The sequence below is a fragment of the Streptomyces sp. NPDC030165 genome (genome assembly GCF_055573595.1).
The window spans coordinates 56,749-114,052 of record NZ_JBVIBD010000016.1; the positions used below are offsets into that span (position 1 = coordinate 56,749).

The 57,304-nt window shown below is 71.6% G+C and carries 45 protein-coding genes and 2 pseudogenes (2 of these 47 running past the window's edge); 23 read left to right on the forward strand and 24 right to left on the reverse strand.

Going from position 1 to position 57,304, the window contains the following annotated elements; translation table 11 throughout:
• Positions 1-256: the end of a nitroreductase gene (locus tag ACZ4Z1_RS27545; RefSeq protein ID WP_468489318.1), read on the forward strand. 434 nt of this gene lie to the left of the window's left edge; the window shows 256 of its 690 coding nt (coding positions 435-690); its start codon lies beyond the left edge, outside the window; the stop codon is at positions 254-256.
• 135 nt (positions 257-391) lie between these two features.
• Here the strand turns inward: ACZ4Z1_RS27545 and ACZ4Z1_RS27550 are convergent, their stop codons facing one another.
• Positions 392-1,276: a polysaccharide deacetylase family protein gene (locus ACZ4Z1_RS27550; protein ID WP_468489319.1), complete on the reverse strand. Its 885-nt coding sequence runs from the start codon at positions 1,274-1,276 to the stop codon at positions 392-394.
• Positions 1,277-1,782: 506 nt separating this feature from the next.
• On the opposite strand from ACZ4Z1_RS27550, the gene purB reads away from it, so the two are divergent.
• The 3 genes from purB to proP all read left to right on the forward strand — a co-directional run bounded on the left by purB (position 1,783) and on the right by proP (position 5,658).
• Positions 1,783-3,216, forward strand: coding sequence for an adenylosuccinate lyase (purB, locus tag ACZ4Z1_RS27555; RefSeq protein WP_468489320.1), 1,434 nt, complete (start codon positions 1,783-1,785; stop codon positions 3,214-3,216).
• A 12-nt stretch (positions 3,217-3,228) separates the two neighbouring features.
• The gene (mug, locus tag ACZ4Z1_RS27560; RefSeq protein WP_468489321.1) at positions 3,229-3,804 is read left to right on the forward strand and encodes a G/U mismatch-specific DNA glycosylase; all 576 of its coding nucleotides are present in this window, start codon (positions 3,229-3,231) and stop codon (positions 3,802-3,804) included.
• A gap of 240 nt (positions 3,805-4,044) precedes the next feature.
• On the forward strand, positions 4,045-5,658 hold the full coding sequence (gene proP, locus ACZ4Z1_RS27565; RefSeq protein WP_468489322.1) for a glycine betaine/L-proline transporter ProP: 1,614 nt from the start codon (positions 4,045-4,047) through the stop codon (positions 5,656-5,658).
• Positions 5,659-5,819: 161 nt separating this feature from the next.
• Here the strand turns inward: proP and ACZ4Z1_RS27570 are convergent, their stop codons facing one another.
• Positions 5,820-6,272 carry a hypothetical protein gene (locus tag ACZ4Z1_RS27570; protein ID WP_468489323.1) on the reverse strand — a complete coding sequence of 151 codons (453 nt, stop codon included), beginning with the start codon at positions 6,270-6,272 and terminating at the stop codon, positions 5,820-5,822.
• Between the two features lie 239 nt (positions 6,273-6,511).
• Here ACZ4Z1_RS27570 and ACZ4Z1_RS27575 point away from each other — a divergent pair, with 239 nt between their 5' ends.
• From ACZ4Z1_RS27575 to ACZ4Z1_RS27590, 4 genes are all read left to right on the forward strand, one after another.
• Positions 6,512-7,669 (forward strand): ROK family transcriptional regulator, encoded by a 1,158-nt coding sequence (locus ACZ4Z1_RS27575; protein WP_468489324.1) that lies wholly within the window; start codon positions 6,512-6,514, stop codon positions 7,667-7,669.
• Positions 7,670-7,977: 308 nt separating this feature from the next.
• Positions 7,978-9,228, forward strand: a complete 1,251-nt coding sequence (locus ACZ4Z1_RS27580; RefSeq protein ID WP_468489325.1) for a sensor histidine kinase — start codon at positions 7,978-7,980, stop codon at positions 9,226-9,228.
• A complete protein-coding gene (locus ACZ4Z1_RS27585; protein WP_468489326.1) occupies positions 9,213-9,860 on the forward strand; it encodes a response regulator transcription factor in 648 nt (215 codons plus the stop codon). Before ACZ4Z1_RS27580 ends, ACZ4Z1_RS27585 begins: the two co-directional genes overlap by 16 nt.
• Before the next feature lie 211 nt (positions 9,861-10,071).
• Positions 10,072-10,929, forward strand: coding sequence for an alpha/beta fold hydrolase (locus tag ACZ4Z1_RS27590; protein ID WP_468489327.1), 858 nt, complete (start codon positions 10,072-10,074; stop codon positions 10,927-10,929).
• A gap of 154 nt (positions 10,930-11,083) precedes the next feature.
• Here ACZ4Z1_RS27590 and ACZ4Z1_RS27595 read toward each other — a convergent pair whose 3' ends face one another.
• Positions 11,084-11,452, reverse strand: a complete 369-nt coding sequence (locus ACZ4Z1_RS27595; RefSeq protein WP_468489328.1) for a VOC family protein — start codon at positions 11,450-11,452, stop codon at positions 11,084-11,086.
• Between the two features lie 109 nt (positions 11,453-11,561).
• Between ACZ4Z1_RS27595 and ACZ4Z1_RS27600 the strand changes: the two are divergent.
• Positions 11,562-12,242: pseudogene (locus ACZ4Z1_RS27600) on the forward strand (IS5 family transposase); the annotation flags it as partial.
• A gap of 19 nt (positions 12,243-12,261) precedes the next feature.
• Here the strand turns inward: ACZ4Z1_RS27600 and ACZ4Z1_RS27605 are convergent.
• Complete coding sequence (locus tag ACZ4Z1_RS27605) at positions 12,262-12,483, reverse strand: hypothetical protein (protein WP_468489470.1); 222 nt, start codon at positions 12,481-12,483, stop codon at positions 12,262-12,264.
• Between the two features lie 286 nt (positions 12,484-12,769).
• Positions 12,770-13,525 (reverse strand): GntR family transcriptional regulator, encoded by a 756-nt coding sequence (locus ACZ4Z1_RS27610; protein ID WP_468489462.1) that lies wholly within the window; start codon positions 13,523-13,525, stop codon positions 12,770-12,772.
• 220 nt (positions 13,526-13,745) lie between these two features.
• Between ACZ4Z1_RS27610 and ACZ4Z1_RS27615 the strand changes: the two genes are divergently transcribed.
• Complete coding sequence (locus tag ACZ4Z1_RS27615) at positions 13,746-14,615, forward strand: aspartate/glutamate racemase family protein (RefSeq protein WP_468489329.1); 870 nt, start codon at positions 13,746-13,748, stop codon at positions 14,613-14,615.
• On the opposite strand, the gene ACZ4Z1_RS27620 is transcribed toward ACZ4Z1_RS27615, so the two are convergent.
• On the reverse strand, positions 14,569-15,456 hold the full coding sequence (locus tag ACZ4Z1_RS27620; RefSeq protein WP_468489330.1) for an RNA polymerase sigma-70 factor: 888 nt from the start codon (positions 15,454-15,456) through the stop codon (positions 14,569-14,571). The two genes, ACZ4Z1_RS27615 and ACZ4Z1_RS27620, sit on opposite strands and share 47 nt — an antisense overlap.
• 384 nt (positions 15,457-15,840) lie before the next feature.
• Here ACZ4Z1_RS27620 and ACZ4Z1_RS27625 point away from each other — a divergent pair, with 384 nt between their 5' ends.
• A complete protein-coding gene (locus ACZ4Z1_RS27625) occupies positions 15,841-17,472 on the forward strand; it encodes an alkaline phosphatase D family protein (protein ID WP_468489331.1) in 1,632 nt (543 codons plus the stop codon).
• 151 nt (positions 17,473-17,623) lie between these two features.
• Complete coding sequence (locus ACZ4Z1_RS27630; protein ID WP_468489332.1) at positions 17,624-19,030, forward strand: GNAT family N-acetyltransferase; 1,407 nt, start codon at positions 17,624-17,626, stop codon at positions 19,028-19,030.
• Between the two features lie 198 nt (positions 19,031-19,228).
• Here ACZ4Z1_RS27630 and ACZ4Z1_RS27635 read toward each other — a convergent pair whose 3' ends face one another.
• Together ACZ4Z1_RS27635 and ACZ4Z1_RS27640 are read right to left on the reverse strand one after the other, a co-directional pair.
• Positions 19,229-20,599 (reverse strand): carbohydrate-binding protein, encoded by a 1,371-nt coding sequence (locus ACZ4Z1_RS27635; protein ID WP_468489333.1) that lies wholly within the window; start codon positions 20,597-20,599, stop codon positions 19,229-19,231.
• Between the two features lie 118 nt (positions 20,600-20,717).
• Positions 20,718-21,788, reverse strand: coding sequence for a LysR family transcriptional regulator (locus ACZ4Z1_RS27640; RefSeq protein ID WP_468489334.1), 1,071 nt, complete (start codon positions 21,786-21,788; stop codon positions 20,718-20,720).
• Between the two features lie 194 nt (positions 21,789-21,982).
• Here ACZ4Z1_RS27640 and ACZ4Z1_RS27645 point away from each other — a divergent pair, with 194 nt between their 5' ends.
• Positions 21,983-23,677 carry a DUF885 domain-containing protein gene (locus ACZ4Z1_RS27645; protein WP_468489335.1) on the forward strand — a complete coding sequence of 565 codons (1,695 nt, stop codon included), beginning with the start codon at positions 21,983-21,985 and terminating at the stop codon, positions 23,675-23,677.
• A 148-nt stretch (positions 23,678-23,825) separates the two neighbouring features.
• Here the strand turns inward: ACZ4Z1_RS27645 and ACZ4Z1_RS27650 are convergent, their stop codons facing one another.
• From ACZ4Z1_RS27650 to ACZ4Z1_RS27660, 3 genes and pseudogenes are all read right to left on the reverse strand, one after another.
• A complete protein-coding gene (locus tag ACZ4Z1_RS27650; RefSeq protein WP_468489336.1) occupies positions 23,826-24,656 on the reverse strand; it encodes a class I SAM-dependent methyltransferase in 831 nt (276 codons plus the stop codon).
• Between the two features lie 40 nt (positions 24,657-24,696).
• Positions 24,697-24,783, reverse strand: a pseudogene (locus tag ACZ4Z1_RS27655) (SDR family oxidoreductase); the annotation flags it as partial.
• 20 nt (positions 24,784-24,803) lie between these two features.
• Positions 24,804-25,271, reverse strand: a complete 468-nt coding sequence (locus ACZ4Z1_RS27660; RefSeq protein ID WP_468489337.1) for a rhodanese-like domain-containing protein — start codon at positions 25,269-25,271, stop codon at positions 24,804-24,806.
• A gap of 95 nt (positions 25,272-25,366) precedes the next feature.
• Between ACZ4Z1_RS27660 and ACZ4Z1_RS27665 the strand changes: the two genes are divergently transcribed.
• Complete coding sequence (locus ACZ4Z1_RS27665; RefSeq protein ID WP_468489338.1) at positions 25,367-25,813, forward strand: Lrp/AsnC family transcriptional regulator; 447 nt, start codon at positions 25,367-25,369, stop codon at positions 25,811-25,813.
• A gap of 62 nt (positions 25,814-25,875) precedes the next feature.
• On the opposite strand, the gene ACZ4Z1_RS27670 is transcribed toward ACZ4Z1_RS27665, so the two are convergent.
• Together ACZ4Z1_RS27670 and ACZ4Z1_RS27675 are read right to left on the reverse strand one after the other, a co-directional pair.
• Positions 25,876-29,082, reverse strand: a complete 3,207-nt coding sequence (locus ACZ4Z1_RS27670) for an AAA family ATPase (RefSeq protein WP_468489339.1) — start codon at positions 29,080-29,082, stop codon at positions 25,876-25,878.
• Positions 29,079-30,245, reverse strand: a complete 1,167-nt coding sequence (locus ACZ4Z1_RS27675; RefSeq protein WP_468489340.1) for an exonuclease SbcCD subunit D — start codon at positions 30,243-30,245, stop codon at positions 29,079-29,081. Before ACZ4Z1_RS27675 ends, ACZ4Z1_RS27670 begins: the two co-directional genes overlap by 4 nt.
• Before the next feature lie 448 nt (positions 30,246-30,693).
• Here ACZ4Z1_RS27675 and ACZ4Z1_RS27680 point away from each other — a divergent pair, with 448 nt between their 5' ends.
• Positions 30,694-31,494 (forward strand): class I SAM-dependent methyltransferase, encoded by an 801-nt coding sequence (locus tag ACZ4Z1_RS27680; RefSeq protein ID WP_468489341.1) that lies wholly within the window; start codon positions 30,694-30,696, stop codon positions 31,492-31,494.
• A 192-nt stretch (positions 31,495-31,686) separates the two neighbouring features.
• On the opposite strand, the gene ACZ4Z1_RS27685 is transcribed toward ACZ4Z1_RS27680, so the two are convergent.
• Both ACZ4Z1_RS27685 and ACZ4Z1_RS27690 read right to left on the reverse strand, forming a co-directional pair.
• Positions 31,687-32,085 carry a hypothetical protein gene (locus ACZ4Z1_RS27685; RefSeq protein WP_468489342.1) on the reverse strand — a complete coding sequence of 133 codons (399 nt, stop codon included), beginning with the start codon at positions 32,083-32,085 and terminating at the stop codon, positions 31,687-31,689.
• A 67-nt stretch (positions 32,086-32,152) separates the two neighbouring features.
• Complete coding sequence (locus ACZ4Z1_RS27690) at positions 32,153-35,509, reverse strand: ALF repeat-containing protein (protein ID WP_468489343.1); 3,357 nt, start codon at positions 35,507-35,509, stop codon at positions 32,153-32,155.
• A 365-nt stretch (positions 35,510-35,874) separates the two neighbouring features.
• Here ACZ4Z1_RS27690 and ACZ4Z1_RS27695 point away from each other — a divergent pair, with 365 nt between their 5' ends.
• Together ACZ4Z1_RS27695 and ACZ4Z1_RS27700 are read left to right on the forward strand one after the other, a co-directional pair.
• Positions 35,875-36,402, forward strand: a complete 528-nt coding sequence (locus tag ACZ4Z1_RS27695) for a hypothetical protein (protein WP_468489344.1) — start codon at positions 35,875-35,877, stop codon at positions 36,400-36,402.
• A 106-nt stretch (positions 36,403-36,508) separates the two neighbouring features.
• Positions 36,509-38,044 (forward strand): FG-GAP-like repeat-containing protein, encoded by a 1,536-nt coding sequence (locus ACZ4Z1_RS27700; RefSeq protein ID WP_468489345.1) that lies wholly within the window; start codon positions 36,509-36,511, stop codon positions 38,042-38,044.
• A gap of 433 nt (positions 38,045-38,477) precedes the next feature.
• Here ACZ4Z1_RS27700 and ACZ4Z1_RS27705 read toward each other — a convergent pair whose 3' ends face one another.
• Positions 38,478-38,972, reverse strand: a complete 495-nt coding sequence (locus ACZ4Z1_RS27705; RefSeq protein WP_468489346.1) for an alpha/beta hydrolase — start codon at positions 38,970-38,972, stop codon at positions 38,478-38,480.
• A gap of 517 nt (positions 38,973-39,489) precedes the next feature.
• Positions 39,490-40,341 (reverse strand): SCO4651 family lipoprotein, encoded by an 852-nt coding sequence (locus tag ACZ4Z1_RS27710; protein WP_468489347.1) that lies wholly within the window; start codon positions 40,339-40,341, stop codon positions 39,490-39,492.
• A 521-nt stretch (positions 40,342-40,862) separates the two neighbouring features.
• Here ACZ4Z1_RS27710 and ACZ4Z1_RS27715 point away from each other — a divergent pair.
• A complete protein-coding gene (locus tag ACZ4Z1_RS27715) occupies positions 40,863-42,146 on the forward strand; it encodes a hypothetical protein (protein WP_468489348.1) in 1,284 nt (427 codons plus the stop codon).
• A 107-nt stretch (positions 42,147-42,253) separates the two neighbouring features.
• Here ACZ4Z1_RS27715 and ACZ4Z1_RS27720 read toward each other — a convergent pair whose 3' ends face one another.
• Positions 42,254-44,221: an ABC transporter ATP-binding protein gene (locus ACZ4Z1_RS27720; protein WP_468489349.1), complete on the reverse strand. Its 1,968-nt coding sequence runs from the start codon at positions 44,219-44,221 to the stop codon at positions 42,254-42,256.
• 374 nt (positions 44,222-44,595) lie between these two features.
• Here ACZ4Z1_RS27720 and ACZ4Z1_RS27725 point away from each other — a divergent pair, with 374 nt between their 5' ends.
• The 5 genes from ACZ4Z1_RS27725 to ACZ4Z1_RS27745 all read left to right on the forward strand — a co-directional run bounded on the left by ACZ4Z1_RS27725 (position 44,596) and on the right by ACZ4Z1_RS27745 (position 50,959).
• Entirely contained in the window at positions 44,596-45,990 is a 1,395-nt protein-coding gene (locus ACZ4Z1_RS27725; RefSeq protein ID WP_468489350.1) for a DUF5685 family protein, read from the forward strand.
• A gap of 333 nt (positions 45,991-46,323) precedes the next feature.
• A complete protein-coding gene (locus ACZ4Z1_RS27730; protein ID WP_468489463.1) occupies positions 46,324-47,790 on the forward strand; it encodes an amino acid permease in 1,467 nt (488 codons plus the stop codon).
• A gap of 60 nt (positions 47,791-47,850) precedes the next feature.
• On the forward strand, positions 47,851-48,861 hold the full coding sequence (locus tag ACZ4Z1_RS27735) for an SMP-30/gluconolactonase/LRE family protein (protein ID WP_468489351.1): 1,011 nt from the start codon (positions 47,851-47,853) through the stop codon (positions 48,859-48,861).
• A 214-nt stretch (positions 48,862-49,075) separates the two neighbouring features.
• The gene (locus tag ACZ4Z1_RS27740) at positions 49,076-49,324 is read left to right on the forward strand and encodes a WhiB family transcriptional regulator (protein ID WP_468489352.1); all 249 of its coding nucleotides are present in this window, start codon (positions 49,076-49,078) and stop codon (positions 49,322-49,324) included.
• A 381-nt stretch (positions 49,325-49,705) separates the two neighbouring features.
• Complete coding sequence (locus ACZ4Z1_RS27745; protein WP_468489353.1) at positions 49,706-50,959, forward strand: cytochrome P450 family protein; 1,254 nt, start codon at positions 49,706-49,708, stop codon at positions 50,957-50,959.
• A 22-nt stretch (positions 50,960-50,981) separates the two neighbouring features.
• On the opposite strand, the gene ACZ4Z1_RS27750 is transcribed toward ACZ4Z1_RS27745, so the two are convergent.
• The 6 genes from ACZ4Z1_RS27750 to ACZ4Z1_RS27775 all read right to left on the reverse strand — a co-directional run.
• Positions 50,982-51,335 carry a hypothetical protein gene (locus ACZ4Z1_RS27750; protein WP_468489354.1) on the reverse strand — a complete coding sequence of 118 codons (354 nt, stop codon included), beginning with the start codon at positions 51,333-51,335 and terminating at the stop codon, positions 50,982-50,984.
• Between the two features lie 28 nt (positions 51,336-51,363).
• A complete protein-coding gene (ctaD, locus tag ACZ4Z1_RS27755; RefSeq protein WP_468489355.1) occupies positions 51,364-53,085 on the reverse strand; it encodes an aa3-type cytochrome oxidase subunit I in 1,722 nt (573 codons plus the stop codon).
• 250 nt (positions 53,086-53,335) lie between these two features.
• Positions 53,336-53,956 (reverse strand): hemerythrin domain-containing protein, encoded by a 621-nt coding sequence (locus tag ACZ4Z1_RS27760; RefSeq protein WP_468489356.1) that lies wholly within the window; start codon positions 53,954-53,956, stop codon positions 53,336-53,338.
• Positions 53,956-55,158, reverse strand: coding sequence for a hypothetical protein (locus ACZ4Z1_RS27765; RefSeq protein WP_468489464.1), 1,203 nt, complete (start codon positions 55,156-55,158; stop codon positions 53,956-53,958). Before ACZ4Z1_RS27765 ends, ACZ4Z1_RS27760 begins: the two co-directional genes overlap by 1 nt.
• Before the next feature lie 237 nt (positions 55,159-55,395).
• Positions 55,396-56,085 carry an ANTAR domain-containing protein gene (locus tag ACZ4Z1_RS27770; protein ID WP_468489357.1) on the reverse strand — a complete coding sequence of 230 codons (690 nt, stop codon included), beginning with the start codon at positions 56,083-56,085 and terminating at the stop codon, positions 55,396-55,398.
• 232 nt (positions 56,086-56,317) lie between these two features.
• Positions 56,318-57,304, reverse strand: the 3' portion of a protein-coding gene (locus tag ACZ4Z1_RS27775) for a carboxylesterase/lipase family protein (protein ID WP_468489358.1). 504 nt of this gene lie beyond the right edge of the window; the window shows 987 of its 1,491 coding nt (coding positions 505-1,491); its start codon lies beyond the right edge, outside the window — the gene reads right to left on this strand; its stop codon occupies positions 56,318-56,320.

Here is a 57,304-nt window from a genome sequence, read left to right on the forward strand (position 1 = left end):
CGGAGAGGCCCGGCTGGCCGCGGATGCCGGCGCCTACCTGCAGACGCTGCTCCTGGCCATGACCGCGTACGGCGTGGACAGTTGCCCGCAGGGACTGTTGAGCTTCTACGCCGACACCGTCCGCACCGAACTCGGCGTCACCGCAGGCAAGCTGCTCGTCGGCATCTCCTTCGGGTACGCCGACGAGACAGCGCCGGTGAATCGGGTGAAGACCGAGCGGGCTCCACTCGAGTCGACCACAGCCTTCCACGACTAGGCAGTTTCTGACGGCTCTTGGAACCGTCCGACGGCTGTCACTGGCGCGCCCGGAAGGGCAGTCGGCGCATCACGAGGTAGCTCGCGTTGCGCCGACGATCAGCCCAACGCCCGACCAAGAGCCATCAGAAGCGCCCTAGGCGCAGCCCTGCCCCTCCTTGCCGGTGGCCGTCCGGGCGTAGTGCTCGGCGATCTCGTCGCTGGTGGTCAGCCAGACGCCGGGATGGTTCGCGACGTGTTCGAGCGCCTGGTCCAGGTACTTGTGCCGGAACGGCTGATTGATGACGAACGGGTGCAGGACCAGGGACATGACCCGGCCGCTGTCCGCGGAGTCGGCGTACAGCTGGTCGAGCTGGTCCTTGACGATCTGCACGAAGTCCGGTCCGCCGAGGCTCTTGCCGACGAACAGGCTGATGTCGTTGACCTCGATGGAATACGGCACGCTCAGCATGCCCGGTACGTTCAGGTGGTACGGCTGGTCGTCGTTGGCCCAGTCCAGTACGTATTCCAGGCCTAGTTCGGCGAGCAGTTCCGGCGTACGGAAGGTCTCGGTGAGCGCCGGGCCGAGCCAGCCGCGGGGGCGCCGGCCGGTGGCTTTCTCGATGGTGCCGATGACCTCCGTCAGGTAGGCGCGCTCCTGCTCGACGGTCATGTCCGCCTGGAAGGTGGAGTTGTCGCGGCCGTGCGCGATCCACGCCCAGTCGCGCGCCCGGCCCGCTTCGACGATCTGCGGGTAGTGGCGGGCGACGTCGGAGTTGAGCATGACGCTGGCGCGCAGACCGTGCCGGTCGAGGCTCTCGATCAGCCGCCAGATACCGACCCGGGGCCCGTAGTCGCGCCAGCCGTAGTTCAGCGGGTCGGGGGCCAGGCCGGCGGTGCCCGGGAAGATGCTGGTCGAGGGACGGTCGATCTGGTAATGCTCGACGTTCAGCCCCACGTAGAAGGCGACGCGTGCGCCGCCCGGCCAGTGGATCGGCTCCCGCTCGACGATCGGGCGGTAATCGAAGAGTTCGTTGTCCATCGTCCCCCATCTCGTGCCAGGTCTGTGTCCGCGAAGGGTGCCTGTGCAGGGCACCGCCACTCGATGTTCACTCTAGCGCGAACATCGATATACCCCCTCCGTGACCCCTGTCACACGTCCACCCGCGCCTCCGCCAGCCTGCCCTCTCATTCAGCCGAGACCCACGCGAGCAGCCCTGGGATGGCCTCGCCGACCTCGACAACGACAACATCGCCCGGACGCCGACCCCCACCTGGTCGAACGCTTCCCTACGGGGCTACCACTGCGCGACGCCGACCTGGAGACGTGGTACGCGGACGGTGACGCCGGATACGTCGGCTTCCCGAGCTGCCAGCACTTCCACCCCCGGGGGCCTCCGCGGTCCGGCGGTGAGCGGGCGCGGCCCGGGGCCTCGGAGCCCGGGCGGCGCCCGCACGGCACGCGCTCCCTCCCGGGATTCACCCCTGCCCGGCCCGCGCACCCGCCTCTGACCGGCCGCGTTCCCGTGACCAGTAGACTCTCGTCCCGTGACTGCCAAGCCCCGCATTCCGAATGTCCTGGCCGGCCGCTACGCCTCCGCGGAGCTCGCCGTCCTGTGGTCCCCCGAGTACAAGGTCAAGCTGGAGCGCAAGCTGTGGCTCGCGGTGCTCCGCGCGCAGAAGGACCTCGGGGTGGAGGTGCCGGAGGAGGCGCTCGCCGACTACGAGCGGGTGCTGGACGATGTCGACCTGGCCTCGATCGCCGAGCGCGAGAAGGTCACCCGGCACGACGTGAAGGCCCGTATCGAGGAGTTCAACGCGCTCGCCGGGCACGAGCAGGTCCACAAGGGCATGACCTCCCGCGACCTGACCGAGAACGTCGAGCAGCTGCAGATCCGGCTGTCGCTGGAGCTGATGCGGGACCGTACGGTCGCCGTCCTGGCGCGGCTGGGCCGGCTCGCCGGCGAGCACGCCGAGCTGGTCATGGCGGGCCGTTCGCACAACGTCGCGGCCCAGGCGACCACGCTGGGCAAGCGCTTCGCGACCGCCGCCGACGAGCTGCTGGTGGCCTACGGCCGGCTGACCGACCTGCTGACCCGTTATCCGCTGCGCGGCATCAAGGGCCCGGTCGGCACCGCGCAGGACATGCTGGACCTGCTGGGCGGTGATGCCGCGAAGCTGGCCGAACTGGAGCAGCGGATCGCCGGGCACCTCGGCTTCGGTCAGGCGTTCACCTCCGTCGGCCAGGTCTATCCGCGCTCGCTGGACTACGACGTGGTCACCGCGCTGGTGCAGCTGGCCGCGGCGCCGTCCTCGATCGCCAAGACGATCCGCCTGATGGCCGGCCACGAGCTGGTGACCGAGGGCTTCAAGCCCGGCCAGGTGGGCTCGTCGGCGATGCCGCACAAGATGAACACCCGCTCCTGCGAGCGCGTCAACGGCCTGATGGTCATCCTGCGCGGTTACGCCTCGATGGCCGGCGAGCTGTCCGGCGACCAGTGGAACGAGGGCGACGTGTCCTGCTCGGTGGTGCGCCGGGTCGCGCTGCCGGACTCCTTCTTCGCCCTGGACGGCCTGCTGGAGACGTTCCTGACCGTGCTGGACGAGTTCGGCGCCTTCCCCGCCGTCGTCGCGCGGGAGCTGGACCGCTACCTGCCGTTCCTCGCCACGACCAAGGTGCTGATGGGCGCCGTGCGGGCCGGGGTGGGCCGCGAGGTGGCGCACGAGGCGATCAAGGAGAACGCGGTCGCCGCGGCGCTCGCCATGCGCGAACAGGGCGTGGAGCGCAACGAGCTGCTGGACAAGCTGGCCGCGGACGAGCGGATTCCGCTGGACCGGGCGCAGTTGGACGCGCTGATGGCCGACAAGCTGTCCTTCACGGGTGCTGCCGCCGACCAGGTGGCCGCCGTCGTGTCCCGTATCGAAGAGATCACCAAGCAGTACCCCGAAGCCGCGGCGTACGCGCCCGGCTCGATCCTGTGAGGCCCCGCTGAGATGGGATTCACTCCCGAGGAACTGCAGGCCGCGCGCGGCCGCCTCGTCCCCGACGTGGCGGCGCCCGGCCTGCGGGTGCTTTTCTGCGGTATCAACCCCGGGCTGGTCTCGGCTGTCACCGGCCACCACTTCGCCCGGCCCGGCAACCGCTTCTGGCCCACCCTGCACGCGTCCGGGTTCACCCCGCGGGTCCTCAAGCCCGCCGAGGAGAACGAGCTGCCGGCCTACGGCCTCGGCATCACCAACGTCGTGGAGCGGGCCAGCGCCAGGGCCGACGAGCTGACCGCCGAGGAGTTCCGCGAGGGCGGGCTGCGGCTGGCCGAGAAGGTGCGGCGGCTGCGGCCGGACTGGCTCGCGGTGGCCGGGGTGACGGCCTATCGGGTGGCTTTCGACGACAAGCACGCCAAGGTCGGGCCGCAGGACCGCACGATCGGCGGCACCCGCATCTGGGTGCTGCCCAACCCCAGCGGCCTCAACGCGCACTATCCGCCGGCCGCTCTGGCGGCGGAGTACGGGCGGCTGCGCGCGGTGGCGTTCGCCGAGGAGAGCGAGGAAGGTGACGCGCGGGACGTGTGAGTCGCGCGTTACGGGTAAGGCGTGCTTTGTGTGTAGGGCGCACGGGGTGGTGGGGCCGTGCGGGGCGGTTAGCCCGTTCGGGAGCGTTGCGCCGGGTGGATACGGCCAGTGAGCCGACAGTCCGCCCGGCGTTCCGTTGGCCCCATTCGTGTCGTTCCTATGCTGGTTATGCCGATTTCGACCTTTGCGTTGATACTCGGAGCTACCGATGTGCCGCTCAGCCCCTAGCGACAGGACGAGATGACTACCGGTCAGCCTCAGCCGCCGCGCGTCCGGCGGAACAAGCGGTCGGACGGAGGAAGAAACTCCGACACCGACCGGCTGCTGCGCACCCTGCTGCGCCGCCGCAAACACCAGCTCAGTGTCGAGGAAGTCACCGTCACCGACCGACCGCAGGTGCGCCGCGCGGTCACGGCGGCCGCCCTCGGCAACATGATGGAGTGGTTCGACTTCGGGGTCTACGCCTATCTGGCGGCCACGATGGGCAAGGTCTTCTTCCCGTCCAGCTCCCCCGGCGCCCAGCTCGTCTCCACCTTCGCCACCTTCGCCGCCGCCTTCCTCGTGCGGCCGCTCGGCGGTCTGGTCTTCGGACCGCTGGGCGACCGCATCGGACGGCAGCGGGTGCTGGCCGCCACCATGATCATGATGGCGATCAGCACCTTCGCGGTCGGCTTCCTGCCCGGCTACGACTCCATCGGCTTCGCGGCGCCCCTGCTGCTGCTCCTGTGCCGGCTGGTGCAGGGCTTCTCGACCGGTGGTGAGTACGCCGGCGCCACGACCTACATCGCCGAGTACGCCCCGGACAAGCGCCGCGGCTTCCTCGGCAGCTGGCTGGACTTCGGCACCTTCGTCGGCTACGCCCTCGGCTCGGGCCTGGTCACCGTGCTCACCGCCGTACTGGGCACGGACGGCCTGGAGGACTGGGGCTGGCGCATCCCCTTCATGGTGGCCGGGCCACTCGGTCTGATCGGCCTCTACATGCGCATGAAGCTGGAGGAGACCCCGGCCTTCAAGCAGGAGGCGGAAGCCGCGCGGCAGGAGGCCGAGAACGCGAGCTCCGGCGACACTCCCGTCGAGGAGGCCCGGCAGTCCGGCAAGGGCCGGCTGAAGGAGATCTTCACAGGGCACTGGGAAGCCGTGCTGATCTGCATGGGGCTGGTGCTGCTGTACAACGTCACCAACTACATGGTGACGTCCTACCTCCCCACCTTCATGACCGCGACGCTCGGCGAGGACGCCACGACCGCGCAGCTGATGGTCCTGGGGACCATGGTCGTCGTCGCCCTGACGATCACGACCGTGGGCCGCTCCTCGGACCGGTGGGGCCGCCGGCCGGTGTTCATGGCGTCCAGCATCGCGCTCGTGGCGCTGGCCTATCCGGCGTTCCTGCTGATCCGTGAAGGCGGAATCCTGCTGCCGGCCTTCGGGTGCCTCATCCTGGGCCTGCTGCTGGTGTGCTTCGCGGGTACCTCCGCCTCGACGCTGCCTGCGCTCTTCCCCACCCATCTGCGCTACGGAGCGCTGTCCATCGCGTTCAACATCTCCGTCTCGCTCTTCGGCGGTACCACCCCGCTGGTCGCCTCCGCGCTGGTGGAGTCCACGGGCAGCCACATGATTCCCGCGTACTACCTGATGGTGGCGGGTGTCATCGGCTTCATCGCCGCCTTCTTCCTGCACGAGACGGCGGGCAAGCCGCTGCGTGGTTCCGGCCCGATGGTCGAGACCCCGGAACAGGCCCGCAAGCTGGTGGCCGACAGCCGGACCGAGGCCGGGCGCCAGGCCCGGGACATCTGGATCCGCCTGCGCCACCCCTGGGCGCACCACCGCGACGAGCAGGGCGACCAGGACAAGTAGGCCGAGCCGGACGGACAGTCCGCACACGAGTACGGGGGCGGCCGCGCAGGCACGGCCCGCGCGCGGCCTCCGCACCCCACGGGCCCGGAACGGGTGGCGTCGGCGGTGCGGCCGGTCCGCTGCGGGCCGGCCGCACCGCTGCCGCCACCCGTTCGCCGTCTTCAGAGCACCAGGTCCGCCCGGCCCACCGCCGCCAGCAGCTGGAAGACCGGCATCTCGGGGCCGCCCTCCCCCAGGCCCACCGCGATCCAGCGCCCTTCGGCACGCCAGGCGTGCACCCGCGGGACCTGGCCGCACAGCACGTCGAGCGGCGGCCGGACGGGCATGCCCATGGCCACCCGCTCCAGGTGGTCCGCCAGGTCGACCACCTCGGGCTCGCCCCAGCGTAAGCAGAGAGCCGATATGAGTCCCTCCAGCTCGGCCCGGTACTCCTGCGCGGTCTCCTGGACGTCGGCGGGGTCGGCACCCCACAGCTGCTCGTCGCCACGCAGCTGGGCGACGTGGAAGCCCGGGCCGCTCTCGACCATGGCGGAGCGGACCGGCTCGTCGGGGAAGTCCCGGCCGCGGAGGATGTCGATGGCGGTGAGATGCTGGGCGGTGGTCGTTCTCGTCATGCCGTCAGTAAACCGCCAGGGTCTGACAATTGGCCTCGCGTCAGGCGTGCGGCGGTCCTGCCGGGCCCCGGCAGCCGCTGCGAAGGGCACCGGACCACCGGTCACCGTACGGTCCGAAGGGCACCGGACCACGGGCACCGTACCGTCCGCCGTACGGCCCCGGCGCGGTGCCCGGGACTCGCCGCACACCGGCTGACCGGCTACGATCCGCCACACACGCAATGCGAGGGAGACGGACGTTGGGGCGGCTAACCGGCGGGGACCCCTCCCTGCTGCGACGGATCAACTCCGCGGTGGTGCTGCACGCGCTGCGCGCCGCCGACTCCCCGACGCTCACCCACCTCGTGGAAGTGACCGGCCTGTCCCGGCCCACCGTCGAGGGCGTGGTCGAGGGCCTGATCGAGACCGGGCTGGTGGCCGAGGCGCCCGCCGACGAGGGTGCCGCCCGCCGCCAGGGCCGCCCGGCCCGCCGCTTCCGCTTCCGTACCGAGGCCGGGCACCTGCTCGGCATCGAGATCGGCCCGCACCGGGTGGCCGCCCTGCTGTCGGACCTCGGCGGGCGGGTGCTCGGCTCCGCGCAGCGCGCGGTCGAGGAGTCGGCGTCCGCGGACGAACGGCTGGAGAGGGTACGGGCCGCGGTGGCCGAGTTGCTGCGGCGGGCGGGCGTGGCCCGCAGTTCGCTGCGGGCGGTCGGCGTGGGCAGCCCCGGCATCGTGGAGGCGGACGGCACCGTACGGCTGGGCACGGCGCTCCCCGGCTGGACCGGACTGCCGCTCGGCGACCGGCTTCGCCGTTCCTTCCGGTGCCCCGTCCTGGTCGAGAACGACGCGAACGCCGCCGCCGTGGCCGAGCACTGGAAGGGCGCGGCCGTCGGCTCTGACGACGTCGTCTTCGTCCTCGCGGGGCTCAGCCCGGGGGCCGGCGCGCTGATCGGCGGGCGGCTGCACCGTGGTTTCGGCGGTGCAGCCGGGGAGATCGGCGCGCTGCACCTGCTGGGGCGCGAGGCCACACCGGAGAAGCTGCTGTCCACGACCGGGCAGCCGCTGCACCCTCTGGACGAGGGGCAGGTGGCGCGGGTGTTCGCCCTCGCGCGCGACGGCGACACGCGGGCCCGGGACGCGATGGACCGTTTCCTCCAGCGGCTGGTGCACGACGTCGCGGCGCTGGTGCTCGCCCTCGACCCGGAGCTGGTGGTCGTCGGCGGCTGGGCCGCCGGTCTGAACGACGTGCTGGCGCCGCTCCGCGCCGAACTGGCCCGCTACTGCCTGCGGCCGCCCCAGGTGGCCCTGTCCGTGCTCGGCGAAGCGGCGGTGGCCACCGGCGCCCTGCGGCTCGCGCTGGACCACGTGGAGGGCGAACTGTTCGCGGTGGAGGGAACGGTCACGGCCCGGGGCTGACGGCCCGGGCGAGGGCCCGGAGCTGACGGGCGGACCCGTCACGGCCCGGAGCCGACGGGCCTCATGGGGCTGGGCGTACGAGTGGGTGGGGCCAGCCCCACTCTCAGGCCGATCCGGAGGATGCCGGGCTGCGTGCAGTGCACAGTTGGGTGACCGGGCCGTACCGGCGCACCACAGGAGCAGCGGGCGCCGTTCACGGAGGCGGGCGTTGTGGAAGTCGGCGGACACCGTGGACATCGGTGAGCACCGTCGATGTCCGCGGGCGCCGCGGTCCGGGTGACGGAGTCGAAGAAAGGATCGTGCGACCGATGGTGTCGTGGGTGGCCAGTGTGTTCGCGGGGTTCGCGAAGGCGTGTGCCGTGGTGGTCGTCGTCATGCTGATCCCGGCGGTGTGGGCCGCCGCCGTGGCACTGGGCGTCTGGTGGGGACCGGGAAACCCCTGGTCGTGGGTGGCGCCACTCCTGCTGGTGGGCGTGGGCACACTCGCCCTGTCCCGCCCGGTCTGCCGGGCGGTCCGCTTCCTCGTCGCCCGGTGGACGGCCACCGAGGTCCCCGCCGGGTACCGGCAGGCGGAGCCGGTGGTGCGGATGTCCACCGGGTCCTGGTGGAACGGCTTCTCCTACGAGCGCACGCGGCGGGACGCCCTCCTGGACCAGCGGTGGCGCATCCGGTGGAAGGACCCGGCCACGTGGCGGGACCTGCGCTTCACGCTGGTCGCACCGTTCACCGCGGGCGTGGTCTCGGCCGTCCCGCCGGCCGCCGTCGCGGTGGCGGTCCTCGGACTCGGCCAGCCGGAACTCCCCGCGCGCCTCGTCGGCGTACTCGCCGCGGTCGTGGCCGTCGCCGCCGCTCCGTACGCCTGGCGGGCCATCGGGCCGGTGGCCGTACGGTTCCTGGGCCCCTCGCGCACGATGGCGCTGGCTGACCGGGTCGACGAGCTGACCGCCCAGCGCGCGGACACGACGGTCGCGCAGGCCGCCGAGATCCGCCGGATCGAACGGGACCTGCACGACGGGGCCCAGGCCCGCCTGGTCGCGCTCGGACTGTCCCTGGCGACCGCGGAGAAGCTCATGGCGACCGACCCCGACCAGGCCAGAACGCTGATGCGGGAAGCGCGCGTCGGCGCCGCCGCGTCGCTCACCGAACTCCGTGAACTGGTCAGAGGCATCAATCCGCCGGTGCTGAACGAGCGCGGGCTCGTCGATGCCGTACGTGCCTTCGCCCTCGACAGTCCACTGGAAGCGACCGTCAGCGCCGGCCTGGAACCGCGCCTGGACCCGCCGATCGAGTCCGCGCTCTACTTCGGGATCGCCGAACTGCTGACCAACGCCGTCAAGCACGCCCGTGCGGACCGGGCGCGGATCTCCATCACCCGGGGCGGCGCCGGTCTCGTCGTCGACGTCGAGGACGACGGCCGGGGCGGAGCCGTCGAGCAGGACGGCGGCGGACTCGCGGGACTGCGCCGCCGCCTCACGGTCTTCGACGGCACCCTGGAGATCACCAGCCCGGCGGGCGGCCCGACCCGCGTGAGGATGATGGTGCCATGCGAATCGTTGTAGCCGAAGACCTCTACCTCCTGCGTGACGGGATGGTGCGCCTCATCGAGGCGTGCGGGCACCAGGTGGTGGCGACGGCGGCCACCGGGCCCGAAACGCTCGAAGCGCTGCTGACGTGGCGGCCGGACGTCGCCGTCGTCGATGTCCGGATGCCGCCGACCCAGTCGGACGAGGGCCTGCGCGCCGCTCTCGCCGCCCGCCGCGAAGTGCCGGGCCTGCCGGTCCTGGTCCTCTCCCAGCACGTCGAACAGCTCTACGCACGCGAGCTTCTGGCCGACGGGACCGGCGGCATCGGCTACTTCCTCAAGGAGAGCGTCTTCGACGCCGATCAGTTCATCGACGCCCTGGAACGGGTCGCCGCCGGCGGGACCGCCATGGATCCGGCCGTCATCGCCAAACTCCTGTCCAGCGGTTCCTCGAACCGACGCCTCGCGGGACTCACCGAACGCGAGCACGCCGTGCTCGGCCTGATGGCCGAAGGCCTGTCCAACCAGGCCATCGGGCAGCGGCTCTTCCTCAGCGAGAGCGCCATCAGCAAGTACACCACCTCCATGTTCGGCAAACTCGGCATCACCGACGACGACAGCAACAACCGCCGCGTCCTCGCCGTGCTCACCTACCTGAACAGGCCGTGACCGCATCGCCGACCGGAAAGCCCTCGTCCGCTGCCCTGGCTGCGAAGGGACGGCACATGTGGTGCCGGGACCGGACCCGTCCGGCTCCGGTCCCGGCGTGACGCGAGGGCGTTGTCAGACCCCCGGGCTAATCTGCTGAACAGGTGCCCGGGGACGGCTGAGCAGGCGTCACCGGGACGGTCGGCAACGGGGTCGAGACGGGGAGAGCGCGTTGAGCGAAGGACAGGAATCCACCACGTATCCGTCGTCCGCCGGGTATGCGCGGGTCAACGGTCTGGATCTGTACTACGAGGTCCACGGCACGGGCCGGCCTCTGGTCCTGCTGCACGGGGGGCTGCTCACCATCGACCTGTCCTTCGGCGGCATACTGCCCGCGCTCGCCGCGACGCGGCAGGTCGTCGCCGTCGAGTTGCAAGGGCATGGGCACACCGGCGACATCGACCGGGACCCGACGCTCGCGTATCTGGCCGACGACGTGGTGGGGCTGCTGGACCACCTCGGGATCGGCCGGGCGGACTTCTTCGGGTTCAGCCTCGGCGGCCTGACCGCTCTCCAGCTGGCGCTGACCCGGCCCGCGCGGGTGAACCGGCTGGTGCTCGCCTCCACCCACTACCGGCCCGACGGTTACCACCCGGAGATCCTCGACCCGCGAGCGCGGCCGGACTCTCCTCGGATGCCCACCGAGAGCGACTTCCAGGAGATGTACGAGGCGTACACGAAGGTCGCCCCCGACCCGGGCCGCTTCGAGGCGTTCGCCGAGAAACTGCAACCGACGGTGCACGCGTTCGAGGGCTGGCCCGCCCGGACCCTGGCCGGTATGGATGCGCCGGTCCTCCTGCTGGTCGGGGACACCGACTTCGTCCGGCTGGAGCACGCCGTCGAGATGCACGAGCTGATTCCCGGCTCCCGGCTCGGTGTCCTCCCGGGGACGACTCACCGGAACCTGCCGCGGCGTGCCGATCTCGTCGTGCCGATGGTGCGGGCGTTCCTGACGCCGCCGGCCGGCGTGTCGGGGACCGACGGGGCGGTGGGTGACGCACCGGCGGGCGGCATGCCCGCCGCTGGGTGAGCGGAGAGCGGGGCGGGTCGCGTCGCGGAGGCCGCGGGGCGGGTCGCGTCGCGGAGGCCGCGGGGCGGGTCGCGGGGTCGCAGGGGGCACGGGTCGGCAGTCGGGGATCCGGCCTGGCGTGGGCCGACGACCCGACGACCTGTCGGCCCGTCGCTCAGCCGCGTCCGGTGTCGATGACACAGAAGCGGTTGCCCTCCGGGTCGGCCAGGACGACGAAGTCGGCGTCCTCCGGATAGAGGTCCCAGTCGACCCGCCGGGCACCCAGGGACACCAGGCGTTCGACCTCGGCGGCCTGGTCGGCGGCGTCACCGGCGTACAGGTCCAGGTGGATCCGCGGACGCTCCTGTACGGGCGTCTCGCTCAGGCCGATCGACACCTGGACCCCGGGCCCTGCCGCGGGCCTCAGCACCACCCAGTCGTCTTCCGTCTCACCGCGTGGCACATACCCCAGGGCATCCGTCCAGAAGGCAGCCGCACGCCGCACGTCCGAAGCACCCAGCACGATCGATCCGACTTTCAGCATGCGCCGATTGTCGCGCAGTACTCACCTGCCCCCTGGATGGAATGGGTGGTGTCTAGGGCCTGTCCGGCGAGTCGTGTGACTGTCGAGCGACCGGATCGTTCCGGTTGGTGTGGGGTGGGGCGATCTTTCAGACAGCGAATGGATCCGGCTTGAGCCGCACCTTCCGAAGAACGTGGGACGGGGCGGGCGCTGGAAGCGCTATAGCAAAGTGATCAATGGCATTCTCTTTCGTCAACGCACCGGCATCCCCTGGCGGGATTTGCCGACGCGCTTCGGCAAGTGGAAGACCTGTCACGACCGGCATCGACGCTGGTCGGCGGACGGTACCCGGGAGAAGGTCATGCCGCCGTGCAAGCCGACGCAGGCTCGGATCGTCGTGTCGACCGGAGCATGGCCGGTATTGACTCGACGGCCTGCCGGGCCCATCAGCATGCCGCCGGAGCTCGAAAGCATCCGCCACGGCTTCCGAGGAAACGTACCCGTCCTGATCACGTCAGCGGCGACAAGGCGTACTCATCCATTCGCAACCGCCGCTACCTGCGCAGGCGCCAGATCAAGCACACCATTCCCGAACCGAAGAACCAGCGGGTCAGCCAGCAGCACCGCGGTGGCCGGGGCGGTCGACCCACCGGCTTCGGCAGGTCGCTTCACAAGCGCAGAAGCGAAGTCGAGCGGACCGTGAATGCCCTCAAAGCGTCGCGGACCGACCGTAGCGACCAGGTACGACGAGAGGGCGTATGCCTTCCACGGCACCGTCACTCTCGCTGCTATCCGGCTGTGGTGGCTGCGTTCACAATCGCCGGCAACCCTTACTCACCGGGATGACTTTGATGCCCGAGCAGGCCGAGCGCCTTCAGCACAGTGACACACAGGGTCATCCAGCCGATGAACGCGCCACCGCCATACAACACCGCCCCGGCCACCGGCGCCCCGGCCTCATATCCAAGTGCCCCCGCCACCACCGCTACCAGCAGCGACGACACCAATGACAAGAGCGTGAGAAGTACCTGAGCGGAAAAAGTCAGCCTCACCAGTCGATCCCTTCACGAAGGTGGTCGACCAGTCGGCGGGCAGCCTCAGCTCGACCACCGATTGCGATGGCCTGCTGAGGCTCTGCGACGATTAGAGACTCATCGTGCTCATTGCTTGTCGAGAGGAGCACTGTCCCCCATCGGACACGTCGCCAGTGCTCTGCGGCTCTCTAATGAGCAACACGGAGCCTAGCGGGGGGCGTTGAAGATCGCCACCATCCGCGGCTGGAAGGCCGGCCGGGCCGGCTGCCGCCCAACAGGGCGGTACACATCCATCGGACAGACCCTAGCTCGCGAGGACGGCGACGTCCGCGTCGCTCTCGTTGTCGCCGAAGGTGAGCCGGCAGGTGTCGGCGCGGTAGGTGGAAAGGGCCACGGCCGCGGTGCGGCCGCCCGCGAAGTAGCGGGTGGTGACGACGAGGACGGGGGCGCCGGGCAGCCGGTCCAGTTCCTTGGCGTCGTCCGCCCGGGCCGAGCCGAGTTCCACGGACCGGTCCTGCCCCTCCAGTTCGAGCTGCTGGAGTTCGCGCAGGACGGTGCGGGCGCGGGCCGGCGCGTCCACGGCGGCGTGCGGGGCGGCTTCCGGTACGGAACGGGCGGGTACGTACAACTGCTCGGCGGCGACCGGCTGGCCGTGCGTGACCCGGCTGCGGTGCACGACATGCACCTGCTCGCCGGGCGCCAGTTCCAGCAGGCGCGCCACGGCGGCGGGCACGTTCTGCGACTCGACGGCGTCGACGGGCTGCCAGTCGTCACCGGGCGCGCCCGGCCAGGTGTGGCGCGCGGGGTCGACGGCCACGCCCACGCGGGGCGGCGCGACGGTCGTGCCCACGCCGCGGCGGCGCTGCAGACGGCCTTCCAGTTCCAACTGCTCCAGCGCCTGCCGCAGCGTGGCGCGCGCGACGCCGAACCGCGCCGCCAGCTCACGCTCGTTGGGCAGGATCTCGCCGACCGAGAACTCCGAGTCCAGAGCCTCGCTGAGCACGGTCTTGAGGTGCCAGTACTTCGGCTCCGGCGCCGTTTCGAGCTGCGTGGTCCCCACCCTGTCCTCCGCCATGGCCGTCTTCCCGGCGGAGGTGGTCCCCGCCGGAGTGCGGGTCCGCACAGGGCCCGCACGTGCGCTCGGATTTGAGCGCTTCTTTATTAAAGGTTGTTGCAGTATCCCTGTGACGATATGGCCGCCCCCACCCTTGGTCAAGACCAATGGGCCGATCCGTTCACGGACCGGTCACCGACGGTCTCGATCGGTTAGCCTCGCGATCATGCTTGCGCTGCTGCACACCTCGTCCGTTCACGTTCCGGTCTTCGAGGCGCTGCGCGACGAGGACTCCCCCGGCACGGCCCTGCGGCACCTCGTACGCCCCGACCTGCTGGACCGGGCCCGGAAAGAGGGGCCGGAGGCGGTCGAGGCGGCGATACGGGACGTGCTCGCCGCGGCCGCGGCGGACGGGGCGACGGCGATCCTGTGCACCTGCTCGACCATCGGCGCGGTCGCCGAGGACGCCGGGGCGGCCGTCGGTGTGCCCGTTCTGCGCGTGGACCGGCCGATGGCCGCCGCGGCCGTCGCGGCGGGGCCGCGCGTCACCGTGCTCGCCACGGTAGAGAGCACCCTGCGGCCGACCGCGGACCTGGTCGCCGAGGAGGCGGCCCGCGCGGGCCGGGAGGTCACCGTCGTGACCCGGGTCGTGCCGGGAGCCTGGGACCTCTTCGCAGCGGGTGATCAGGAGGGCTGCACCGCCGCCGTCGCCGCGGCCGTCCGTGACGCGCGACGGGAGACATTCCCGGACGGTGGCGAAGGGCGCGCCGACGCGATCGTCCTCGCGCAGGCGTCGATGGCCCCGGCGGCGGAGCGGGCGGCCGCCATGACGAACGGTTCCGGGAGCACAGGTGGCCCCGGGAGCACAGATGGCTCGGGGAGTGCAGATGCTTCCGGGAGTACAAATGCTCCCGCAAGTACGCATAGTCCCGGAAGCCCGTACGGTCCCGGGGCCGCCTACGGTTTTGGAACCGCGTACGGAGTCGTCCTGTCGAGTCCGAGGCTCGGGCTGCGGGCAGCGATGCGGGCAGTGCGCGAGCTGCGCGAAGTCAGTCCTGGGCGGCGAGGGATGCCAGCTTCTCCGGGTTGCGGATGACGTAGACGGTCTGGATCCGGCCGTCCGCCACGTCGACCTGGAAGACCGCGTCCGGCTTGCCCGCCGAGAGCACCAGCAGCGCGATTCCACCATTGAGCTCCCGGAGGACGAACTCGGCCGCCGGGACGCCGGCCCGGGCCGCGCCGAGCAGGAAGCGGCCGACCTTGTCCGCGGTCTCGATGACCCGCAGCGGCGCCTTGGCCTTGCCGCCGCTGTCGCCGACCAGCCGTACGTCCTCGGCCAGCAGGTTCAGCAGCCCCTCCAGGTCCTCGCCCGCGGCGGCCGCGAGGAAGCGCTCGGTCAGGTCGCGCTGCTGGGCCGGGTCGACCTCGAAGCGCGGGCGGCGCTCTTCGACGTGGCGCCGGGCGCGGCCCGCGAGTTGGCGTACGGCGGCCTCGCCGCGCTCCAGGACGGTGGCGATCTCCGCGTACGGGTAGCCGAACGCCTCACGCAGGACGAACACCGCGCGTTCCAGCGGCGACAGCGACTCCATCACCACCAGGACGGCGAGGGTGACGGACTCGGCGAGGACGGCGCGTTCGGCGGTGTCGGCGGCCGTATCGCCGAAGTCGGTGGCCAGCGGCTCGGGCAGCCAGGGGCCCACGTACGCCTCGCGGCGCGCCTGGACCTGCCGCAGCCGGTCGATGGCCAGCCGGGTCGTGACGCGCACCAGGTAGGCACGCGGCTCGCGGACCTGCTCCCGGTCGGCGGACGACCAGCGCAGCCATGCCTCCTGCACCACGTCCTCGGCGTCGGCGACCCGGCCGAGCATCCGGTAGGCCACGCCCAGCAGCACGGGGCGGTGGTCCTGGAAGACTTCGGTCGCGGGATCGGTTCGCACGCCTTCATCCCAGCGGGCCGACCGGGCATTGTCCAGCGGAAACGTTGGAGAGGTGGCTGTTTCGGACGTGATGTGGGTTACGGCCGGAAGGGAGGACACCCTTCCGCTCGGCGGCCGGTTTCAGACCGGTCCCGGTAGCGGGTCGCGCCGTACTCTTCACCGGTGACGCATCGGACGACGGCCTTGGTGGCGTGCAAGGACGACGCACCGGTTGCCGTACGGAACGACGTACCGGCCGTCCCCGCGACCGGCTCCGGCCGAACCCCTGGAGTTCACCGCCCGTTCGCCGCCGGGGCACCGGATGACGGTACGAACGGAAGCGTCACCAAGATCGGTCGTATCGCATCGGTCGCAACGGACCGGTCGTATCACGGGAGGTTTCACATGGCGCAGGGATCCGGCAGAGCCGTCGGCCGGCGGTCGCTGCTGCACGGCGCGGCGCTCGGCGCCGCGGCGCTCGCCCTGCCCGCCACCGCGCACGCAGCGGGCGCGGGCGGTGCCGGAGCGGGTGCCGTGCCCCGTGCGGGAGCGGCGCCGGCCCAGGTGCGTTCCGGACGGCCGAGCGCCCTGTGGGGCGTGCAGACCGGGGACGTGACGTCCTCTTCCGGGCTGGTGTGGGTGCGGTCCGACCGGCCGGCCCGGATGCTCGTGCAGACGGCGGCGACCGAGTCGTTCCACAACGCCCGCACCTGGCACGGTCCGGTGCTCGGCCCCGGTACGGATTTCACCGGCACCACCGCGCTGCACGGCCTGCCCTCCGGCGAGCAGATCCACTACCGGGTGCTGCTCGCCGACCCGCACGACTACCGGCGTACGGGCGAGCCGGTCACCGGCACGTTCCGTACCGCCTCGGACCGGCGCCGCGACGGCGTGCGTTTCACGTGGTCGGGTGATCTGGCCGGGCAGGGCTGGGGCATCAGCCCGGAGCACGGCGGCTACCGGATCTACGAGGAGATGCGCCGCCGCGACCCGGATTTCTTCCTGTGCAGCGGCGACAACATTTACGCCGACAGTCCGATCGAGGCCAGTGTGCGTCTGCCTGACGGCAGGATCTGGCGCAATGTGACCACCGAGGAGAAGTCGAAGGTCGCCGAGACGCTGGCGGAGTACCGCGGCAACTTCCGCTACAACCTGCTGGACGCGAACCTGCGCCGCTTCAACGCGCAGGTCCCCACGGTCATCCAGTGGGACGACCACGAGGTGCGCAACAACTGGTACCCGGGCCAGATCCTCGACGACGCCCGGTACACCGAGAAGGACGTGGACGTGCTCGCGGCCCGCTCGCTGCGGGCGTTCCGGGAGTACTTCCCCATCAGCACGCTGCGGTCGGACCGGGGCGGACGGGTCTACCGTGTGCTCCGTCACGGGCCGCTGCTGGACGTGTTCGTGCTGGACATGCGGACGTACCGGAACGCCAACTCCCCGAACCGGCAGCCGGACGACCGGCAGGGCATCCTCGGCACCGAGCAGCTGGCCTGGCTCAAGCGGTCTCTGGCGCGGTCTCGCGCGGTGTGGAAGGTGATCGCCTCCGACCTGCCGCTGGGCCTGGTCGTCGCGGACGGCAAGACGGACTTCGAGGCGGTGGCGCAGGGCGACCCGGGCGCGCCGCTGGGCCGGGAGCTGCAGATCGCGGAGCTGCTGCGGTTCATCAAACACCGGCGCGTGACCGGCACGGTCTGGCTGACGACGGATGTGCACTACACCTCCGCCCAGCACTACGACCCGTCGCGCGCCGCGTTCAAGGACTTCGCGCCGTTCTGGGAGTTCGTCTCGGGGCCGCTGAACGCGGGCGGCTTCCCGGCCGTGCCGCCGGACGGTACGTTCGGGCCCGCGCAGCCCTTCGTCAAGGCACCGCGGCGGGCGAACGTCTCCCCCGCCGAGAGCCCGCAGTACTTCGGCGAGGTGGACATCGACGGGGACAGCGGCGAACTGACCGTACGGCTGCGCCAGGACAGCGGGCAGGTACTGTTCAGCCGGGTGTTGCAGCCGGGGCGGGTGGGGCAGCCGGGCCGGTGAGAGACGCACGTGGGTCGGCTGGGCAGACATGGCGGTCCGCGCCCTACGAGTGGCCCGCGCAACCAGTCGCTTTTTGCCGCGATTGCGTCCTTTACCCATCGGTCACAGAGCGTTCGCGATCAGGCAACACCCGTCGGCGACGCTGGGCTGCATGACTGACGCGACCTCTGCCAAGACCTCCCGCCGCCACCACTGGCGGCGGGACCTGGTCGAACTGGCGGCCCTGTTCACCGCCGTGTCCGTGGCGGACGCCATCGCCAACGCCATCGCGCACGGCCCGTCGGGGCCGGTGCTGCTGTGCTGCTCGGCGCTGGCCCTGATCGCCACGGCCGGATTCCACACCTGGTGGTCACGGCGCCACGAACACGCGCCGCCGCCGACCGATACGCGCGCCGCAGTGCCCACCGCTCCGGCCGTTCCCGAGGGGGAGCGGCCGGAGACGGCGCTGTGGCGGATGCGCACGACCGTACGGGACGAGCCGGGCAGCCTCGCCACGCTGTGCACGGCCCTGGCCCGGCACCGGGTGGACATCCTGAGCCTGCAGACACACCCGCTGTCGGACGGGACGGTCGACGAGTTCCTGCTGCGCGCCCCCGCCCCGCTGCCCGCCGCCGAACTGACCCGGACGGTCGCCGCGGCGGGCGGCGCCCACACCTGGCTGGAGCGCGCGGACGCCCACGACCTGGTGGACGCCCCCACCCGGATGCTGGGGCTGGCCACCCGTACGGCCCTGGACTCCGCCGAGCTGCCGCTGGCGCTACGCCAGTTGCTGGGGCGCTGCACCATCCATTCGGTGCCCGCGCGGGCCCTGAACGGGCAACCGCAGGCCGAACCCGTGCCGGACGAGGGCATCCTCGAAGAGCACACCATGAAGTTCCGTGAGCCGTCCGGGGGAACCGTCACCATCGAGCGCCCGCACCTTCCCTTCACGCCCACCGAGTTCGCTCGGGTACGGGCGCTGGTAGAGCTGGACACCCGGCTCGGCCAGCGGGTGCCGCCGCGCCGCGACGTGCTGACCCTGCCCGAGGGCAACGCCATCACGGTCCGCCGCGCCGACCCCTCGGACCTGGCCGCGGCCCGCGAGATGCACGACCGCTGCTCGGCCCGGACGCTGGCGATGCGCTACCACGGCCCGGTCGCCGACGCCGAGCGCTACCTGGACCATCTGCTCAGCCCCCGCTTCGGCCGCACGCTCGCGGTCGAGACCGCGTCCGGGCGGCTGGTGGCCCTCGGCCACCTGCTGTGGGACGGGGAGGAGACCGAGGTGGCGCTGCTGGTCGAGGACGCGTGGCAGCAGCGCGGCATCGGCTCGGAGCTGCTGCGGCGGCTGGTCGGCATGGCGGCCGACGCGGGCTGCGGGAGCGTCTACGCGATCACGCAGGCGTCGAACACCGGCATGGTGGCGGCGATGCGCGGGCTGCGTCTGCCGCTGGACTACCAGATCGAGGAAGGCACGCTGGTGATCAGCGCCCGCCCGGAGGGGCTGCCCGCCCGGCGGGAGCCCGTACGGCCGGAGGCGGCCCGCGTGGTGCCGGGGTCGGGGCCGCAGGCGACCTGACGGCGTGAACGAGCACCAAGCGCGCAGGCGCGGAAGGAAGTGGGGCCGGCCGGTACGCGAGCGCTCGTACCAGCCGGCCCCGGCGGTACGGTGACCGGTGCGGATCGGTGCCGTACCTCAGTGGCTCTCAGCCGTGTGCTCCTGGCCGTGGTGCTGCCGGCCACCGCACTGTCGGCCATGGCGTTGTCGCCGTGGCGTTCAGACCTGCTCCCACAGCGACGGCGTGTTCGCGGGCTCCCAGCCCGACTGCGCCTGGTGGCCCTGGAGGCAGCGGTACGTGATGCCGCCGTATGTGACCTGGGCGCCCGGCTCGTAGACGGTGCCGGCGGCCCAGGTGGTCTCACCCGGCTGGCCGGGGCCGGGGTTCTCGGAGCCGCTCGTGGTGGTCTTCAGCGTGAGGCCGTAGCCCTGGAGCAGCGGGTTGACGGGCTGGTAGAAGGTCGTGCCGCCGGAGCGGCAGTTGCCGGAGCCGCCGGAGGTGACGCCCTGCGCCTGGCTGCCGGAGATGAAGGAGCCGCCGGAGTCGCCCGGCTCGGCGCACACCGAGGTCCTGGTCACGCCGCTGACGGTGCCCTGCGGGTAGGTGACGCTGGTGTTGTGCTGCTGGATGGTGCCGCAGTGCCAGCCGGTGGTGGAGCCGGAGCGGCAGATCGAGGCGCCGACCGCCGCCTGGGTGGAGCCGGCGACCCGTACGTTCTGGCCGCCCTGCCCCTTGACGTACGGGGTCGCGGTCCAGTTGCTGTTGGTGGCGACCCAGGCGGTGTCCCGGCCGGGGAAGGTGGACGCCTGGAAGCTGCCCTGGGCCACCTGGTTGTACCCGGTGGTGGAGGTCCCGGCGCGGCCGCAGTGGCCGGCGGTGGCGAAACCCTGCTGGGTGCCTCGGGTGACCGCGAAGCCTACGGAGCAGCGTCCGCCGCCCATGTAGTACGCGTCGCCGCCGCGGATGTCGTAGAGCGGGCGCGGGCGTTCGGCGGTCCGGCTGACGCTGACGAGACCGCGGTCGGCGCCGCCGGCGGTGACGAACGACCGTGCGGCGGCCGGGTCGGCGGCGCGCAGCTGGACCGTGTTCGTGCGGACGTCCACGGCCCACGAGGACGCTTCGGGGGCGGCCCGGCGCGCCGACGCGCGGTCCAGCTTCTCCTTGGCGGCGTCGAGTTGGGCGAGAGTGTGCGGTACGTGGACGGCGCGCGCGCCCGCCGCCCGTACGGCCGCCAGGCGCGTGGCGTCGGTGGTGGCGACGGTGAGGGTGGCGGACTCGGTGCCGCTGACCCAGGCGCCGGCGAAGGAACCGCCCAGCGCGTGGTGCAGGCGCCCGGCGACCGCGCCGGCCTCCGCCTCGTTGGCCAGCCGCCGTTCGGCCTGCGCCCGGTCGAGGCCGAGGTCGCGCCGCATCGCCTGGAACACGGCGTCGGAGGTGGCGGCGACGGACAGGGTCTCGGCGGCCGACCGGTGGGGGGTCCGCGGGGTCGCCGAGTCCGCGGCCGCCGAGCCGGGCAGCGCGGTCAGGACGAGTGCGCCGACGGCGGCTATGACGGCACACGCGCTGGTTCGGGCGTGTCTGGAGCGCATGGGGGAGGTCTCCTCGGTCTCGGGGGGGGTGGAGGTGCCGAAAACGTAGGTGCCGTGGGCCGGTTCGCAGAAGATGTCAGTTCTCCTTCTGCGGGGCGTTATGGATGCCGGGCGGAGATCACGGGTAGTCGGTGCGTTCCGGCGGCAGCGGGCCGGGGACCGGTGCCCGGCCGTCGGACGCCGACCCGCTGGAGCCGAACTCCGCCACCCCGCCCCCGGCACCACCTGGCGGCCCCGGATCGGCCGCGTCGCGATGGTCGGCCAGCCACTGCGTGTAGCTGTCGCTGCGCGCGGCGGCGGCGGCGTGCGCGGCGCGGGCCTGGGTGACGACTTCGGCGGCGGTGTCCGCCGCGGGGGTGCCGGGGAGCCAGCCCACGAGGTGGCGCCAGAACAGCGGCGTACCGGCCAGCGGTCTGGTCACCATCCCCGGGGTGGGCGGCAGCGTGGCGCGGCACAGTCCGGCCGCACGGCCGACCTGGACGAGGTGGATGCAGGACGCGGTGTCGGTCTCGTAGACGCGGGTGGGCGTGAAGCCGGCGCGGGCGCAGGCGAGGGTGAAGCAGTCCGCGAAGCAGCCGTCGCCCGGTACGTCCGCCCAGGCCTCGGCCGCCAGTTCCGCCAGGCCGATCTCGCGCCGGCCGGCCAGTGGATGGCTCTCGGCGAGCATGACGAAGACCGGGTCCACCGCCACCTCCCGCCAGCTGAGCCGTTCGGGCTCGGGCGCCGGGCTCTCCCCGCAGGCCCCGACCAGGGCGAAGTCCAGCCGTCCGGTGACGACGGAGGCGGCGATCTCCCGTTCGGACCAGGTGGTGAACGTGGTCACCGGCACGCCGGGGCGGACGGTCGCCAGCCGGTCCACCAGCCCGCCGAGCAGCGGTCCGTGCGTCCCCCCGAGCCGGAGGCCCGGCACGGTGCCGCCCGCGCTGGTGAACCGTACGGCCTCCTGCTGGAGCTCGCTGATCGCGGGCAGCACCACACGGGCGCGTTCGAGCACGAACTCCCCCAGGGCGGTGGGACGGACGCCGAAGCGCCCGCGCTCGAAGAGCCGGCCGCCCAGGGTGCGTTCGATGCGTTTGAGCTGGGCGCTCAGGGCGGGCTGGGCGAGGCCGAGCCGGGCGGCGGCCTTGGTCAGGCTGCCCGCGTCGGCAATAGTCCGGATCGTCTTCAAATGCCGCAATTCCAGGTCCATTCTGCGAGCTTGGGGCTCCGCTCCGCGCGGGAGCAATAGTCCGGTACGGACCAATGACGGGCGCGTCACCAGGCGCGGCGGCCGGCACCGAGCCGTTCCGCTCCCGTTCGCCCTGCGCGGACGCGGCGCCCCTGGCCGGATCGCACGGCGCGCTGATGATGACGTACCGGGGGCCGCCGTACGAGGATGGGCGCATGTCCCACACCACTGCTTCCGACAACGCGCCACTCCCCCGCCAGGTCGCCGACGCCTACGTCGACGCCTTGGTCGACCTGGACCCCATCACCGGCACCTTCCTCGGCGTCACGGAGAGTTCGAGCCGGCTGCCCGACTTCTCGCCCACCGGCCAGGAAGCGGTGGCCCAGCTGGCCCGTACGACGCTGGACCGGCTCGCCGGGGCCGAGCGGCGGCCGGGCGGGGACAGCGAGAGTGAACGGCGCTGTGCCCGGCTGCTGCGCGAGCGGCTGACCGCGGAGCTGGCGGTGCACGAGGCGGGCGAAGGGCTGCGCGCGGTGAGCAACCTGCACTCCCCGCTGCACTCGGTGCGCGAGGTCCTGACGATCACGCCGGTCGAGACGGACGACGACTGGTCCGCGCTGGCCCGGCGGCTGCGGGCGGTGCCCGCCGCGCTGGAGGGCTACCGCGCCTCGCTGGAGGCGGGGCTGAAGCGGAACCTGCCCGCCGGGCCGCGGCAGGTCACCACGGTCATCGGACAGCTGGACACCTGGATCGGTACGGACCGCAGCTGGTTCGCCGACCTGACCGAGCCGGGCCCGGAGGCGCTGCGCGCCGAACTGGACGCGGCGGCGTCGGTGGCGACCGGCGCGCTGGTGGAGCTGCGCGACTGGTTCCGCGACCGTTACGCGCCGGCGGTCGAGGGCGCGCCGGACGTCGTGGGCCGCGAGCGCTACGCCCTGCTGGCCCGCTACTTCAACGGCACCGACCTGGACCTGGAGGAGGCGTACACGTACGGCTGGTCGGAGTTCCACCGGCTGCGCGCCGAGATGGCCGAGGAGGCCGAGAAGGTCCTGCCCGGCGCGAAGACCCCGTGGGAGGCACTGTCCTGGCTGGACGAGAACGGTGAGGCCGTGGTGGGCGTCGAGGAGACCCGCCAGTGGCTCCAGGCGCTGATGGACCAGGCCATCGAGGCGCTGGACGGCACCCACTTCGACCTGGCGGAGCGGGTCAAGCACGTGGAGTCGCGGATCGCGCCGCCCGGCGGCGCCGCCGCCCCTTACTACACGAGCCCCTCGCTGGACTTCTCCCGCCCCGGCCGCACGTGGCTGCCGACGATGGGCCAGACCCGCTTCCCGGCGTACGATCTGGTCTCGACCTGGTACCACGAGGGCGTACCGGGCCACCACCTCCAGCTGGCGCAGTGGGCGCACGTCGCCGAGGACCTCTCGCGCTACCAGACGACGGTGGGCATGGTCAGCGCCAACGCCGAGGGCTGGGCGCTGTACGCGGAGCGGCTGATGGACGAGCTGGGCTTCCTGACCAGCGCGGAGCGCCGGCTCGGCTACCTGGACGCGCAGATGATGCGGGCGGTCCGCGTCATCATCGACATCGGCATGCACCTGGAGCTGACCATTCCGGCGGACTCGCCGTTCCACCCGGGCGAGCGCTGGACGCCGGAGCTGGCCCAGGAGTTCTTCGGCCGCCACTCCAGCCGTCCCGCGGACTTCGTCGAGAGCGAGATCATCCGCTACCAGGGCATGCCGGGCCAGGCCATCGGCTACAAGCTGGGCGAGCGTACGTGGCTCAGCGGCCGCGAGGCGGCACGGCAGCGGCACGGCGCGGACTTCGACCTCAAGGCGTGGCACATGGCGGCGCTGTCGCAGGGCTCGCTGGGCCTGGACGACCTGCTGGCGGAGCTGTCGCGGATCTGAGACGGGGCGGCGCGTCCGGCTTCGCGGGGACCGCGGCCCGTTCACTTTCCCGGAATGAATTCTCCCGGAATGTGCATGCAATGCCATGGTCCCCGCGCTCAGCGTTTCCGCGCTCCGCGCCCCGAGCCGTGCGCTCCGCTCCCCCGGCTCATTTCTCGGCGGTATGAATCTCGTACCGCCAGAATGCCCGGTGCCGCCAGAATTCCACGGCCGACATGGTGTTCACGGAATGCCGGCGCACCCCCGCCGTCCGGCATCCCGCGTAAGGCAGCGCCCCGATCACGGCGAAGCACCGCAGCATCGGCCACATGCTGCGCGAGATGTCCTCGACGCCGCGTACGGAGAATCCGGTCTCGGCGGTCAGGCGCTCCAGCGTGCCGTAGGTGAAGCGCTGGAACGACGGCATCGCGGCCCAGTCGTTCAGCTGCCGGAACACCTCGGCGGCGGGTGTCGGCATCCGGGCGGCGGTTTCCCGGGCGTACTCGAACATGACGAGCCGGCCGCCGGGTTTGAGGACGCGGTGGAACTGCCGCAGCACCGCCTCCGCCTCCGCCGCGTGCACCAGCGTCTCCATGGTGTAGACGGCGTCGAAGCTCTCGTCGGGGAAGTCGAGGGCCGCGTAGTCGCTGTGCGAGAAGGTGAGCAGGTGGTCGAGGCCCCGGCGGCGGGCGCGCCGCCGGGCCTGTGCGACATGGGCGTCGAGTACGTCCACCCCGTGGACGCGCAGGCCGAAGCGGCCCGCCAGCCGGCTCGCCACGTCGCCCACGCCGCACCCGGCGTCGAGCACGCGCGCTCCCGGCGGTCGCGCGAGCGTCTCCCCCATTCTGTCTTCCATACGGCGCAGCGCTTTCGACCAGGCCCACGGGGAGTCCGTCTCGCGGTAGAAGCCGAAATGTTTGGTGCCGTTCAGGAAGAGGCGGTATCCCAGCTGAGATCCCGGCTGACGGTAATATCGGATGACCTCGCGTACGTTGCTCACATTCAGCACCATGCCAGCCGGACGGGACCGGCACATCGCTTCAGCGCCGGAACCCCCCTTCCGAGTTGACGACTTCACCCGTAATCCCTTCCGCCTCGTCCTTGGCGAGCCAGGCGATGCGTCGCGCGACGCTCGCGCCGTACGCGGTCAGCCGCCGGGCGACGGCGTATCCGATGCCGCCGGCCGACCGGCCCCGGCGACCGAGGCCGTACGGCCGTGGAGTGGCAGCGGGTCGGCAGCGCGCTGTGCCCGCCCTCGCGCGGTCCGCACCGCGTGCCCTTCACGTATCCAGTACTCGATGCCGCCGAGCATCTCCTTGACCCGGTACCCCCGCTCGGCAAGGGCGAGCGCGGCGCGGGTGGCGCCGTCGCAGCCGGGGCCCCAGCAGTGGACGACGACAGGGACGGCCGGGTCCAGCAGCTCCGCGGCGTGGCGCGGGATGTCCGCCGTGGGCAGGTGCCGGGCGCCGGGGATGTGCCCCTGTTCCCAGGATGCGGTGCTGCGTACGTCGACGAGGACGAAGCCGGGACTGCCGCCTTCGGCGGGAGCGGCCGGCGGCGTGCGGAGGACCGGAGAGGCGGCGGGCCGGGGAGCGGGGCGGACCTGGGATGTCATATCGATGAATCTACGGATCACGCCCTGGCACCCGGAAGCGACGATCAGCGGCAAAACCCTTGATCCGCCGGGGATTCCACTGCTAGACACCTCCCATGACCGGCTATTCCCCTGACGCCACCGACTGGCGCATCCTCGACGTCCTGCAGCGCAACGGCCGCGCGGGATACGCCGAACTGGCCCGCGCCGTGAACATGTCCGCGAGCGCGGTGACCGAGCGGGTACGGCGCCTGGAGGAGGCCGGGGTGATATCCGGGTACGCCGCGGTGGTCGAGCCGGCGGGCATCGGGCTGTCGGTGCTGGCCTTCGTCCGGCTGCGCTACCCGAACGGCAACTACAAGCCGTTCCACGACCTGCTGGAGACCACGCCCGAGATCCTGGAGGCGCACCACGTCACGGGCGACGACTGTTTCGTCCTGAAGGTCGCCGCCCGCTCGATGAAGCACCTGGAGGAAGTGTCGGGCCGGGTGGGCTCGCTGGGCGCGGTGACGACCAGCGTCGTGTACTCCTCACCCCTGCCGCGGCGCCCGATCAGTCCCTGAACGCAGACAACGGCTGGGCCCGGCCCACCGCCTGCGCCCGGACCACCTCCCGGACCTCCGGCTCAGTCGGGCACCCGGTGCCGTACGGACGACCCCGCGCGGTCCTTGACGACCTCCAGCTGCGCCGGTATCCGCTGCCGCAGGTCCACGACGTGGCTGACGATGCCGACGCTGCGGTCCCGTTCGCGCAGCGAGTCCAGGACGTCCAGCACCTCGTCCAGGGTCTGTTCGTCCAGACTGCCGAAGCCCTCGTCGATGAAGAGGGTGTCCAGGCGGGTGCCGCCCGCCTCGTCGGTGACGACGTCGGCGAGTCCGAGCGCCAGGGCCAGCGAGGCGAAGAACGTCTCGCCGCCGGAGAGGCTGGCGGTGTCCCGTTCGTGGCCGGTCCAGGCGTCGATGACGTGCAGCCCCAGACCGGAACGGCGTGCGCCGCCGGCCCGTTCGTCGGAGTGCACGAGCGTGTAGCGGCCGGAGGACATGCGGTGCAGGCGCGCGCTGGCGGCTGCCGCGACCTGTTCGAGCCGGGCGGCGAGGACGTAGGACTCCAGGCGCATCCGCCGTTCGTTCTCCGTCGAGGTGCCGGCGGCGAGGGAGGCGAGGCGGGCGATGCGCTCGTACTCGGTGCGCAGCGGGGCCAGTCGGCGGGCGTCGGAGTGGGCTCGTGCGCCGAGCCGGTCCAGTTCGGCGCAGCGTTCCTCGGCGGCGGCACAGGCCGCACTGGCGGTGCGCAGTCTGCGGCCCGCGTGCTCCAGCTCGGCGTGCGCCCGGCCCGGGTCGGCGGGCGGGAGGTCCGCCGCGGCGATCGCCTCAGGGTCGGCCAGCTCGGCTTCCACGGCCGCTGTTTCGGCCTGGTGGCGGTCGAGGCGCTGTTGCAGGGCGCGCCAGTCGGCATCGCTCAACAGGGCGTCCGACGCGTCCTTCGGGGTGTCGAACCCGGCCTGGTAGGCGGCGTCCGACAGGTGGGCGTCGGCCTCCTTCAGCCGCTCGGCACACGCATCGGCCGTACGGGCCGCGGCCGCGGCCTCCGCCAGCAGCACGACCTGCCGCTCCAGGCGCCGGGCACGCTCGGTGACACTCGCGAAGCCGCCGCGCGCCTCCGCCAACTCGCCTTCCAGTGAGGCGAGTTCCCGGTCGAGGGCTTCGCGGTGGGAGGTGCGTGCGGCAGCGCGGCGCTCGGCCTCCTGCTGCTCGGTACGGCGGCGTTCGTACTCCCGCTCTGCGCGCAAGGACGCTTCCCGGGCCGCGTGGAGATCCGCGCCCGCGGCTCGCTCACGCGCATACGTCTCGCGCAACTCCCCCTCGGTGCGCGCGAGTTCAGCGACGGAGGCGTCTCCGGCGGTCGCAGCCGCGGCGGCCAGTTCCTCCTTCAGGGACTGCTGGGCGCGCTCGGCGTCCTGACGTACGGACTCGGCCTGCCGGTAGGCCTCCAGCGCCGCTTCCTCCGCCGTACGGTCCACGTGGCCGGCCTCGGTACGGGCCGGAGCGGGGTGCTCGGTGGCGCCGCACACCGCGCACGCGGCGCCGTCCTCCAGTCCGGCGGCGAGTTCGGCCGCGATGCCACGCAGGCGGCGGTCCTTGAGGTCGAGCCAGTGCTCGTGGGCCGCCGCCGCACGCTCCCGGGCGCGCAGCGCGTCCTCGTCCGCGGCGTGCAGGGCGTCCGCGAGCCGGTCGCGGCGCCGCGCGGCTTCCAGCCGCTGCCGGGCCGGGTCGAGCTGCGCGCGGAGCTGTTCGGCGCGGGCCGCGGCCTCCTGGGCGGCTTCGATGCGCCGCTGGTGTTCCTGGTGGGCCGGCTCCCAGTCCGCGAGCCAGGCGGCGGCGTCCACCAGCGTCTGTTCGTCGGCGCGCGCCTCCCGTTCGATCCCGGCGCGCTCCTCGACGATCTCGGCGGCGCGGCTCTCGGCCCGCCGGGCCGCCGCCAGCGACCCGAGGTCCTGCCGCAGCTCACGCTCCAGGGAGGCGAGCCGTTCCGCGTCCGCTCCGGCGAGGTCGGGCGGCAGCTGGTCGCGTCCGCGCCGCTCGGCGGCCTGCGCCGTCCCGTGCTCGCGCCAGGCCGCGTCGCGCAGCGCCAGCGCGGGGGCGACCTCGGAGGCCGCGCGGGCCCGCGCCAGCCGGTCCCGGGCCCGGTCCCGCTCGCCGGTCTGCGCCGCCAGTTCCGCCGCGCGCCGCCGTGCCTCGGCGTACCGCCGCTGGAGGCGGTCGCGCTCGCGCTCCTCGTCGGCCCGCGCGCGGGCCGCGGCCTCCGCCACCTCGGCGGAGCGTACGGCGAGCCGGGCGATGTCGTACCGCTCGCGCGCGCTGGACCGCGCCACCGCCGCCCGTACCAGTACGGCTTCGGCGAAGCCCGGCTCGCCGGGGCTCGGCGCCTCGACCGGCTGCACGGCGGCCGCGGCGGATTCCCGCCCGTACTGCCCTGGTACGAGGGCGGTGACGGTCGCCGTACCCTGGGGCACCGCGCCCGTACCGGCGGCCCGCACCCGGCCCGTACCGCCACGGCGGCCCGCTGCCGGAGCCACCGCACCGGGTGCGCGCCCCGGCGCGGGGACCGAGGGGTCGACGAGGTCGGCCGGCTCCCCCGCCGCCTGGTCCATCCGGTGGGCGAGCGCCAGCAGCCGGTCGTCACCGGCCGACACCTGGTCGCCCGCGGCCTTGCGACGGGCGGCGAGCTGTTCTTCGAGGGCGGCGAACCGGCGGGTGTCGAAGAGCCGCCCCAGCAGCCGGGCGCGGGCCTCGGCGTCGGCGCGCAGGAAGCGGGCGAAGTCCCCCTGCGGCAACAGCACGACCTGGCAGAACTGCTCCTTGCTCATGCCGAGCAGCTGGCCGATCTCCTCGCCGATCTCCTGGTGGGACCGGCTGAGCGCCTTCCAGCGCCCGCCGCCGGCGCCCCCGTCCGGCCCGCCGTCGCCGGTCACGTACTCGCGCAGCCGGCTCTGTGCCTTCTCGCGGGTCGTGCCGGTCCCGCGCTTCTTCGGGCGGTGCTGCTCCGGCAGCCGGGTGACCTCCAGCCGCCGCCCGCCGACGGTCAGTTCGAGGACGACCTCGGTGAGCGTGAGCGGATCGGCGAGATCGCTGCGCAGCGCCTGGCCGCTCTGCCGGGTCCCCGGCACGGTCCCGTACAGGGCGAAGCAGACGGCGTCCAGGATGGAGGTCTTGCCCGCGCCGGTCGGCCCGTGGAGCAGGAACAGACCGGCCTGCGCGAGCCGGTCGAAGTCGATGGTCTGGGTCCGCGCGAACGGCCCGAAAGCCGTCACCGACAGCCGGTGCAGCCTCACCGCGCCACCTCCCGCAGCACGTCGTCGGTGCGCACCTCGTCCAGGGCGGAGCGCAGCACGGCCCGCTCGTCGTCGTCCACACCGCGCCCGGGCCGTACGTGGGCGACGAAGTCCTCGGCGATCTCCTGGTCGCTGCGGCCGCGCAGCCGCTGCGCGTACGAGGCGAGCGTGCGGTCAGCGCCCCCCTCCGGCTCGAAGGCGAGGCTGAGGATGTGCGGGAAGCGGCCGGCGAGCCGGGCCATCGGTTCGTGCGGGCGGGCGGCGTCGGTCAGCGTCGCCTCCACCCACGCCTCCTCGTGGGCGGTCAGCGCCGGGTCCGCCAGCAGGCCGTCCAGCGTGCCGCGGATCCGGGCCAGCGGCCGGGGCACCGGGCAGTCCAGGCGCTCGGCGGTCACCGCGCCCGCGGCGTCCAGGTCGACGAGCCACATGGACTTGCGGTGCCGCTCCTCGGAGAAGGAGTAGGCGAGCGGCGAGCCGGAGTAGCGGACCCGGTCGGTGATCGTCTGGCAGCCGTGCAGATGCCCGAGCGCGGCGTAGTCCACGCCGTCGAAGACGGAGGCGGGTACGGACTCCACGCCGCCGACCGTGATGTCACGCTCGCTGTCGCTGGGCGCGCCGCCGGTGACGAAGGCGTGCGCGAGCACCACCGACCGCGTTCCGGCAGGCCGTCCGGCGAGGTCGTCGCGCACCCGGTCCATGGCGGCGCCCAGCACCTGCGCGTGATCGGCCCGCTCGGCGCCGAACTCGTTCTTGACCAGGGCGGGTTCCAGGTACGGCAGCCCGTACAGGGCGACCTCGCCGTGCTCGTCACGCAGTACGACCGGGGTGGCACAGGCCGCCGGGTCGGTCCGCAGGTGAATGCCGGCCTGCCGCATCAGCCCGGAACCGACACCGAGCCGGCGGGCGGAATCGTGGTTGCCGGAGATCATGACGGTGGGCACGCCCAGATCCGCGAGGCGGTGCAGGGCGTCGTCGAAGAGCTCCACCGCGGCCAGCGGCGGTACGGCACGGTCGTACACATCACCCGCGACGAGGACCGCGTCGACGCGCTGCGTGCGGACCGTCTCGACCAGGTGGTCGAGAAAGGCCCGCTGCGCGGTGAGCAGGTTCACCCGGTGGAACGAGCGGCCGAGGTGCCAGTCGGAGGTGTGCAGAAATCTCACAGCAACGCTCCGACCTGCATCTTTTATCCTCCCTTGAGCACCGACTCAGCACCAAGTCGGCACGAACCCATGTATCAGCACGGACGACTTTAGTCTCTGCCGGCACCCCATCCATCACCGACCTCATCTTCGCTCCGGCGCCAGGCCTCAGGCGTCAGATGCCCGTGGATGTCAGCCGTGATCTGGATCGCGGAGTGACCGAGCCATCGCGAGCCCACCGGCGGGGGCATCGGCACGCGGTACGCGGACGACTTCGTGGAGTTTTGTCGCGCGAAAGAGGAAGTGGACGAGTTAAGACCGGCTCTTCCTCCGGCTGAAACCCCGAGGACCGGCCTTCAAAGAGGAGAAGACCCGAGTGGTCAACCTGGCCGAGGGCTTCGACTTCCCAGGTTTCAATGTCCGGAGACACGACGGGAAGCTGATTGTCAAGCCGAGGAAGGAGAACTACGTGACGCTGCACAAGTCCGCGTCCGCCGGGGGGCTGCGCGTGGAAGAAGAGGCTTACCGGGAAGCCTTCACCCTGTTTCTCGCCGGTACCGACGAAAGAACCCACACCCATGCCTACCTGGACGCGGTGGTGCAGCGACTGCCTTCCCGGCGCGTCTACCTCGACATCGGGCCGGCCGACGGCATCACCACCCGCCACCTGAGCCCGCGCTTCGCCCGGACGGTGTGCATCGAACCGAGCGAGCCGATGCGCAGGGCCCTGGCCCGTACCTGTCCGGACGCCCAGGTGCTGGCCGACCCGGTTCTGCAGGCCGAACCCCGGACCAGAGCCGACTTCGTTCTGCTGTCCCACGTCCTGTACTACATCCCCCGCCCGGAGTGGACCACGACCGTGCAGCGCCTGGTCGACTGGACCGAGCCCGGCGGCAGTCTCGTGGTACTGCTACAGCACCCCGACAACCCCGTCATGCAGATGGTGCACCACTTCACCGGCTGCCGCTTCGACCTTCCCGGGCTGGCGGACGAGTTCGCCACTCTCCACGAGGGCGGGGACTGCACGGTCCGCCTGGAGACCATCCCTGCCTGCTACCGCACCACCTCCGTCGACGAAGCGGTCAAGGTTGCCGGCTTCCACCTCAGCGTCCCCGCAGACGGCCGCGACGCCCCTCTGGTGGCGCGCTCCGTCGTCGAAGAGTACGTCCGCTGCCACTTCACCGACCCCGACGGCGGCTACACCATGCCGCATGAACAGCACGCCCTGCGCATCGACCGGCACCCGGCCACGGGATCTGCGCGGGGCTAGGGCGTTTCTGATGGATCTCCGTGGAGGGCACCGAGTGGCGTTCGGTGCGTGCGCTTGGGGGTCCCCCCTGCTCGAAGAGCTTGGGGGAGTGCGGTGTGAAGGGTCATGTGGCGGAGCCACCTGTCCCTTCGCGCCGTGCGGCGAGGGTGCGTGCCGGGCGTCGCTAGGCCACGGAGATCCATCAGAAGCGCCCTAACCCCAGCTGAGCCACGCCCACAGGACGAACGCCACGGCGAACCCGGCGCACAGCTGGACCGTCAGCCGCTTGTTCGCCGGGGCCGCTTTGCCGGCCGGCGTACCCAGCGGGTCCTCACCCTGCTTCACCGCTATGCGCATGTCCGCACGCCGTCCTATGACACCGAGAACCAGCCCGATGGACACGGTGGAATAGATGGACAGAAGTTTCGCGAGATCGTGCCCTCGCAGATTCCCGAGCACCGTCAGGAAAACTATTCCGGCGAGGGGAATCATGGCGATCCGGGTCTTGGACCGGGACGTCGGCATCATGGGCAACCAGACCGCGAGGAAAAGGACCGTCGTGCCGACGGCGATGATCCACCAGACGTTTTCGGAGATGTGCGGGGCGTGCAAGATTCTCTCCCTTACCACTGTGGGGCCCGCGAGCGGGCCCCACAGCTCAGCTATACACAGAGGCCGGTCAACCGAACAGGCTGGTGACGCCCGAATAAATCGAACCGGCGGCGTCGCCGAACACTTCCTTGGCCTTTGTGCCTCCTGACTTTACTAGACCGGCACCCTTCGAGACGGCGGTCTTGAACTTGCCGCCGACGAAGCCGACGGTGGTACCGAGCGCGGACCCCCAGAATTCATCGCTGCCGAATCCATAGGCGACACCGGTGAAGATGCTGCTGCCGACTCCTGAGACGAGGGATATACCCCCCGCGACAGCGCTGACGCCCTGTGCGACGCCCGGGGCCGGAATCAGGTTCGCAGCCGCCGCACCCCAGCCCGTCCAGGTGCTGGTCTCACTCAGGTAACCGGCCCAGTCGCACCAGTCCTGTTTCCCCGTCGGGCAACCGCCGTCACCGCTGCCGTTGCCGCCGCCCTTGCTGCCGGGCAGCTCCGCCTTGTCGTTCTTGGCGTCGTCCTCGGGCCGCTGCTTCTGCTTCGCGGCCTCCTCGGCCCTCTTGCGTGCGGCTTCCGCGGCCGCGCGCTGCTCGGCCTCGTGCTTCTGCAGGGCGATCTGCTTGGCCTGGGCAGCCGCCGTACGCGCGGCTGCCGCGTCCTTGCCGGCCTCGATGGAGGCCGCTCTGGCACGGCTGGCCGAGGCCTGGGCGCCGGCCGCCGCGGCGACCGCCTGCTGCGCGGAGTGGGTGGCCTGGGTGGCCGAGTAGTTGGCCTGGCGGGAGGCGACCTGTGCCTTGGCGGCCGCGGCCTTGGCCTTCTTGGCGGAGGCGGCCGCGGAGGCGGCCGACTTGTCGGCCTGGTCGGCGAACTCCTGCGCCCGGTTGGCGTGGCCCTGGGCCTCCTTCGCCTTGGCCTGGGCCTGAGCGGCGTACTTCTTGGCGTCGTTCGCCTTGCCCTGGGCGCGGGCCGCGGCCTCGAAGGCGGTCTCGGCGTTCTCGTACGCCAGGGAGGTTGCCTTCGCCGCGACACTGATCTGGGCCTGGATCGCCGCGGTGTGGGCCGCCGCGTCCTGGTCCGCCTGGGCGGCGCGGTACTGGGCACGCTCGACGAAGACACGGCGCATGGTGTCCGTACCCTCAAGGGCGACCTGCGCGGCGGCCTTCATCATCGGGCCGCCCTGCTCCAGCTGCCGCAGTGCCTGGAAGCGGTCGTCCTCGGCCTGCGCCTTGGTGTAGCCCTCGGTGAGGAAGGAGTGCAGCGCCTCGGTGGAGCCGTCGTCGAGCGCCTTGGTCGCGGCGTCCTTCACCGCCTTGCCGGCCTCGTTGACGATCTTGAGGATCTTGAAGCGGTACTCCTCCTTCTGCCCCTCGAAGGCTCCCTTGGTCAGGAACTCCTGCACCGCGTCGGGCCCCTTGGCCAGCGCGGCCTCGGCAGCCGCCGCTGTCCGGGGCGTGCCGATCCGGCTGAAGAAGACGGTCTTCTCCCGGTCGTCCTGGTGCTCGGCGTCGACCCGGTCCTGCTTGATCCACGCCTTCATGTCCTCGTCGGAGCCCGACAGGGCGTCCTCGGCGGCCGCGCGGGTCCAGGTGCCCTGGCTCGCCAGCAGGTTGACGGCCGCCTGGCGGGCCGCCCGTACGGCCTCCTGGTCGTCCTTGCCCAGCTTCTCGCCGGCCTCGGAGATCAGCTGCTTGGTCTCCTTGTCCGTCTGGGCGGCCTGCGTCTGCTGCCTGGCGAGGACCGGCTTGAGTTCGTCCTCCAGCTGCTTGGCGTCGCGGGCCTGCTCAAGTGACGCGGCGAGGTCCGCCTCCAGCATCTTCTTCTCGGCTTCGCGGGCGACGTTGAAGACCTCGGTGGCCTGCTCGGTCGCCTCACCCGCGGTCTTGGCGGCCTGGAGCGCGGCTTCTGCGTGGGCCTTGGACTTGTTGGCCGCGTCCTGGGCCTTGCCTGCCTCGTCCGCGGCCTTGTCGGCCGCCTTGGCCGCCGCGTCCGCGTGCGCGGCCGCGTTGTCGGCCGCGGTGCGGGTCTGGCGGGCCGCCTTGGCCGCCTGATCGGCCAGGGAGACCGCGCTGTTGGCGGCGGTGGTCGCGCGGTTGGCCTCGGCACGGGCCGTGGCCGCCGCCCGCCTGGCGTGGGCCGCTTCGGCCTGCGCGGCACCCGCGCTGGCACTCGACTGCGCGGCGGCCTCGGCCGCCGCGGCCGCGTTGCGGGCGGCGCTGGCCGCCGCGGCACCGGACCTGCCGGCCGCCGCGGAGGCGTTCGCGGCCTGGCCGGCCGCGGCCGCGGCGCTACGGGCGCCCGCCGCCGCGTTGCGGGCCTGCTCGGCGGCCTGGCGGGCCGCCTTGGCCTGTCCGGCGTCCGACACGGCGGCGTTCGCCGCGCGGTAGGCGCGGGACGCGGCCTGGCTCGCCGCGGCAGCGGCGGAGGCGGCGTTGGAGGCGGCACGCGCTGCCGTACGGGCCGCGGCCACCGCGTTGTTGGAGGCCCGGATGGCGGTGCGGGCCGCCTCTGCGGCTCCCTCAGCGGCCTGCGCGGCCTTGGTGGCGAAGCGGCCGGCCTTGTCCGCGTCCGACTTGGCCTCCGCGGTCTGCCGCGCCGCTTCCTCGGCGGCCGCCTTGGCCTTCGCCGCGGCCTTGTCCGCGACTTCGGCGGCTTCCAGTGCCGCGTCGGTCTGGACCTTGGCCTTCTTGCCGGCCTCGGTGGCGACGTGGGCCAGCTGCGCGACCGTCATCGACTCCTGGTCGCGCGCACGGGCCAGTTCCTGGCCGCGCTCCAGGAAATCGGCGATGTCGTCCGCGTCCCCGTTCAGCGCACGCTCGGCGGCCTGCTTCACCGCCGGTCCGCCGGAGTTCATCACTTGCAGGACTTCAAAGCGGTTGTCCTCGACGGTGGCCTTTTCCAGGCCCTCCTGGAGGAACTTTTCCAGGACCTCGGGCGTACCGTCGTCCAGGGCTCGCCGGCCTTCGCGGTTGACGGCCTTGCCGCCCGCGTTCATGGCGCGCAGGACCGCGAAGCGCCGGTCCTCCTGGAGCGGCTTCTCGTATCCGTTCTTGACGAAGGCGAGGACCTCTTCGTCGGAGCCGGTCAGTGCCTTGTCCGACGCGGCGGACACGCCCTTGCCGGCGCTCGCCATCGTCTTGAGGATGGCGAACCGGGCGTCTTCCACCTCGGCCCGGTGCAGCGCACCGCCGAGGAACTCGTTCATGTCGGCGGCCGAGCCGGTCAGCGCCTTGGCGGCCTCACGCTTGGTCGCCGCGCCGCCGGCCTTCCACGCCTCCACGGCCCGCGCGCGGGCGTTCTGCGCGGGCGCCGCTTCGCCGGGCTGCGCCGGAAGCGCGTGAGCCACGGTCGTGCCGAATATCACCGCAGCCGTGGCCGCTGCGGCCACGGCGGTGAATCTGCCGCGCAGCTGCCGAACTTGGCGCGGCATGCTTGACGGTTTCATGTCAGGTGCTTCCCCATCCGGAATCTCTTGTTGAAGTCGAGAAGCGCGGCCACGCGTCAGAAAAGCATGATCACACAAGCGAAACCTTGACAATGTGGGCATTTCGCTGGCGACGGGCCTCGCCAGCGCAAGAGGCGCGACCGACAAAGCACGACAACTCCCCATCTCAGCCCTGCATTTGACGGCGAGCAGTACCCCTGCATCGGGGGATACGGGAGCTGATAGACGGACGGGTGACGCTTTGATAACAAAGCATCAGAGTTTGATGATGTGTGACGGCGAGTGATAATCCTTCCGCTGGGGGGCGGTTTGCTCCCTTCAGCCTTCACCAACCGAAACGTGAGTCATCGATGCGGATACCCCTGCGGCCGCTGGCCGTTGGCCTGACCGGCAGCGCCCTCGTCGCCGGCGCCCTCCTGCTGACCGGAGCGGCCAGCGCCGCCGACCAGACCCCGGGCACCCGCGCGGACCGGATCTCGGCCGCCGCCGGCACGTCCGAGCAGCCCCCGCTCGCCATCGAGGACTTCTCCTACCCCGGTGCGGAACGCATCCTCAAGGAGAAGAACCTCAAGCTGAAGCACGGTGACGGCCACATCGTCCTCGCCGAATGCGACAGCAGCCCGAACCTGCTGAGGTTCATCGCCCGCGACCGCGCGGACTTCTGCTTCAAGGTCTCCGGGGACAGCGGTTACCTCGCGCTGGAGGTCCCCGCGGTCGGTGGCGTGCAGAGCCACGACTACAAGGCCAAGGTCAACATGACCGTCGGCACCGAGAAGAAGTCCTTCGACATCCCGAAGAATTCCTGGAAGGGAATCGGCGAGAACGCCGACCCCGCGGGCCGGGAACACACGCTGCTCGAAATCATCGCGAGCAAGTAACCCCGTCCGGGCCCAGGCCCTCCCGTCAGGCGCTGCCGTGCCGGCCATCACGAGCACCTCAGCGCCTTCCCCGCCCCCTTCCCGCCCAAGAATTGAGGAAGCAAGAGTGTTTGGCAGACGTCCGCGCGCCGCATGGCTCACCGGACTGGCCGCGACCGCCGTCGCGGCCGGCGTCCTGACCGGTACCCCGGCCCACGCCGTCGTGGGTGACGCCGCCAAGGACGGGGCGTACCCGTTCACGGCGAAGCTCGACATCGGCAGCGGCAAGCGCTCCTGCACCGGCGCCCTGGTCGACCCCCAGTGGCTGCTCACGGCCGCCAGCTGCTTCGCCGACCACCCCGGCCAGGACAAGGTCGCCGCCGGAAAGCCGAAGCTGGCGGCCTCGGCCACCATCGGGCGCACCGACCTGGCCGGCAAGAGCGGGCAGGTGCGCACCGTCACCGAACTCGTGCCGCGTGCGGACCGGGACCTGGTGATGGCGAGGCTGTCCGCACCGGTCGACGACATCGCCCCGGTCACCGTCGGTTCCGTGGCTCCCGCCAAGGACGAGACCCTGCGCGTGGCCGGCTACGGCCGGACCAAGGACGAATGGGTCCCCGGCCGCCTGCACAGCGGCGGCTTCTCCGTGGACGCGGTGGACAAGACCACGCTCGCCATCGCCGGCAAGGACGGTGCGAGCGTCTGCATGGGCGACACCGGCGGCCCGGCCCTGCGCGAGACGGAGAACGGCGGCCTCGAACTGGTCGCGGTCCACCACGCCTCGTGGCAGGGCGGCTGCTTCGGCTCCGAGGAGACCCGTACGGGCGCCGTCGAAACCCGCGTCGACGATCTGCACACCTGGGTCCAGCAGATCCGGCTGACGACCATGTACGGCCATGTCACCGACGTCGTCACCGCGGCGGACTTCAACGGCGACGGCCGCCCCGACGTCGCGGCCGTCCTCGACGACAAGAACCTGCACGTCTTTTACACCGGCCCGAACGGCAAGCTCGAATACGGCCGCGAGCTGTGGAACCACGACGGTTCCTGGGGCCGCAAGCGCGCGATGACCGCCGGCGACTTCGACGGTGACGGCCTGACCGACATCGCCGCCGTCAACGTCGACGGGTACCTCGACCTGTACCCGGGCACGAAGAGCGGCAAGCTGGGCTCGCCCCGCTCGATGGCCAAGGACGGCTCCTGGAAGACCGTCTCCAAGTTCGCCCGGTACAAGGCCGACGACTCGGGCCGTGACGGCCTCGTGGCCATCTGGGACGACGGCTCGCTGTACGCGTACACCACCACCACGGACGGCCGGCTGTCCGGCTTCAAGCGCCAGGTCTGGCACGACAAGACCTGGTCCAAGAAGCACCTCACCACCGCCGACTTCAACGGCGACCGCCGCGACGACATCGCCGCCGTCTCCCAGACCGGTGGCCTCGGCCTGTACAAGGGCAACGCCAAGGGCACGTTCGACTACGACAAGGCGATGTGGCCCGACGAGACCTGGGGCTCCTTCCGCGCCGTCATGGGCGGCGACTTCGACGGTGACGGCAAGGCCGACATCGCCGCCATCAACAGCTCCGGCGGCCTGTACCTCTACCCGGGCAACGGGAAGGGCACCATCGGCTCGCGCACTGCCATGTGGCCCAGCGCGTCCTGACCCCCGCACCCGCGCATGACGAGAGGGGCACCCGGCAGCAAGCCCGGGTGCCCCTCTCCGCCTTTGCAACGTCAGCGCCTGTTCGGAGACATGAGCGTGGAACAGCTCGCCGAGGCCGGAGAGGTCACGCCGCGTGCTGTTGCGCGCGGCACCGAGCCCTCGACCGACATTCAACGGCACCAGCGGCACACCGGCCCAGGCGGCCGGGCGCCGTCGGTCTACGGTCGGTGGAATCGCACCTCCGGATAACGGTCCGAAGGACCATCCAGCAAGGCGCTTTCCTTCCCTCGCAGATGCCGGTCGACGAAGGCCGTCACATGAGCGCGGGTGACGGCGTCGCAGCGGTCACCGTCCAGGTCCTGTAACGGAATGCCGAGTTTCTTGGTCAGGGCCGCCAGGTCGGTGAAGGAAAGGTGATCGGTTCCGTCGATGCTCAGCCAGCGTTTCCACCCGGTGAGTTCTTTCCATGTGTCGTCCCACGTTCCGTCGGGGCCGCCGGGTATGTGACTGGGCTTTCATCAAGGCGGGCATCAATATGGACGGAAATTTCCGCTACCCGAACGACGTGCCGCTGAACCGTCCGGTACTGATGTTCGGAGGCGCGGAGGGCGCCGACCCGTTGCCGGTCCGTGTCCTTGCACGCCGCGCCGGGCGTCGTGTGCCCGTCGGGGAAGGTGGTGCCGTGGGCCTCGTAGTTGTGTCCGACGGCGGTGACGGCGTAGCCGCGTGCGGCCAGCTCCTCGGCGAGCCCGGTCAGGGTCGCGCGCGGCATGCCGAAGCCCGGTGACAGTACGACCAGCGGGAGTCCGCCGCGCGGCACGGCCCGTTCCGCGTCCAGGGTCGCGTGAGTGCGTACGGTACTCAGAATGCGCGGCGGCACGTTCACGCCGCTGGTTCTCAGATACTCCTCGGATTCCGCGGCGGTCATGTACGGTGCGGGATTCTTCGAGGGCCGCACGGCCGGAGACCATCAGCTCCCGGCGCTCACCGGGCACCCATGGATCGGGCCGCTCGTTGTCCCTCAGGTGCAAGGTGGTCTTGCCGATCGGGTGCTTTCCCGTGGGCGCGGGTAACGTCAGCCGGGATGCGTCCGGCCGTACCGAAGCGATTTCCTTCCGGCCGGCCGGCGCGTTTCCGGCGTGGGCGGTGAGGGCGGGTGCGCAGACGGCGGCGGTCAGGGTCAGGACCGCTGCCGCGCGGGGCAGGAATCTGTGGCGCATCGGCTTCTTTCCGTCGGACTCGGACGTCGGGAACGGGAAGGGGAATGCGGAAGCGGGAAGGCGGAGGGTGGACGTCGTGCATGGCCTTCGACGGAAATCCATGGGCCGGGTGCCGTGGTCGTCGTCACTCCCGGGAGCTACGTCCGGTAGCTCCCGGCGGTGACGGCGGACGTGCCGAAGGCGCCGGTCCACCCGCCGGCGCCTTCGTGGTACGACCGCGGACCGTCAGGACCGCGACGTCCCCTGCCCCTGCTTCGCCGCCTTGTCCGTGATGTCGACCGTGTCCTTCGCCGGGGGCGCGGTCACGTTCACGTCCGTACCGAAGTCGCTGAATTTCAGCGTGGTGCTGACGGCGGTCCGCGCGCCGCTGCTGCCCTGCTTGCCGCCCTGCGGCTTGACCTCGACCTTCTCCTGGCGGACCCGGCCCTGCCCGTCCAGCCAGATGTCGAGCGGCAGCCGGTCGCCGAGCTGCGCCCTGAGCTGCTCGGCCTGCCGGGCGTTGCCCTTGGCCAGCTCCGCCACGTCGACGGACACCTTGTAGTGCGTGGTGGCCGTGCCGTCGACGGTCTCGGTGCCGACCTTGGTGACGTCCTTGTCGCTGATGCCCTTGGTGTAGTTGAAGGAGGCCGTCGGGTCCTCGTACTGCGAACTGCCGCCGGACTGCTCGACGAGCTTCTTCAGGTCCACCTTGAGCCACGATTTGCCCTGCGGCAGCTGCTGCCGCTGTGCCGCCGGCGGCTGCTGGTAGAGGATCCCGTCCACCATCCGCTGGTGAACCTGCTGGTTACCGGTCCGCAGCGTCAGCTCGCTGCTGCCGTTGCCCAGGTCCACCACGCCCGACCCGCGGACTTCTGCGGTGTTGCCGCCGCTCTGGGCCCGGGTGAGGAGCGTCATCCTGGCGGTCTTGGCGGCGGTGGTCTTCCGGTGCGCGGCCCGTACCGCCTGCGGGCCGTCCGCCGCGCCGCCCGGCGAAGCCGATGCGCCGCCCTGCCCGGAGGGGGCCTTGCCCGACGCCTTGTCGTTCCCTCCGCCGCAGCCGGTGACGAAGGCCAGGGAGAGCGTTCCGGCTGCCGCCACCGCTAAGAGACGCGGACGTTTTCTCACTGAGCTCACTGAGACCTCCTGGTCGCAAACCCGTATCGGCCGGCGGTGCCGTGCGCTCCGCCCGTGGCCCCGGTACGCGTACGCCGGTGCGGCCGGTGGCGGAGCGGAGGCCGCCGGTGAGGCTGTCGTGGGGCGTTCCCCCGCGCGTCACGGAGTTCCGAGTGCCCAGCGGTACGCGGATGAATCACGGGGCCCGGCACCGGCGTCGCGGCCGGCCCCGTAATTGAGCGATGTCATCGAACGCGGACAACCCAAAATGGAGTTCGCCCCATCGTCGACGACCCGGTCGAGGGTACGCGAGTGCAGGTGGTGCCGCGTGGGGCAGCAGCGGCGAATTGCACCGCGGTTTCCGGCCGTTCACCGTCCGGAATCGAACCGGCACCCCGTATGGCCTGAACATGGTCGAACAAGTCTTCCGCAATTGACGGCGCCACATGCCGGGGCCAGCCTGTCGCTGACCGCAGCAGCGACGAGATGACGAGATGGGGACGCGAGTGACCGTCAACGGTAAGGGCAAGTCCACCGACGAGCCGTACGTCATCACCGGCCGGGGGAAGGAAGCTGCCCCTGAGAACGCCTTCTCCTTGTTCGCCGATGTCAACTACAACGTGGGGGGACCCCGCACCAAAATTCTCGTCCTTCCGGCCAACGGCACGGCGAACAACTTCAGCGACTACGGATTCGACCAGAGCGACGACGGCGTCAGCAGCGTCGTCAACAACACCGACCGGGACAACATCCTCTTCACGAGGACCAACCAGGGCGGCTCGCAGCTGCCCGTCCCCGCCAACTCCTCGATCACCGACCTGACGCGGACCCCGCTCTCCGGCAGCTCCACCGGCACCTGGAACGACCAGGCGCAGTCCGCGCTCGCCTTCGACAAGCCGGTGCCGCTGCCGGTGTTCACCGCCCCAGCGCCCAGCGCGCAGACCCAGGAGCGCCGGCAGGCGGTCCAGGGCAACGCGGCGCCCGACGTCCAGCAGGTGCTGCTCTACGAGGGGGCCGGGCTGCTGGGCACCTGCCCGGTCAAGGACAGCAGGTGGGAGTACGTTCCGGACGCCGACTGGCCGCTCGGCCAGCACGACCTCTCCGCCGTCGCCGTACGCGACGACGTGCTGTCCGGGAAGGCGCCGCTGCGCTTCTACGTCACCCTGCCGACGCCTGTCGTGGACATCCGCTCGCCCAAGGAGGGCGCCGAGGTGGACAGCGGCGCCACCGTCGACGGGGTCGCGTTCAACGCCGACACGGTGACGCTCACCGAGGGCGCCACCTCGCTCGGCACCGCCGAGGTGACCAGCAACCTGTGGAGTTTCGCCCGCGACGGCGGCTGGTCGCTCGGGGAGCACCGTGTGACGGCGAAGGCCGTCCGCGGCAGCCAGGAATCCGAGCCGGAGACCGTGAATTTCACCGCGGCCGACATGAACCTCAGGGTCGAGAGCACCTTCAACTCTTCCTGGCAGGACTGGCAGACCCACAAATACATCCACTCCTACGACATCACCATGTTCGCCGGTGACACCGATGTGAAGCACTGGCACGTCGGATTCGGCCAGCTCCCGGACGGATCGGTACTGGCCGCGGAGTTCGAGACCGGTTTCTGGGGAATGATCATCTCGGACGGCTCCGACGGAAACGTCGTTCTCGGATCGCCGCCGGAGGGCGTCCACATCGTCCCGGCCAAGGGCCACCTGACTGTCCGCGTACTGGTGCTCATCCCGACGCAGGACGAGGCGTACAAGAAGCTGTACGGCCTTTTCGCGAAGTCATTGGCGGAATAGGCCGCCGCCGCTACGCGCACGGAATGCACGGGGCCTCGGACGGTGTTTCCGGGGCCCCGCGTCACGCACGCGCAGACGGCGAGCCGCGCCCGTTTCGCGCGAGTGCTTCACGTACCGCGTCCGGGGCCGGGGATCCCGGCATCGGGTGCGGCGCTCGTGTACTGGGCGGCCTGGATCTCGTACAGGGAACGGTAATGGCCACCGTCGAGGGCCATGAGCTGGGCGTGCGTGCCCTGCTCGATGAGGCGGCCCTCGTCGAGGACGTAGATGAGGTCGGCGGTCGCGGTGGCGGCGAGCCGGTGGGTGATCAGCAGGACCGTGGTGCCGTCGTCGGTGAGGGCCCGCAGGGCCTGGAACGCCTCGATCTCGGCCCGGGGGTCGAGCGCGGACGTCGGCTCGTCCACGACCATCAGCGGGGCATCACGGTACAGGGCGCGGGCGGCGCCGAGGCGCTGCCACTGCCCGCCGGAGAGCTGGGTGCCGCGCTCGAAGCCCTTGACGACCAGGCTGTCCCAGCCGAACGGCAGTGAGTTGATGACATCGGTGGCGTCCGCGCCGTCCGCGGCCCGCTCGACGCGCCACTGGTCGAGCCGCTGGTCGCTGCGCCCGATGTGGATGTTGGCGCGGGCGGTCATCGGCCAGTGCGGGAAGTCCTGCGCGAGCAGGGCCACTTGACTGAAGACGGCCGCGCGGTCGGCGTCGCGGGTGTCGGTGCCGTTCCACAGGAGACGTCCGTCGCTGGGCAGGTACAGGCCCGCCACGAGCTTGGCCAGGGTGGACTTGCCCGACCCGTTCGCCCCGACCAGCGCCACGACCGTGCCCCGAGGCACGGTCAGGTCCACCTTGTCCAGGGCGGGCGAGGTGGCGCCGGGGTAGGTGAACGACACGTTCTCCAGCCGGACCTCTTCCAGCGGCCCGGTCAGCGGGGCTCCCCCGCCGGGAATGGCGTGCCGCTGGGCGGTGGCGCAGGCGTCCTCCCAGTCCTTGAGGTACATGGCCTCCTCGTAGAGGCGGTTGAACTGCATGACCAGGGACAGCAGGCCGGCGCTGGACGACCGCACGGCGATCACGGCGGTCCCGGCGACGGCCAGCGGCATGCCGCCGCCGGTCAGCAGCAGCCACAGCACGCCGTAGGCGCCCAGCGACGCCAGGCCCGAGGCCGCCGAGGCGACGGTCTGGGTGGCGGCCTCGGCGCGGGCCAGCCGCTGCTGCTCGCGCTCCACCGTCCTGGACATGTCCGCGTACGCGTCCACCAGCAGCCGCCCGGCACCGTGCACCCGGATCTCGGCGGCGCACGCCTGGTCGGTGAGCTTCTGGGTGATCACGGAGATGGCGCGGCGGTGCTCGATCCAGGTGTGCCGGGACTCGTACTGGCGGCGGGCCGAGAGCACGGCGCCCCACCCCTTGGGGGCGGCCACCAGGAACAGCATCAGGACGAGCAGCGGGTGCAGCATGAGCAGCACCCCGGCGGCGGCGACCAGGCCGATCAGCGCGTTGAGGACCACGATCGAGGACCCGAGCATCATCCGGATGGCGTCGGTGCCGAACCGGCCCGCGTCCAGGGTGCGGTGGACCTGCTGGTCCTCCAGGGCGGCGAGTTCGACGCGGATCACGCCGTGGTAGAAGCGGGCCGTGCAGACGCGTTCGACCTTGGGCTCCAGTTGCCCGGACGCCGCGGTGGACACCGCCGACAGCAGAGCCGAGAACACCGCGGCCACGGCAACCGCCGCCAGCGCGGGCAGCGCCTGGCGCAGCCGCTCGGGCGTGGGCCCGGCCGCGAACAGCGCCACGAGCACCTGGTTGGTGGCCACCAGGGTGAAGGCCCGCATGACGCCCTGGCCCACCTCCGCGCCGAGCAGCACCATCAGCGCGACACGGTCCTCACGCCAGGCCGCCTTGGCGACGGCGCCCATCATGGCGGGAAACTGCCGGGCCATCGTCCACAGGCCCATCCGCAGCATGGGCATCTCGTGGCGGATGAACGACAGGTCGTAACGCAGGGCGCCGCCGAACAGCACCCGTTCGCTCTCGGAAACGGGCAGCTTGGTCCGGGGCCGGGCGCCGCGGCTCCTCACCGGGACTCCGGCCATGCGGCGTGCGCGGTACGGCCGCGGGGGACGCGGGCGGTACGGATTCGGGGACGGGGTCGGGGGCGGGCCTGCGCGGTACGGTTCGGGGCTCCGGCTGGTCCGGTCGGCGCCGTCACGGTGTTTCTCATGGCTTCTCCTCCGGCTCGGGTCGTTGTGCCTCGTGCTATGCCCCGTCCTGCCCGCCCCGGCACGCCCGTCCCCCGATCCGGTGGAACCCGGCGGTCCCAGCCGTGCGATCCGACGGAACGCCGCGGCCACCCTTGCCGCCCGGACCACCGCCACCCTCCCCCGCCCCGCCGGGTCATACGATTTCCAGCCACGACAGCTGTTCACCGATGTCCAACGGGGGTTCTCTTCACGTGTTCGGAATCGTCAGGCCCTGCACCCACCGCCTGTCCCAGGGGCTCAAGGCGGAGTGGATGGCGCACCTGTGCGGGCTGTGCCTCGCCCTGCGCGGCGACCACGGGCAGTTCGCCCGGGTGGTGACCAATTACGATGGCTTGATCGTGTCCGTCCTGACGGACGCCCAGTCCGGCCGGGCGGCGGCAGGGCGCCGTACCGCCGGGCCCTGCCCGCTGCGCGGGATGCGGACCGCCTCGGTGGCGAAGGGCGAGGGCGCGCGGCTGGCCGCTTCGGTCTCGCTGGTGCTCGCCTCGGCGAAGATACGGGACCACGTCGCCGACCGGAACGGGCTGCTGCGCCGCCGCCCGGCGGCGGCTGCCGCACGCAAGGTCGCCGCGGGCTGGGACCGGGCCGGGGCCCGTACCGGCGCGACGCTCGGTTTCGACACGTCCGTCCTCGTCGACGCCGTCGACCGGCAGGTCGGCATCGAGGAACTCGCGGGCCCGGGCACGCCGTTGACCGTCATCACCGAACCCGCCGAGACGGCGACCGCCGCGGCTTTCGCGCACACCGCGGTCCTCGCCGGCCGCCCCGGCAACGCCGCGCCGCTGGCCGAGGCCGGCCGGCTCTTCGGGCGGCTGGCCCACCTCCTCGACGCCGTGGAGGACCGGGCCGCGGACGCCGCCGAGGGGGCCTGGAACCCGCTGGCCGCCACCGGCGCCTCCCTGGCGCAGGCACGCCGGCTGTGCGACGACGCGCTGCACGGCATCCGCCTCGCGCTGCGCGACGTGGAGTTCGCCGACTCCGCACTGGTGCACGCCCTGCTCGTGCACGAGCTGCGGCGGTCGGTCGACCGTGCCTTCGGTACGGCGTCGTGCTCGCACCAGGGGCACGGTGCGGGGCCGTACGAGGGTCAGGCGGGCAACCCGTACGGTCAGGGCAACGGGTACGGGCAGCCGCAGGCGTACCCCCCGGCCCCTCAGTACGGCCAGGCGCCGGCCGGCGGCCCGTACGGGCACGGACCGCAGCACCTGAACGGGCCGCAGAACCCGTACGCGGGCGGGCCGGTGCCGCCGGGCGGACCGGGAGGATCGGGCGGATCGGGAGGCCATGGAGGCTCTGGTGGTTCCGGGGGCTGGGGCGGCTCCGGTGGTGGGTTCGGGAACGGCGGCGGGCTGCCGCACCTCACCCCCCGCCCGCCGAAGAAGCCCCGCGGCTTCCTGGCCGGCTGCGCGGTCGCCATCGGGCTCTGCTGCACGTGTCAGCTCTGCTGCGCGGAGGAGTACGAGGGCCCGTGGTCGCGCAAGAAGCGGGAGGGCTGCTGCCGGGACTGCGACTGCTGTGACAGTTGCGAGGGGTGTGACTGCTGCCCGGACTCATGCTGCTGCGACGGGTGCTGCTGCGACTGCTGATCCCGTACGGCCGCCCCGCTCCGCCCCCGTCACGTCGTTACGCAGGCGTGCCGACGTGACGGGGGCGAAGCGTCGTATCGACGCGACGCAGGCGGAGCGTCGTATCGACGCGGCAGGGCGGAGCCGCGAGCCCTGCCCACCGGTCACGATCAGGCCCCCGGGCCACATATCCGGTCATCCGGCCGGAAGGGCCTCGACACACCCGCCACCCTGGTCATTTCCTTGCGCCGACGGCTCATCCATCCCGTACTGGAGGCTGCTTCCGTGACGCGCACCAGGCGATCCCGCCGCGACGGCCAGGCACCGCCCGGCTCCCCGGCCGACCACGACTTCCTGCGCAAGCTGGGCTACACCCCCGTACTGAAGCGGCGGATGGGTCCGTTCGCGAACTTCGCCATCTCCTTCTCCGTGATCTCCGTCCTCTCCGGCTGCCTGACGCTGTACGGGTTCGGGCTGATCACGGGCGGGCCCGCGGTCATGATGTGGGGCTGGGTCGTCGTCGGCATCATGGTCATGTTCGTCGGAGCCGGGCTGGCCGAAGTCACCAGCGCCTACCCGACGTCCGGCGCCCTGTACTTCATGGCCGACCGGCTCGGCGGCAAGCGCTGGGGCTGGTACACGGGCTGGCTGAACCTCCTCGGCCTGCTCGGCGCGATCGCCGGTATCGATTACGGCTGCGCCCTGTTCGCGGGCGCGTTCGCCGGCCTGCAGTGGGGGTTCGAGCCCACCCCCGGCTCCCTCATGGTCATCTACGTCTGTGTCCTGGCGCTGCACGCGACGCTGAACCTCTTCGGCGTCCGCCTGGTCGGCATCCTCAACACCGTCTCCGTGTGGTGGCACCTGGCCGGGGTCGCGCTCATCGTCGGCGTCCTGTGGCTGGTGCCCGCCCACCACCGGTCCCCCTCCTCCGTCTTCACCACCTTCGTCAACGGCACCGGCTGGAACAGCACGTTGTACGTGGCACTGATCGGCCTGCTGCTGGCCCAGTACACCTTCAGCGGTTACGACGCGTCGGCGCACCTGAGCGAGGAGACCACCGGGGCGCAGGTGAACGCGGCCCGCGGGATCGTCCGGGCCATCCGCTGGTCCTGGGTCGCCGGCTTCTTCCTGCTGGCCGGGCTCACCTTCGCCATCCAGGACTACGCCGGCGTGCGGGACACCCCGACCGGCGTGCCGCCCGCACAGATCTTCCTCGACGCGCTCGGCGTCAGCGGGGCGAAGGCGCTGCTGCTGGTGGTGATCGTCGCGCAGTTGTTCTGCGGCAACGCGGAAGTGGCGGCCACCTCACGGATGGTGTTCGCATTCTCCCGTGACGGCGCGCTGCCCGGCTCCGCCTGGTGGCGGCACGTTTCCCCGCGTACGGGTACGCCGGCCCGCGCCGTCCTGCTCTCCGTGGCCGTCGCCGCCGTCCTCGCCCTCCCCTCCCTCTACTCCTCGGCGGCCTACGCGGCCGTCACCTCCATCAACGTCATCGGCATCACCCCGGCCTACGCGATCCCCGTCTACCTGCGCCTGCGCCACCGCCGCACCTTCCGGCCCGGCCCGTGGAACCTGGGCCGCTGGGGCGTCCCGGTCGGCCGGGTCGCGGTCCTCTGGGTGGCCTTCGTCACCGTCCTGTTCTGCCTCCCCCAGACCCACCCCGTCTCCCTCGCCACCTTCAACTACGCGCCCGTCGCCCTGCTTCTCGTCCTGACCCTGGCCACCGTCTGGTGGGCCGTCGCGGGCCGCCGCTCCTACCATCTCCCGGAGACGGAGCAGGACCGGCCCGCACAGCGCGTCTCGGACCAGGTGAACCGATGACCGGCCGCGGGCCTTCCGGCCCTCTGGTAAGAGTCCTCGGCGCCGGGTAGTCAGAGGGGCATGGCCAACGCATACGAGACCAGCCGGATGACGATGCCCCTGCCGCCGCTGCGGTCGGTACCGCTCGACGGGCGGGGGCCGGAGGACGTGGTGGTGGACGCGGCCGGCCGGGTGCTCACCGGGGTGGAGGACGGCCGGGTGCTGCGGCTCGACCTGTTGCCGAAGGAGGGAAGCGAGGCGGCCGGCACCCCCGCAGGCACCCCGCGCGCCGAGGTCGTCGCCCGTACCGGCGGACGGCCCCTGGGCCTGGAACCGCTGGCCGACGGTGGTGTCCTGGTGTGCGACGCGCGCCGGGGACTGCTGCGCGTCGAGCCGTCCGACGGTACGGTGCGCACCCTCGTCGACACGGTCGACGGCGCCCCGCTGCGCTTCTGCAGCAACGCCGCGGCAGCCGCCGACGACACCGTCTACTTCAGCGTCTCCAGCCGGCGCTACCCCTTGGAGGACTGGCTCGGCGACATCCTGGAGCACACCGGCACCGGGCAGCTGGTCCGGCTACGTTCCGGCGGTACGCCCGAAGTCATACTGGACGGCCTCCAGTTCGCCAACGGCGTCGCCCTGGCGCCCGACGAGTCGTTCGTCGCCGTGGCGGAGACGGGCTCCCGCCGGCTGACCAGGCTGTGGCTGACGGGACCGCGAGCGGGACAGCACGACGTGCTCGCCGACGACCTGCCGGGTTACCCCGACAACATGTCGCGCGGGCCCGGCGGCCTGTTCTGGGTGGCCCTGGCCGGGCCGCGTTCCACGGGCCTGGACCGCCTGCACCGTACGAAACCGGCACTGCGCCATGCCGCGTGGAGCGTGGCCCGGCGCGTCCGCCCGCGGCCGAGCGCTCTCACGGGGGTCCTGGGGGTCGACGCCTCCGGCCGCATCGTGCACGACCTGCGGCGCCGCAGCCCGGACTACCGCATGGTGACCAGCGTCTGCGAACACGAAGGCCACCTCGTCCTGGGCAGCCTCCACGAACGCGCACTGGCTGTCTGCGGACTGCCTTCCGCTTCACGGGATTGAATCCTGTCCGCACGGGAACCCGGGACATCCAGGTTCCCATGTGCGGACTCAGACAACAGGGGGCCCTATACCCGCCCCCGCGAGCCCGCCGCCCCAGGCGCCGGGCCGGCTGACGTGCCGTCATTTCGCCCGGGCCCTGCCCCGGCACGCGACTCCATGGGACCTGCGACGACAGAAGACAACCTCCTGGCGATCTCGGCGAGGGAAGGCAGACATGGAGTGGTGGGAGCAAGCAGCGTGCCTGGACGAGGACCCGGAGCTCTTCTTCCCCGTAGGGGTGACGGGCCCCGCCGCCCAGCAGCAGGCGGACGCCAAGACGGTGTGCCGCCGGTGCCCGGTGGCCGGCGAATGCCTGGACTGGGCCCTGCAAACCGGACAGAACTACGGCATCTTCGGCGGCACGGACGAGGAGGAACGCCGCAGGCTGACCACCCGCCGCCAACGCAAACGCCGGGCGGCTTGAAGGACGGCGGCGCTGAACTCCTCCGGGACTTGGCATCTGATCCCGGGGCGGCGCACCCGCCCCGGTCACTGACCGGGCCTGGCGTCACCGGGCCCGAAGCCGCGCGAAGACCGCCTTGACGGCGGTTCTGCCCCGCGCGCCCGCGCGGGGCGGGAGGGGGGTACGGTGTAAGACGCTCGATACGATCGGCAAAGTCTACGGCGGCGCGGGCAAGCCCAGCCGCCGCATCGGGAACCAGGCGTCCGAATATCGGGAACCAGGCGCCCCGGCTTCACCAACCGTCGCGCTCTCACTGCTGTGCACGGCCCTTTCGCCCAGGCAGGCCGGATTCCGGGCCTCGGCCCCGCACTCGGCCCGGCCGCGGATACAGAGGAGCCCCACATGACCGAGCGGCCCGCCATCGCCCTGGACCCCGAAGGCCGTGACCGGCACGGCGAGGACGCCCGGCTGCGCGCTCACGGTCCGCTCGTGCGGGTCGACGTGCTCGGCGTCGAAGCCTGGGCGGTCTCCGATCCCGTACTGCTGCGGCGGCTCCTCATGGACCCCCGCGTCTCGAAGGACGCCCGCCGCCACTGGCCCGCCTATCCCGACCGGATCGCGGGTGTCTGGCCGCTGGAACTGTGGGTGGCGGTGGAGAGCATGTTCACTGCGTACGGCGACGAACACCGCCGCCTGCGCCGCATCATCGGCCCCGCCTTCACCGCGCGCCGAGTCAACACCCTGGCACCGGTCATCGAGCACATCACCACCGGCCTGCTCGACGGCCTCGCCCCAACGCCTCCCGGTAGACCGGTGGACCTGCGGGAACACTTCGCGTATCCGCTCCCGATCCAGGTCATCTGCCACCTGGTGGGCCTGGCCGACGCGGACGTACCGCACTTTCGCCGTACCGTCGACAAGGTCTTCTCCACCGGACTGAGCCCGGCCGAGGCGAGCGCCAACGTCAAGGAGCTGTACGCGCTGCTGGCGGGTCTCGTCGCCGCCAAGCGGGCTGCCCCCGGTGACGACTTGGCCTCGGAACTCATCGCGGCGCGGGACAGCGAAAGGGGCGGCTCCCGCCTGACCGAGGCGGAACTGCTCGACACCCTCCTGCTCGTGATCAACGCCGGGTACGAGACGACCGTCGACCTGATCGACCAGGCCGTCACCGCCCTGCTCAGCCGGCCCGGCCGGCTCGCCCAGGTGCGGGCGGGCAGCGTCGGCTGGCACGACGTCGTGGAAGAGACGCTGCGCTGGGAGGCCCCGATCCCGTACCTGCCCATGCGGTACGCGGTGGAGGACATCCCGCTGCCCGGCCACGGCCCGACGATCCGCAAGGGGGACGCGATCCTCGCCTCGTACGCGGCCGCGAACCGGCATCCCGACGTGTACGGTGCCACCGCCGGCCACTTCGACCCCGCGAGAGCGGACAAGTCCCATCTCTCCTTCGGGCACGGGGTGCACGCCTGCCTGGGCGCCACACTCGCCCGGCTGGAAGGCGCGATCGCCCTGCGCGGCCTCTTCGAGCGCTTCCCCGCTCTCACCCTCGCCGTCCCCCCGAGCCGGCTGCGCCCCTTGCCGAGCTTCGTCTCCAACGGCCATCGGGAGCTGCCGGCCGTGCTCCGACCCGCGCCGGACGAAGGACACGGGAACTGACGGCTTCCGGGGCGTGCGTGCTTCACCGTCCGGTCGACAGGGTCATGGTGAGGACGCAGACGGCCGCAGCCGTCAGCGCGAAGGCGCAGCAGGTGAGTACGAGCCGGTGGCGGAGCGCCTCATAGTGGGCGGTGTACTCGGCGCGGAGCTGGTGGCACCGGGTGCGGATGCGTTCGAGGTCGCGGCGCGTGGCGGTGAGGCGTTCCTCGGTGTAGCAGCGGATGACCTCGTCGCGTTGGGCCGTGGTCAGCCAGGGCAGGCGGTCGGCGAACGTACGGGCCTCGTGGCTCGCGCGGTCGCGTTCGGCGTGCAGGAGGAGGTAGCCCTCCAGCCGTGCGAGGCCCGCGCCGGTGCCGGGGCCGGCTTCCGTTTCCATCAGCGCGCTCCTAGGCCGACGGCGACCTTCAACTCCTGCCACCCGGCCCGGGCTCGACCATGTCGCGGCGGCCGGTGTCCTCGCTCTGGTCCCGCACGGCGATCCCGGGGTGGTGGAGGTCGAAGGCGGGCGATTCCGAGCGGATGCGCGGGATGGTCAGGAAGTTGTGGCGCGGCGGCGGGCAGGAGGTGGCCCACTCCAGGGAGCGGCCGTAGCCCCACGGGTCGTCCGTCTCGACCTTCGTGCCGTACTTCGTCGTCTTCCAGACGTTGTAGAGGAACGGCAGGGTGGACAGGCCCAGCAGGAAGGAACCGACGCTGGAGATGGTGTTGAGCCAGGTGAAGCCGTCGGCGTGCAGGTAGTCGGCGTAGCGGCGGGGCATGCCCTCGGCACCCAGCCAGTGCTGGACGAGGAAGGTGGTGTGGAAGCCCACGAACAGCGTCCAGAAATGGATCTTCCCCAGGCGTTCGTCGAGCATCCTGCCGGTGAACTTGGGCCACCAGAAGTGGAAGCCGGCGAACATCGCGAAGACGACCGTGCCGAAGACGACGTAGTGGAAGTGCGCCACGACGAAGTACGAGTCGGTGACATGGAAGTCCATCGGCGGTGAGGCCAGGATGACGCCGGTCAGCCCGCCGAACAGGAAGGTCACCAGGAATCCGGTGACCCACAGCATCGGCGTCTCGAAGGACAGCGAGCCGCGCCACATGGTGCCGATCCAGTTGAAGAACTTCACCCCGGTGGGGATGGCGATGAGGAAGGACATGAAGGAGAAGAAGGGCAGCAGCACCGCGCCGGTGGGGAACATGTGGTGCGCCCACACGGTCACCGACAGGCCGGTGATGGAGATGGTGGCGGCCACCAGGCCCACGTAGCCGAAGATCGGCTTGCGGGCGAAGACCGGAATGATCTCGGTGACGACGCCGAAGAACGGCAGCGCGATGATGTAGACCTCGGGGTGGCCGAAGAACCAGAACAGGTGCTGCCACAGGATGGCCCCGCCGTTGGCGGGGTCGAAGATGTGCGCCCCGAACTTGCGGTCCGCCTCCAGGGCGAACATCGCGGCGGCCAGCACGGGGAAGGCCAGCAGCACCAGCACGCTGGTCAGCAGGACGTTCCAGGTGAAGACCGGCATGCGGAACATGGTCAGGCCCGGCGCCCGCATACAGATGATGGTGGTGATGAAGTTGACCGCGCCCAGGATCGTGCCGAAGCCGGAGAACGCCAGCCCCAGGATCCACATGTCGGCGCCGACGTTCGGCGTGTGCGTCGCGTCCGACAGCGGCGTGTAGGCGAACCAGCCGAAGTCCGGCGCGCCGTTCGGGGTGAGGAACGAGCCCACCGCGATCAGCGACCCGAAGAGGTAGAACCAGTACGCCAGCATGTTCAGCCGGGGAAAGGCTACGTCCGGTGAGCCGATCTGGAGCGGCATGATCGCGTTGGCGAACCCGGCGAACAGCGGCGTGGCGAACATCAGCAGCATGATCGCGCCGTGCATGGTGAAGGCCTGGTTGAACTGCTCACTCGAAATGATCTGCAGCCCCGGCCGGGCCAGCTCCGCCCGCATGGCCAGAGCCAGCAGGCCGCCGATGCCGAAGAAGACGAACGATGTCACCAGGTACATCGAGCCGATCTTCTTGTGGTCCGTGGTCGTCAGCCACGTCACCACGATCGCGCCCGGGTGCCGGCGCTCCGCCGGACCGGGTCCGGGATCCGCCGCCCGGTCTGCTGCTTCTGCCTGTCCCGCCACCGCTCCACGCTCTCTCTCACCAGCCGGAAGCCCGCGCCTATGCGAGCTGCCGATGCCCGCCCGAATCCCGGCTGAGACAAATTTACTGATATGGGGCAAATTCGTACCGTAAAACAGGCTTCTGTGGGGGGAGGCGGGCAGACATGCCGCGCCAGGTTTCCGGCCCACGGGCGGCGGCAGGCGACCGCCCCACGGGGCGCGCCCGCCGAACGACGACCGCGCATCCACGGGGCAGTCCCTCCCCCGCAGGTCAGCCGTCCTTGCCCAGGGCCTTGCGGACGGCGTCGCGGGTACGGTCGGCCATGGCGGCCAGCGGGCCGAGGACGGCGTTCTTGGCGCCGGATTCGACACCCGGGTGCGGGCGGGTCGGCGCGATCGCCTCGGCCGCCTCGACAGCCTTGGCCATCGAAGCCAGCCGCCCCGGGTCGTCCAGCCGCCGCAGCTGGGAGAACTCGTAGCGCTCCTCCGCGCGGGCGTGCCGCATCACGTCCGTCCGCAGGGACAGCAGCCGGGGCAGGAACGCCTTGTCCTCAGGGTCGATGCCCTCCAGGGCGGACAGGGCCTGCTTGGCGAGCTTCTCCTCCCCCAGCCGGTCGGCGACGATGTCGTCCCCGCCGTCCGCCACCCGCTTCACATACGGGTGGACGACCTCCTCCTCGGCCGTCTCGTGCACCGCCAGCATCCGCACCAGCCGCCGGAACGCGTCCCGGCGGGCATCGCCGCTGCTCTGCTCGACCTCGTCGAAGAGGTTGCGGATCTGCCCGTGCTGCGCCATCAGCAGCGCCACCACGCCCGGGCCCGGATTGACGTCCTCGGCCGGATCGGTCGTCGCCGCACCCACAGCCTCGTCGGCCCCGTGCGCGGCGGCCATCACCGGCCTCCCCGCAGGTCGGCGACCGGGTGCTCGCCCTCGGTCGCCAGCCGGTAGTCGCCGCCGATCAGCTTGTCGTGCTCGGCCAGCACCTGGTCACTGGGCGGCGTGGCACCGCCGTTGAGGGCCTCCTGCATCGCCTCGAACCGCTCGTGCGCCTCGCGCACGTAGCCCGCTCCCAGCGTGGTCAGGTCCAGCTGGTTGGTGATCAGCTCCCGCAGGTAGCCCTTGTTCGGCTCGAACGTCAGCACGTTGGGCAGCTGCGGGGCCAGCACCTCGGACGGCTCCCGCCCGTCGTGACGCCGCATCAGGTCGCAGGCGATGTGCAGGTGCTCCAGCTCCATGTTCAGGTGCAGCTCCCAGATCGCCCTGACCTTGGGGTCACTCTCCTGCTCCATGAAGGAGTGGTAGAGGTAGCACTCGTTGTACTCGTGGTCGACCAGCTGCTCCCACCACGTCTCGCCCGGGTCGACCAGCGACTCGTAGTGGGTGACGTGCTCCTCCTCGATCAGCCCGATCTCCTGGTAGAGCTGCCGGGCGATCGGCTCCATGTAGGTGGGGCCGGTGTTCATGTAGAAGTTCATCGTCTGCTGCTCGGCCGACATGACCGTCAGCGCGTGCAGCTTCGACAGCGGGTCGGTCTTGATCCGGTCGTACGGCTCGCGCACATTGTCCACCGGATGGCGGTGATGCAGCGGGGTGGGCCGGCCCGGCATCACCTCGGTCAGCCCGTCCACGATCGACTCCGCCTTGCGGTGCTCGATCATCTCGTACAGGTTCGCGTACCGGTACAGGTGGTCGAAGTCCTCCAGTACCCCGAACTGGTACGCCTGCTTCAGATACGGGTCCGGCTCCATCCGCGCCACCCACGCCGTCAGGTCGACGGCCACCTGCTCGTACGCGATGGTCGTCTCCAGCACCGACGAGACCCCCGGCAGCAGCCAGTTGACGGCTTTCTGCTGCTGCGCCTCGATGTAGCGGGTCCTGGCGAGCTGCTGCTTGATCTCCATGTCCGGACAGTGCCGGGCCAGTTGGTGACTGAAGAGGATCGCCTCGACCTCGATCCCGTTCATCGTGATGATCCGGCACCGCGTGTACGGATCACAGTGGTCCGGGTCGATCGGCGTCACGTTCAGCTCACGCCAGTTCCGCACCTGCCGGTCCAGGGGAATGCCCCGCTGCTCCAAGGGATTGAACGACATCAGGCCCTCCAGCCCTGTCGTGGTGAGGCGGACCAGCACCGAGTGCCCCTTCCCCGCGGTTGAAACAGCGGCAGCCCGCCGCGATCACCCGGACAGCGCACGCCCATCCGGAGCTCGGGACCGACGGCCGGACCGGGCCGAACACGACGCCGACGGTCGCCGGCTTCGGGCAGGAGGGCCCGCGCGGGCGGCGGTCCAGGGCCGCTCCGGTGACTGTGCGCCGGGCAGGGCGGTGCGTCATCCGGGCACGGCGCTGTGCGGGGAAGCCCCTTCCGGCGGGGCTGGGGCGGCGGCGTTGGCCTCCATGATCGCGGCGGCCAGTTGTTGCTGGGTGGCTTCGGGCAGTACGCCTCCCCGGAGGCTGTCGACCAGGTCCTGGGCGAGGCGGTGCAGTTTGGTGTTGGTCTTCTGGGACGTGGTGACCAGGACGGCCCAGGCCGCCTCGGGACTGAGGGTGAAGGTGGCCATGAGGATGCCGCGGGCCAGATCGATGGCCGGGCGGGTGCGCATGGCGCGGCGCAGCTGGGCCAGCTCCCTGTGCAGCTCTTCGTCGGTGTCCCGGTCGGTGTCCTGGCGCGGGGTGCGGCTTCGGGGCAGGGAGCGGGGCGCGCTCCGGTCGTCCGGGGCCCGGGTGTCGAACAGTTCCCGGGTGCCGGTCAGGTCCAGGATCTGGTCGACGGCGAGGCTGCTGGTCCGGATGGTGACGGTCTTGTTCCGGTTCAGGGCCCGGCTGCGCAGGCGCAGCAGGATGCCCAGGCCGGCGCAGTCGCAGAAGTGCACGGCGCCGAGGTGCAGGTCGAGGCCGTGTACGGCGTGGCCGAGGGCGGCATGCAGGGCCGGTTCGACGTGCCGGCCGGTGTCCAGGTCGAGTTCTCCGCGGACCACGACGCCGGCGCGGTCACCGTCCGCGGTCACCTCGATGGCCATCAGGCACGGCTCGGTTCGGGCCGGTGGCGCCGTGGCGGCTTGTCCGGGGGTGTTCCCCGGGAGTGGGGGTGCGCTGTGTGCAGGCTCCGGCATGGCCTTCCTCTCCCTGGTCAGCTCACCTGCTTCCGCGTCCAGGCTCGCCCCACCGCCCCATATACGTCAACCAATACATGAAGAAGGTTACGTGCATCTTGGTGCGCGAATTGCTGATCAGCAGGATCGGGCCGGAGGGTCAGCGCCAGGCCTGTCGTTCCTGGCTGCGGGGGTCGTCGACCTGGGTCCACTCGGCGTCGATGCGCATCGTGGCCCGGCGCTCGCCGTCGTACGGGTCCCAGCCGGGGCCGCCGCTCCCGGCGAACCGGACCCATGTCCCGTGCATGCGGGCGGCGAGATCCGCGGGGGGCTTGTCAGGGCCGAGCAGGGCGGCGGATCCGTGCAGCTGCGGAAGGTGGGCGACATCGAAGACGAAAGGCAGCTCGACCGCGTGGGTGGCGCCCAGCTCTCCGTCCAGGGCGTGGGAGCGCCAGGCGAACTCGTACGCGTAGGTGGCGGATTCGGGGTGGGCGGCATGCGCGCCGGCCAACGCCCGGCTACCCGCGCCGAACAGCGCGTCGCCCATGATGGCGGAGCGCAGCTCGCCGAAGGAGGCTTCGGGGCGTGCCTTCCGGTACGTCTCGACGAGTCGCGCCGGCTCCGGGTGCGAGCGCGCCGCCGCATCGTCGACGTCCCCGGCGGTCGAGGTGGCGTACGTGCCCACCGGGACCAGATAGAGGTTCCCTTCCTCGGTATTGGTCCCGATGAGCAGGTCGACGCCGTTGCTGAGGCCGGCGGCGACGGATTCGGCGGGCTGCGTGTCGAGGACCAGGCTGAAAGGGCTGAGTCCGATCAGCGGGTCGTGGTGCGTCTCGGTTCGCAGGCCGATGCCCGCGAGCCGGGAAGCGGCTGCGACCAGACGGTCGTCGGAGATGTCTGCGAAGGCATCGACGTGGGGCTCGGCGCCCAGAGCCTCGGCCGCTGCCCGGGTGACGCGAGCGGCCTGCTCGGTGGTGAACGCCCCCAGTCCGCTGCCGCTTTGGATGACCGCCCGGTGGAAGAGACCTGCGGCTTCGGGGGTGGCGAGGACACCGCCGACGATGGTCGCCCCGGCCGACTGGCCGAAGAGGGTGACGTTGTGCGGGTCACCGCCGAAGACGGCGATGTTCTCCTGGACCCAGCGCAG

What these genes read in the sequence shown, in the direction of transcription:
- ACZ4Z1_RS27640 (WP_468489334.1), bottom strand. Translation starts at nt 21,788, where the DNA reads ATGGACCTGGAATTGCGGCATTTGAAGACGATCCGGACTATTGCCGAC.
- mug (WP_468489321.1), top strand. Translation starts at nt 3,229, where the DNA reads ATGGGATTCACTCCCGAGGAACTGCAGGCCGCGCGCGGCCGCCTCGTC.
- ACZ4Z1_RS27760 (WP_468489356.1), bottom strand. Translation starts at nt 53,956, where the DNA reads ATGGCCGCCGCGCACGGGGCCGACGAGGCTGTGGGTGCGGCGACGACC.
- ACZ4Z1_RS27570 (WP_468489323.1), bottom strand. Translation starts at nt 6,272, where the DNA reads ATGACGAGAACGACCACCGCCCAGCATCTCACCGCCATCGACATCCTC.
- proP (WP_468489322.1), top strand. Translation starts at nt 4,045, where the DNA reads ATGACTACCGGTCAGCCTCAGCCGCCGCGCGTCCGGCGGAACAAGCGG.
- ACZ4Z1_RS27770 (WP_468489357.1), bottom strand. Translation starts at nt 56,085, where the DNA reads ATGGCCATCGAGGTGACCGCGGACGGTGACCGCGCCGGCGTCGTGGTC.
- ACZ4Z1_RS27735 (WP_468489351.1), top strand. Translation starts at nt 47,851, where the DNA reads ATGGCCAACGCATACGAGACCAGCCGGATGACGATGCCCCTGCCGCCG.
- ACZ4Z1_RS27750 (WP_468489354.1), bottom strand. Translation starts at nt 51,335, where the DNA reads ATGGAAACGGAAGCCGGCCCCGGCACCGGCGCGGGCCTCGCACGGCTG.
- ACZ4Z1_RS27580 (WP_468489325.1), top strand. Translation starts at nt 7,978, where the DNA reads ATGGTGTCGTGGGTGGCCAGTGTGTTCGCGGGGTTCGCGAAGGCGTGT.
- ACZ4Z1_RS27695 (WP_468489344.1), top strand. Translation starts at nt 35,875, where the DNA reads ATGCGGATACCCCTGCGGCCGCTGGCCGTTGGCCTGACCGGCAGCGCC.
- ACZ4Z1_RS27745 (WP_468489353.1), top strand. Translation starts at nt 49,706, where the DNA reads ATGACCGAGCGGCCCGCCATCGCCCTGGACCCCGAAGGCCGTGACCGG.
- ACZ4Z1_RS27645 (WP_468489335.1), top strand. Translation starts at nt 21,983, where the DNA reads ATGTCCCACACCACTGCTTCCGACAACGCGCCACTCCCCCGCCAGGTC.
- ACZ4Z1_RS27585 (WP_468489326.1), top strand. Translation starts at nt 9,213, where the DNA reads ATGCGAATCGTTGTAGCCGAAGACCTCTACCTCCTGCGTGACGGGATG.
- ACZ4Z1_RS27705 (WP_468489346.1), bottom strand. Translation starts at nt 38,972, where the DNA reads ATGACCGCCGCGGAATCCGAGGAGTATCTGAGAACCAGCGGCGTGAAC.
- ACZ4Z1_RS27550 (WP_468489319.1), bottom strand. Translation starts at nt 1,276, where the DNA reads ATGGACAACGAACTCTTCGATTACCGCCCGATCGTCGAGCGGGAGCCG.
- ACZ4Z1_RS27765 (WP_468489464.1), bottom strand. Translation starts at nt 55,158, where the DNA reads ATGTCGTTCAATCCCTTGGAGCAGCGGGGCATTCCCCTGGACCGGCAG.
- ACZ4Z1_RS27625 (WP_468489331.1), top strand. Translation starts at nt 15,841, where the DNA reads ATGGCGCAGGGATCCGGCAGAGCCGTCGGCCGGCGGTCGCTGCTGCAC.
- ACZ4Z1_RS27630 (WP_468489332.1), top strand. Translation starts at nt 17,624, where the DNA reads ATGACTGACGCGACCTCTGCCAAGACCTCCCGCCGCCACCACTGGCGG.
- ACZ4Z1_RS27615 (WP_468489329.1), top strand. Translation starts at nt 13,746, where the DNA reads ATGCTTGCGCTGCTGCACACCTCGTCCGTTCACGTTCCGGTCTTCGAG.
- ACZ4Z1_RS27690 (WP_468489343.1), bottom strand. Translation starts at nt 35,509, where the DNA reads ATGCCGCGCCAAGTTCGGCAGCTGCGCGGCAGATTCACCGCCGTGGCC.
- ACZ4Z1_RS27740 (WP_468489352.1), top strand. Translation starts at nt 49,076, where the DNA reads ATGGAGTGGTGGGAGCAAGCAGCGTGCCTGGACGAGGACCCGGAGCTC.
- ACZ4Z1_RS27660 (WP_468489337.1), bottom strand. Translation starts at nt 25,271, where the DNA reads ATGACATCCCAGGTCCGCCCCGCTCCCCGGCCCGCCGCCTCTCCGGTC.
- ACZ4Z1_RS27665 (WP_468489338.1), top strand. Translation starts at nt 25,367, where the DNA reads ATGACCGGCTATTCCCCTGACGCCACCGACTGGCGCATCCTCGACGTC.
- ACZ4Z1_RS27635 (WP_468489333.1), bottom strand. Translation starts at nt 20,599, where the DNA reads ATGCGCTCCAGACACGCCCGAACCAGCGCGTGTGCCGTCATAGCCGCC.
- ACZ4Z1_RS27595 (WP_468489328.1), bottom strand. Translation starts at nt 11,452, where the DNA reads ATGCTGAAAGTCGGATCGATCGTGCTGGGTGCTTCGGACGTGCGGCGT.